Annotated in this window: 48 protein-coding genes and 1 tRNA gene (2 of these 49 cut by a window edge); 31 read left to right on the top strand and 18 right to left on the bottom strand. The window is 59.8% G+C overall.

The features are described from left to right. From DMZ65_RS12505 to DMZ65_RS12485, 5 genes are all read right to left on the bottom strand, one after another. Positions 1 to 2,225, bottom strand: partial view of an SIR2 family protein gene (locus DMZ65_RS12505; protein WP_116599215.1) — the 5' portion only. Its footprint begins 178 nt before the window's first position; only the first 2,225 of its 2,403 coding nucleotides appear in the window; the start codon lies at positions 2,223 to 2,225; its stop codon lies off the left edge, out of view. 286 nt (positions 2,226 to 2,511) lie between these two features. After that, positions 2,512 to 2,877 (bottom strand): hypothetical protein, encoded by a 366-nt coding sequence (locus tag DMZ65_RS12500; RefSeq protein WP_116599214.1) that lies wholly within the window; start codon positions 2,875 to 2,877, stop codon positions 2,512 to 2,514. Between the two features lie 379 nt (positions 2,878 to 3,256). Continuing rightward, entirely contained in the window at positions 3,257 to 4,597 is a 1,341-nt protein-coding gene (locus tag DMZ65_RS12495; RefSeq protein ID WP_116599213.1) for a hypothetical protein, read from the bottom strand. A gap of 418 nt (positions 4,598 to 5,015) precedes the next feature. Next, positions 5,016 to 6,380, bottom strand: a complete 1,365-nt coding sequence (locus tag DMZ65_RS12490; protein WP_116599212.1) for a DUF6538 domain-containing protein — start codon at positions 6,378 to 6,380, stop codon at positions 5,016 to 5,018. 81 nt (positions 6,381 to 6,461) lie between these two features. Beyond that, positions 6,462 to 6,547: transfer RNA gene (locus tag DMZ65_RS12485), tRNA-Leu, on the bottom strand. A 149-nt stretch (positions 6,548 to 6,696) separates the two neighbouring features. Between DMZ65_RS12485 and DMZ65_RS12480 the strand changes: the two genes are divergently transcribed. Further along, entirely contained in the window at positions 6,697 to 7,680 is a 984-nt protein-coding gene (locus DMZ65_RS12480) for a complex I NDUFA9 subunit family protein (RefSeq protein ID WP_116599211.1), read from the top strand. 185 nt (positions 7,681 to 7,865) lie between these two features. Here the strand turns inward: DMZ65_RS12480 and DMZ65_RS12475 are convergent, their stop codons facing one another. Further along, a complete protein-coding gene (locus tag DMZ65_RS12475; RefSeq protein ID WP_116599210.1) occupies positions 7,866 to 8,861 on the bottom strand; it encodes an aldo/keto reductase in 996 nt (331 codons plus the stop codon). A gap of 292 nt (positions 8,862 to 9,153) precedes the next feature. Here DMZ65_RS12475 and DMZ65_RS12465 point away from each other — a divergent pair, with 292 nt between their 5' ends. After that, positions 9,154 to 10,539 carry a hypothetical protein gene (locus DMZ65_RS12465; RefSeq protein WP_116599208.1) on the top strand — a complete coding sequence of 462 codons (1,386 nt, stop codon included), beginning with the start codon at positions 9,154 to 9,156 and terminating at the stop codon, positions 10,537 to 10,539. A gap of 33 nt (positions 10,540 to 10,572) precedes the next feature. Here the strand turns inward: DMZ65_RS12465 and DMZ65_RS12460 are convergent, their stop codons facing one another. Then, positions 10,573 to 11,304: a GntR family transcriptional regulator gene (locus DMZ65_RS12460; RefSeq protein ID WP_116599207.1), complete on the bottom strand. Its 732-nt coding sequence runs from the start codon at positions 11,302 to 11,304 to the stop codon at positions 10,573 to 10,575. A gap of 157 nt (positions 11,305 to 11,461) precedes the next feature. Here DMZ65_RS12460 and DMZ65_RS12455 point away from each other — a divergent pair, with 157 nt between their 5' ends. From DMZ65_RS12455 to DMZ65_RS12420, 8 genes are all read left to right on the top strand, one after another. Further along, entirely contained in the window at positions 11,462 to 12,502 is a 1,041-nt protein-coding gene (locus DMZ65_RS12455; RefSeq protein WP_116599206.1) for a TRAP transporter substrate-binding protein, read from the top strand. Between the two features lie 147 nt (positions 12,503 to 12,649). Then, the gene (locus tag DMZ65_RS12450; RefSeq protein ID WP_116599205.1) at positions 12,650 to 14,728 is read left to right on the top strand and encodes a TRAP transporter large permease subunit; all 2,079 of its coding nucleotides are present in this window, start codon (positions 12,650 to 12,652) and stop codon (positions 14,726 to 14,728) included. A gap of 26 nt (positions 14,729 to 14,754) precedes the next feature. After that, positions 14,755 to 14,877, top strand: coding sequence for a dihydroxy-acid dehydratase (locus DMZ65_RS12445; RefSeq protein ID WP_116599204.1), 123 nt, complete (start codon positions 14,755 to 14,757; stop codon positions 14,875 to 14,877). Positions 14,878 to 14,886: 9 nt separating this feature from the next. Continuing rightward, entirely contained in the window at positions 14,887 to 16,623 is a 1,737-nt protein-coding gene (araD, locus tag DMZ65_RS12440) for an L-arabinonate dehydratase (protein ID WP_116599203.1), read from the top strand. A gap of 184 nt (positions 16,624 to 16,807) precedes the next feature. After that, a complete protein-coding gene (locus tag DMZ65_RS12435; RefSeq protein ID WP_116599202.1) occupies positions 16,808 to 17,518 on the top strand; it encodes a ribonuclease activity regulator RraA in 711 nt (236 codons plus the stop codon). Positions 17,519 to 17,680: 162 nt separating this feature from the next. Beyond that, on the top strand, positions 17,681 to 19,207 hold the full coding sequence (locus DMZ65_RS12430) for an aldehyde dehydrogenase (NADP(+)) (RefSeq protein ID WP_116599201.1): 1,527 nt from the start codon (positions 17,681 to 17,683) through the stop codon (positions 19,205 to 19,207). A gap of 67 nt (positions 19,208 to 19,274) precedes the next feature. Next, a complete protein-coding gene (locus DMZ65_RS12425) occupies positions 19,275 to 20,051 on the top strand; it encodes an HpcH/HpaI aldolase family protein (protein WP_116599200.1) in 777 nt (258 codons plus the stop codon). 242 nt (positions 20,052 to 20,293) lie between these two features. Beyond that, positions 20,294 to 26,113 (top strand): beta strand repeat-containing protein, encoded by a 5,820-nt coding sequence (locus DMZ65_RS12420; RefSeq protein ID WP_116599199.1) that lies wholly within the window; start codon positions 20,294 to 20,296, stop codon positions 26,111 to 26,113. A gap of 50 nt (positions 26,114 to 26,163) precedes the next feature. Here DMZ65_RS12420 and DMZ65_RS12415 read toward each other — a convergent pair whose 3' ends face one another. Next, on the bottom strand, positions 26,164 to 26,640 hold the full coding sequence (locus tag DMZ65_RS12415; protein WP_116599240.1) for a MarR family winged helix-turn-helix transcriptional regulator: 477 nt from the start codon (positions 26,638 to 26,640) through the stop codon (positions 26,164 to 26,166). Between the two features lie 238 nt (positions 26,641 to 26,878). Here DMZ65_RS12415 and ectA point away from each other — a divergent pair, with 238 nt between their 5' ends. Genes ectA through DMZ65_RS12395 form a run of 4 tightly spaced genes read left to right on the top strand, consistent with a single transcriptional unit; the run spans position 26,879 to position 30,635 of the window. Then, positions 26,879 to 27,385 (top strand): diaminobutyrate acetyltransferase, encoded by a 507-nt coding sequence (gene ectA, locus DMZ65_RS12410; protein ID WP_116599198.1) that lies wholly within the window; start codon positions 26,879 to 26,881, stop codon positions 27,383 to 27,385. Between the two features lie 53 nt (positions 27,386 to 27,438). Then, positions 27,439 to 28,731, top strand: a complete 1,293-nt coding sequence (ectB, locus tag DMZ65_RS12405) for a diaminobutyrate--2-oxoglutarate transaminase (protein ID WP_116599197.1) — start codon at positions 27,439 to 27,441, stop codon at positions 28,729 to 28,731. Positions 28,732 to 28,746: 15 nt separating this feature from the next. Continuing rightward, positions 28,747 to 29,139 carry an ectoine synthase gene (locus DMZ65_RS12400; RefSeq protein ID WP_084353955.1) on the top strand — a complete coding sequence of 131 codons (393 nt, stop codon included), beginning with the start codon at positions 28,747 to 28,749 and terminating at the stop codon, positions 29,137 to 29,139. Positions 29,140 to 29,180: 41 nt separating this feature from the next. After that, entirely contained in the window at positions 29,181 to 30,635 is a 1,455-nt protein-coding gene (locus DMZ65_RS12395) for an aspartate kinase (protein WP_116599239.1), read from the top strand. A 97-nt stretch (positions 30,636 to 30,732) separates the two neighbouring features. On the opposite strand, the gene metG is transcribed toward DMZ65_RS12395, so the two are convergent. Then, positions 30,733 to 32,445 carry a methionine--tRNA ligase gene (metG, locus tag DMZ65_RS12390; protein WP_116599196.1) on the bottom strand — a complete coding sequence of 571 codons (1,713 nt, stop codon included), beginning with the start codon at positions 32,443 to 32,445 and terminating at the stop codon, positions 30,733 to 30,735. 362 nt (positions 32,446 to 32,807) lie between these two features. On the opposite strand from metG, the gene modB reads away from it, so the two are divergent. The 4 genes from modB (at position 32,808) to DMZ65_RS12370 (ending at position 36,771) form a co-directional block, all read left to right on the top strand. Then, positions 32,808 to 33,503, top strand: a complete 696-nt coding sequence (gene modB, locus DMZ65_RS12385; RefSeq protein ID WP_116599195.1) for a molybdate ABC transporter permease subunit — start codon at positions 32,808 to 32,810, stop codon at positions 33,501 to 33,503. Next, on the top strand, positions 33,500 to 34,585 hold the full coding sequence (gene modC / locus DMZ65_RS12380) for a molybdenum ABC transporter ATP-binding protein (protein ID WP_116599194.1): 1,086 nt from the start codon (positions 33,500 to 33,502) through the stop codon (positions 34,583 to 34,585). Before modB ends, modC begins: the two co-directional genes overlap by 4 nt. Before the next feature lie 116 nt (positions 34,586 to 34,701). Further along, complete coding sequence (locus tag DMZ65_RS12375; RefSeq protein WP_116599238.1) at positions 34,702 to 35,745, top strand: aldo/keto reductase; 1,044 nt, start codon at positions 34,702 to 34,704, stop codon at positions 35,743 to 35,745. A gap of 123 nt (positions 35,746 to 35,868) precedes the next feature. Then, complete coding sequence (locus tag DMZ65_RS12370; protein ID WP_116599193.1) at positions 35,869 to 36,771, top strand: EamA family transporter; 903 nt, start codon at positions 35,869 to 35,871, stop codon at positions 36,769 to 36,771. On the opposite strand, the gene DMZ65_RS12365 is transcribed toward DMZ65_RS12370, so the two are convergent. Then, positions 36,755 to 37,453 carry an NUDIX hydrolase gene (locus tag DMZ65_RS12365; RefSeq protein WP_116599237.1) on the bottom strand — a complete coding sequence of 233 codons (699 nt, stop codon included), beginning with the start codon at positions 37,451 to 37,453 and terminating at the stop codon, positions 36,755 to 36,757. The two genes, DMZ65_RS12370 and DMZ65_RS12365, sit on opposite strands and share 17 nt — an antisense overlap. A 36-nt stretch (positions 37,454 to 37,489) precedes the next feature. Then, the gene (locus tag DMZ65_RS12360; protein WP_116599192.1) at positions 37,490 to 37,879 is read right to left on the bottom strand and encodes a DUF983 domain-containing protein; all 390 of its coding nucleotides are present in this window, start codon (positions 37,877 to 37,879) and stop codon (positions 37,490 to 37,492) included. Between the two features lie 212 nt (positions 37,880 to 38,091). On the opposite strand from DMZ65_RS12360, the gene DMZ65_RS12355 reads away from it, so the two are divergent. The 4 genes from DMZ65_RS12355 to DMZ65_RS12340 all read left to right on the top strand — a co-directional run bounded on the left by DMZ65_RS12355 (position 38,092) and on the right by DMZ65_RS12340 (position 40,180). Next, positions 38,092 to 38,619: an EF-hand domain-containing protein gene (locus DMZ65_RS12355; protein ID WP_232824986.1), complete on the top strand. Its 528-nt coding sequence runs from the start codon at positions 38,092 to 38,094 to the stop codon at positions 38,617 to 38,619. A 75-nt stretch (positions 38,620 to 38,694) separates the two neighbouring features. Next, positions 38,695 to 39,279 carry an RNA polymerase sigma factor gene (locus DMZ65_RS12350; protein ID WP_116599191.1) on the top strand — a complete coding sequence of 195 codons (585 nt, stop codon included), beginning with the start codon at positions 38,695 to 38,697 and terminating at the stop codon, positions 39,277 to 39,279. Continuing rightward, positions 39,272 to 39,661, top strand: a complete 390-nt coding sequence (locus tag DMZ65_RS12345; protein WP_116599190.1) for a hypothetical protein — start codon at positions 39,272 to 39,274, stop codon at positions 39,659 to 39,661. The genes DMZ65_RS12350 and DMZ65_RS12345 overlap by 8 nt, the downstream gene beginning before the upstream one ends. Before the next feature lie 3 nt (positions 39,662 to 39,664). Next, positions 39,665 to 40,180 carry a periplasmic heavy metal sensor gene (locus DMZ65_RS12340; RefSeq protein ID WP_116599189.1) on the top strand — a complete coding sequence of 172 codons (516 nt, stop codon included), beginning with the start codon at positions 39,665 to 39,667 and terminating at the stop codon, positions 40,178 to 40,180. Positions 40,181 to 40,298: 118 nt separating this feature from the next. Here the strand turns inward: DMZ65_RS12340 and DMZ65_RS12335 are convergent, their stop codons facing one another. Next, positions 40,299 to 41,711, bottom strand: a complete 1,413-nt coding sequence (locus tag DMZ65_RS12335; RefSeq protein ID WP_116599188.1) for a diguanylate cyclase — start codon at positions 41,709 to 41,711, stop codon at positions 40,299 to 40,301. Positions 41,712 to 41,771: 60 nt separating this feature from the next. Between DMZ65_RS12335 and DMZ65_RS12330 the strand changes: the two genes are divergently transcribed. Both DMZ65_RS12330 and DMZ65_RS12325 read left to right on the top strand, forming a co-directional pair. Further along, positions 41,772 to 42,056 (top strand): DUF3572 domain-containing protein, encoded by a 285-nt coding sequence (locus tag DMZ65_RS12330; RefSeq protein WP_116599235.1) that lies wholly within the window; start codon positions 41,772 to 41,774, stop codon positions 42,054 to 42,056. Beyond that, entirely contained in the window at positions 42,053 to 42,766 is a 714-nt protein-coding gene (locus DMZ65_RS12325; protein WP_116599187.1) for an HAD family hydrolase, read from the top strand. Before DMZ65_RS12330 ends, DMZ65_RS12325 begins: the two co-directional genes overlap by 4 nt. Before the next feature lie 170 nt (positions 42,767 to 42,936). Here DMZ65_RS12325 and DMZ65_RS12320 read toward each other — a convergent pair whose 3' ends face one another. Beyond that, the gene (locus DMZ65_RS12320; RefSeq protein WP_198662687.1) at positions 42,937 to 43,860 is read right to left on the bottom strand and encodes a LysR substrate-binding domain-containing protein; all 924 of its coding nucleotides are present in this window, start codon (positions 43,858 to 43,860) and stop codon (positions 42,937 to 42,939) included. 163 nt (positions 43,861 to 44,023) lie between these two features. Between DMZ65_RS12320 and chvE the strand changes: the two genes are divergently transcribed. The 5 genes from chvE (at position 44,024) to DMZ65_RS12295 (ending at position 50,652) form a co-directional block, all read left to right on the top strand. Next, positions 44,024 to 45,088 carry a multiple monosaccharide ABC transporter substrate-binding protein gene (gene chvE, locus DMZ65_RS12315; protein ID WP_116599185.1) on the top strand — a complete coding sequence of 355 codons (1,065 nt, stop codon included), beginning with the start codon at positions 44,024 to 44,026 and terminating at the stop codon, positions 45,086 to 45,088. 84 nt (positions 45,089 to 45,172) lie between these two features. Continuing rightward, positions 45,173 to 46,693, top strand: coding sequence for a multiple monosaccharide ABC transporter ATP-binding protein (gene mmsA, locus DMZ65_RS12310; RefSeq protein ID WP_116599184.1), 1,521 nt, complete (start codon positions 45,173 to 45,175; stop codon positions 46,691 to 46,693). A gap of 13 nt (positions 46,694 to 46,706) precedes the next feature. After that, positions 46,707 to 47,909 (top strand): multiple monosaccharide ABC transporter permease, encoded by a 1,203-nt coding sequence (gene mmsB, locus DMZ65_RS12305; protein ID WP_116599183.1) that lies wholly within the window; start codon positions 46,707 to 46,709, stop codon positions 47,907 to 47,909. 71 nt (positions 47,910 to 47,980) lie between these two features. Continuing rightward, a complete protein-coding gene (araD, locus tag DMZ65_RS12300; protein WP_116599182.1) occupies positions 47,981 to 49,723 on the top strand; it encodes an L-arabinonate dehydratase in 1,743 nt (580 codons plus the stop codon). Next, positions 49,723 to 50,652, top strand: coding sequence for a Gfo/Idh/MocA family protein (locus tag DMZ65_RS12295; protein WP_116599181.1), 930 nt, complete (start codon positions 49,723 to 49,725; stop codon positions 50,650 to 50,652). Before araD (DMZ65_RS12300) ends, DMZ65_RS12295 begins: the two co-directional genes overlap by 1 nt. A gap of 57 nt (positions 50,653 to 50,709) precedes the next feature. Here the strand turns inward: DMZ65_RS12295 and DMZ65_RS12290 are convergent, their stop codons facing one another. Genes DMZ65_RS12290 through DMZ65_RS12270 form a run of 5 tightly spaced genes read right to left on the bottom strand, consistent with a single transcriptional unit; the run spans position 50,710 to position 55,989 of the window. Continuing rightward, the gene (locus DMZ65_RS12290; protein ID WP_116599180.1) at positions 50,710 to 51,660 is read right to left on the bottom strand and encodes an SMP-30/gluconolactonase/LRE family protein; all 951 of its coding nucleotides are present in this window, start codon (positions 51,658 to 51,660) and stop codon (positions 50,710 to 50,712) included. Then, positions 51,657 to 52,598 (bottom strand): ABC transporter permease, encoded by a 942-nt coding sequence (locus DMZ65_RS12285; protein ID WP_116599234.1) that lies wholly within the window; start codon positions 52,596 to 52,598, stop codon positions 51,657 to 51,659. Before DMZ65_RS12285 ends, DMZ65_RS12290 begins: the two co-directional genes overlap by 4 nt. A 5-nt stretch (positions 52,599 to 52,603) precedes the next feature. Beyond that, positions 52,604 to 53,539, bottom strand: coding sequence for an ABC transporter permease (locus DMZ65_RS12280; RefSeq protein ID WP_116599179.1), 936 nt, complete (start codon positions 53,537 to 53,539; stop codon positions 52,604 to 52,606). Then, the gene (locus DMZ65_RS12275; RefSeq protein ID WP_116599178.1) at positions 53,536 to 54,978 is read right to left on the bottom strand and encodes a sugar ABC transporter ATP-binding protein; all 1,443 of its coding nucleotides are present in this window, start codon (positions 54,976 to 54,978) and stop codon (positions 53,536 to 53,538) included. Before DMZ65_RS12275 ends, DMZ65_RS12280 begins: the two co-directional genes overlap by 4 nt. A gap of 6 nt (positions 54,979 to 54,984) precedes the next feature. Continuing rightward, positions 54,985 to 55,989 carry an ABC transporter substrate-binding protein gene (locus DMZ65_RS12270; protein WP_198662685.1) on the bottom strand — a complete coding sequence of 335 codons (1,005 nt, stop codon included), beginning with the start codon at positions 55,987 to 55,989 and terminating at the stop codon, positions 54,985 to 54,987. Between the two features lie 241 nt (positions 55,990 to 56,230). Between DMZ65_RS12270 and DMZ65_RS12265 the strand changes: the two genes are divergently transcribed. Both DMZ65_RS12265 and DMZ65_RS12260 read left to right on the top strand, forming a co-directional pair. After that, positions 56,231 to 57,460 carry a GAF domain-containing sensor histidine kinase gene (locus DMZ65_RS12265; protein ID WP_116599176.1) on the top strand — a complete coding sequence of 410 codons (1,230 nt, stop codon included), beginning with the start codon at positions 56,231 to 56,233 and terminating at the stop codon, positions 57,458 to 57,460. Continuing rightward, positions 57,457 to 57,671 carry the 5' end (the start) of a response regulator transcription factor gene (locus tag DMZ65_RS12260; RefSeq protein WP_116599175.1) on the top strand. Its footprint extends 505 nt past the window's final position, so only the first 215 of its 720 coding nucleotides appear in the window; the start codon lies at positions 57,457 to 57,459; its stop codon lies off the right edge, out of view. Before DMZ65_RS12265 ends, DMZ65_RS12260 begins: the two co-directional genes overlap by 4 nt.

Below are 57,671 nucleotides of genomic sequence, written 5' to 3'. Positions count from 1 at the left end.
AAGACTTTGATGTCTTCTAGCACTCGAATTGCATGAACTCTGTGATCAGGTGCCGACAGCATGTTATGTACCTTGTCGATAAGATCGAACAGAATTTCAGTGTCGCCTGGAAAATCATCTTCATCCGCAGGTGCTTGAAGGATTAGCTTCAGATAATTCGTATCTAGTTGATAGGTTCGGAAACCTTCGGTCGCTTCTGCTCGTAGATATGCGGATTCTAGGTGTTTTCGCGCCATGCTATAATTGCCTAAGTCCTGCATGAAAATGCTATATTGCAACCAGAACAGCGGCTCATCGTTGATTATGATGTTGTCTCTAAGTGTTTCATAAAGGTCAGTTATGGATTTCTGTCCTTCTGGGCCAAAACCAAGCAGAGACGATACTCTACCGTATTGGAGAAGTGCTCCAAGAGCCTTGCGGGCTTCCCGGCTTCGCTGGGAACTAAGGTTCGCACCATTTTTTTTGCGTTTTGCCGCCTCTATCGCCAAGCGACAAATGACGCTTACAGTGCCGTGCGAACCCACATGTTCCTTTAAGAAATACTCGCTAAAGACTGCGGAGTGTAATGCAAGCGAATCTGGAGACAAAGAGCCAAACTCAAGAGCTGCGATTTCATTTTTCAGAAGGATATCAAAGGGATCGCCCCCTGTAATCGCACGGATGAAATCAATCCCGACGTGAATTGAGAATGCTCTCATCACACACGCAGTCGCAATCACTTTCATTGCTTCTTTGTCGTCTAGTAAGGGTTTGATCGCCTTGCTCAAACGCTCCTTGACGTATGGGCTTTTCAACAAGTCAACGAGATGATCGCGCAACTCAGTCCGGCCTGTACCCGAGAGGTCAAGTCCCTCTGATGGAATGCCCGAACGCGAAAGAAGTTCTCCGAAATCTTGTCGGTCCTTTCTTTCAAATGGATTCAGATCCAATCTACCAATTGGGCTCGGCAAGAAACTGTGCACCTCGCTTCGCCGGACTTGATCTGTGCCGGTGTTAATTTCGACAATGAAGGTCGCGTTCGCCCGCAACTCGGCAACTTCGTCGGACATCGCTACCACATCGTCATAGGTTCTGAAAAAAACAACAAGATCATTCACTTGAGAAAGAAATTCAATCTCTGACGGGGGGATGTCACTATGACTTGTGTAGCGTACACAACTCTTGCCAGCAGCCGACAGTTCGAGGCTGAGCATATCGGCAAAGATGCTCTTTCCGTTGGCGGTTCGAGAATGAAGCAACAGCGTCTTCGAATCTGAAAGTGCCTCAATAGCTTCTGTAATCTTCGCCTTTCGTGGCAGAGCGAATTCGGCCTTTGGATAGGTCGAGGCCAAAGATTGAAAATTGTAGTTGCCCCGTGTCAGAAAGGTCTCAATCTCAACTGGAGTTGGCCGCGCGACAGCCTTATTGTCCTTATAAGGGTCGATCAGTCGAAAGGCTTGCAATTGGTTGAAATTGCTGATCGGTTCATGAGTTTTAGCGTTGGCACAAGCTTGGGCGAAACCAGAAGTCTCAATTGTATCAACTGCGCCGTATCCTTCTAGTCTATCGCGAATGTAGTCTCTGACGGGATCACGCAATATGAATCTAGTTTTCTGGGAAACTCGCGGGTCTTTCGTCAAGTATTTGGAAACAGCAAAGTCGTTCAAGTTGTACCCCACAAATATTATCCATTGAGCGCCTTGAATGTCTCTTTCAAACTGATCCCACCATGGGCTCGCCAACGCTGCCTGCTCTGAATATGAGCGATGATCAAGAACAAGTTGTGAAAGAACGTTTTTCTTGTCACAAGAATGAATGTAACCATGCAAATGCACTACGGAGTTTGAAGGAAACTTGCGAGGCCTCTCGTCATCAATTGAAAAACTTGAGCGGCGATTTCCGGTGCCCCTGTCCTTCTCGAAGAACTCGACAGCATCATCGTAATTTGTGGTATAAATTCTTCTCCACGGCTTGTCCAAAATTGTCTTCTGCTCATCATTCAATCCCGTGATAACAAAAAGCTCGTGCAGCAGGCCATACAAGTCTACCCCTCTTCTAGCGGCATAAGAGGCTGCGTCCTTCAGATCAATATCCGCGTTCTCTTCATCAATTTCGGACAGAATTGTCTTCTGAAGACCGTTTCCTACTGGCGGATTCCCAGACCGTTTATTTGTAGCTGCTGCTGAAAAGCCGGAACCTAAAAACAGTAAGCATCGTTCAGTATCAAAGTTCTCTGGAAAGGGCATTCTTGCTCCGCTTCAAATCTATCAGCACTGCCTGACGAAGATTGATGGAAGTTCAGCCATTTATCAACATTAGAAAAGTGCAGCGTATGCACCCTTGAGCGACTTGCACGGCCCGGTTCGAGCACATAACTGTCGTTGGCGCAAAGCGCAGAGAACGACCGCTTCCCGCCCTTTTTTGTAGGAGGGAGAGCCTAAATCCTAAGGAGTTTTCAAGGGCTGAGTGCTTGCGAGTGCTTGATTGGGGCGGGCTTGCGAGCAATGTCATCCAGCCCCCGGTACATCGCTTCTACAGCGCCATCAAAGCCTGCCTGACCTGTTCATAATCGTCCGCCAAATGCTTCGCCTGCTTCACATTCTGCTTTTCCCTCAGCACCTCCACCACTCCACGGCATTCCCAATGGAAGGACACAGTATCCCACTTGTTCCGGTTGCTGTTCCTGACAGCGATCACCCATTGGTCAGGCCAGAGTTGAACCCTGATCCTTCCATGTTGGGCTAGGATGCCTTGGGCGTCTTCTAGGCCATGCCATTCGGTCGTCCATTTTCTTGTGGGCTGAGTGGGGACCTTGGTCTTTCGGGGGTGTCGGGTCGTAAAGTGCTGGGATGGCTCTGTGCCCTCGGTATATTGGCTCTGAGGGGTGATCTGGTTCATATCTGTCTCCTGTTGAATGTGAAAAAGACCGGAGAGAAGATTCCCCGGCCTTGGTTTGCGTTTGGATTTTTGGGTGTGGGTGATGCGCTGTTTGGTCAGCGGGCTTAGGGGAGTAACTGGAACCTCAGCCAAGGGTCTGTTCTTAGCGTACAAGGTAATGCTCTAGGGGGGTGTTAAGGATTAGGTACACCCACTTACGGTAGGACCTTACCGCAGTATCCTTATCTCCCCACTGTCAGGTATTCCCCCAGATACGACCTAAGCCCCCTAGGTCCCTAGCTGGGGTAGACCTTGCTCAGAGATCTCTATGCATATGGACCTAAGCCCCAACACAGCTTTGCTTTTCTCTTGTGTCATGAAAAATAGTTGACTGCTCAGGCTACTTCCCTTCGATCTTGGGGGTGATGCCGCAGTGGTCGTAGAACGCACTCTGCAAGACGTGCCGTGCCAGTCCTTTCTTGTCCTCGGGAACGATCAGACTGTCATGAACTGGCAACGAGGGCGTGGCTAACTCGTTTTTCAAGACACGCATTGCTTTGAGCAGGATTTCCGCTTCGACAAATTGTAGCTTTGACCAGTCCAAAGAAGCCTCTTCCAAGCGTGAAAAGCAGGGGTGACGCTTCAGCACGATCTTGCAAGCCTGTTTGCCGGTCAGCTTGGGAAAGGGCTTGCCAGTTTCATCGGTGTACTCAGCTTTCAAATCCTTCGGCCACCTGTCCAAACTCCCACCATTTCCGATCATGGCAACAATCGTTCTCTTCGCCAGCAACCTGTCCAGCCCCGGCATCTCGTAGGGGTCCCTTTCAACGTCAAGGTATTCCTCCAGCAAGCCATAGACCAGTGTTGGATGGCTGGCCCGTATGTCCAACTCAGTCGTGGCTTTGCCGTTGATCGTGATCTTCCTCCGATTGTCTGAACTGAGGCCCTGATAGTTGCCATATCCAACGGCATAGAACCGTCCGCCCTTGTTCCATCGGAAATCGGTATCATCCCCGTTGTTGAAGCTGCGGAATAGGGTGGGGTGAGGGGTTCCTTCGAAAGTTTGCTCTGCCAGATATTCATTTAGCTGTTTGATTTCCCTTGATAGCTTCTGAACCTTGGCCGTATTCGCAAAGGCCATGATCTTTCCTTTGTCGTGATCCCGCCATCCTTCCTTTCTGGCCCTCAACCTGATCGGCTTGAACCGCTCCAGATCGGTTTCGAAATGCTGGTCCAGTGTCTCTGGAAAAATGCCGTGCTTGGCAGCCAGATTTAGGAGCCTCACTGTCGGTTGGTATCTGTTCGCCCAGCGCTTCCCTTCGATTTCTACCTCTTCCCACGTCTCCTTTTGTTGAAAGCCGTTACGCACCTCATGCAGGCCGATCTCTTCCCAAGCCTTGGTGATGCTCCGAAGCCCCCGGTCAGTCATGCAGGAGCCTTTCAGGTTCTTGTGTCCACTGAGACAATAAAGATAGCCCAGCGCGTCCTTGTCTTGGCTGTTTCGGATCAGGGAAGTGGCCCAAGTGGCAAGGCAACGCTTGAAGGTTTCCACTGCCGACTTGTTCCGTGCCCTCTGCCTGACCTTGGTCGCCATTTCGTAGCCGTCTGTCAGGTCAAAAAGGTCCTGCACGAACTGCTCTGCGTCCTTTGAGTTCACGACCCAGAACAGATGTGCTCGCCCAGCGCTTCTGAGGGCTTGCCCCAAGTCGGGAGTTTCAACGTGTGTTTGATCGAAAGGCATGTGTTGCTTTCTCCTTGTACGAAAACAGAAAAAGGCAGCCTCGGTGTGGAGACTGCCCTTCATGGGTTGATTGGATTTTTGGAGCGTCTGGTTTGGAAGCCCTTGGACCCGAAAGTCAGGATTCCCAGTTGGTCTGGTTCGATTATTGGCGTTTGGCAGGGTCACGTCGTCAAGATGAAAGACCCCACCTCAGCCCTCAGTAGATTGGCTCTCAGAGGGTATTGAGGGGCAGTTTTTGTCTTTAAAAGCCACCAAGACAGAAATCAGGCCATGGCTACGGATTAACATTCCGCTTCTTGAATCTGTTACTCCCATATGGAGCCAAAGCGTTCCCTTGCTCCTATACGGTACAGAGTTGGGCAGGGTAACGCTGATTTCCGGATCTAATTATCAAGAGCGATAGACAAAGTGCGCTGGGCTAGGCTTCTTCAAATGGCGATGCGACCTTGCTCAGCCATTTCAGCTTTACGTCCAAGGAATACCCCTTTCCATAACCTTCACCGACGCCATCAGTCTTCCAGCCACAGATAGCGTTTGCGACTTCAGAAGGGCATTCGACGTTTCGAAGACGGTCTCTCATGGCGTGGCGAAAGCAGTGGCCTGTCTTACCGGGAACTACGCTCTTCAATGAGCTGTTGATGGCATTGGAGGCGTGGGTACTCTTGAACCCGTCGGCACCCTCGTACCTTGGAAACGCATAGTGCCCCTTGGACTTGCCTTTGATACGCCGTGCAGCCCAAAGCGCAGTCCCAACTAAAGGAACGTCTCGCTCCGACTGTCTTGTCTTCATGCTTCTGGTGTCGTGAGGAGCCAAACGGATATGTGGAATCTTTGTATCCAGTACGATGTCGTCGCAGCGAAGGCCGATAATCTCTGCCAGCCTTGCCCCTGTATCGTGCATCAAAGCAGCGGCCCAACGAATGTCGTCGTCGTTCCGGCGATAGAGGTCCTTAAGTTGTTCTAACTCCCCAGCCGTATAGGGATCACGCTCTTTGGTGTCCTCTCCGAAGTCGGGGATATGCAGGCGGTGAAAAACATTTTGCTTGTCAATCTCGTACTCACGAAGAGCCGTCGCCATCACGGGCGCTAAGTAGTTTAACTTCCGTTTTACCGTGCCGGTCTTGTTGCCCTTTGCTGCTAAGCGTTTGACAAGATCGTTCGCGTGCTGGCGCGTGTACTTGTCCACAGGAATGTCGCCAGCAACAGCATAGAGTTCCTTCATTACATTGCGACGGTTTGCCTTGGTCTTGTCGGACGACTTCTTGCCCTGAAGGCTCTCATAGAGTTCGACTGCATCCGAAAGTAGCGGAACGAGTTTCTTGCCATAAAACAGATCAACGGCGATTTTCTCGTGTTCCAGTAGATTGTCTTCATCAACTTCGCCAAGTTCATTCTGGGCGCTATGCCGCAATCCATCCAGAAATCGGTCAGGTCCAATGGCGTGTTGGTGTTCGCGTTTGAACTCGACATGCTGTCCCGGTTTCAACTTATGGCGATCAAGCAAACCAAGTGCAGCATCGCGGGTTTCCTGTGTTGTTAGGTCTTCCCCGTTCCTGATCGCCTGCCAAACAGCATCCTGTTGTCCTGCACGTTGATGCGCCCTTTCAGCAGCAACCTTGGGGTCTTTTGTCTTCAACGAAACGAAATCATTCTCCGGCTTACCGGGGTACTTGTGGCGCACGTCATGGGGGATTCTACGACGAAAATAGTAGACGTTTTTTCGACGCTCAATGAACTTCGCTTGCAAGAGGAAGGCTCCGTTTTCGAACAGGGTGATTGTCATGTGTGTCACTCCATGTGTCACATCACACGGGAGCAGACAGTCATCAACCTACTGAAAATATTGAATTTTCGTGGTGATGATTGGTGCCCAGGAGAGGACTCGAACCTCCACGGCCTTGCGGCCACTGGCACCTGAAGCCAGCGCGTCTACCATTCCGCCACCTGGGCAGGTGTCGTGGAGCAGGCGTTTAAGCCTGACAGCGACCCGTGTCAACGAGATTTCTGAAGATATTTGCGCGCGGTGCCTTGGCACCTTGTCTGCGACCTTGTGCATCGCTATTCAGGCAACAGAATTGCTGTGCAAGGAGCCTACCGATATGACCAAGCTCGTGACCATCTATGGCGGATCCGGCTTTGTTGGCCGCTACATTGCCTTGCGCATGGCCAAGCTGGGCTGGCGCGTCCGGGTCGCGGTGCGGCGGCCAAATGACGCGATCTTCGTCAAGCCGTTCGGTGTGGTTGGGCAGGTTGAGCCAGTTCTGTGCAACATCCGCGACGATGCGAGCGTGGCAGCGGTCATGCAGGGGGCTGATGCGGTGGTCAATTGCGTCGGGGTTCTGGCTGAGCACGGCAAGAACAGCTTTGATGCGGTGCAGCATGAGGGTGCCGCGCGTGTTGCCAGGTTGGCTGCGCAGAACAGCGTGAAGTCACTGGTGCAGATCTCCGCAATTGGTGCGGATCCGGAAGCCAGCAGCGCGTATGGGCGTACCAAAGCCTTGGGCGAAGCGGCCGTGCTGGAGCATTTTCCAAATGCCGTGATCCTGCGCCCGTCAATCATTTTCGGACGCGAGGACGAGTTCTTCAACCGTTTCGCGGCCATGTCGCGCTTTGGTCCGGTATTGCCGGTGATCGGAGGCGACACGAAATTTCAGCCGGTCTATGTCGATGACGTCGCACGGGCCGCGGTGATGGGTGTGCTGGGCGAGGCGGCACCGGGCATCTACGAACTGGGCGGTCCCGATGTGATGAGCTTTCGGGCGCTGATGCAGGAGATGCTGAATGTGATCCGCAAGCGTCGCCTGGTCCTGAATATCCCGTTTTTCTTCGCTAGAATCATCGCATGGGCTTTTGATCTTCTGGAGAGGGTGACATTGGGCTTGATCCCCAACCCGGTTGCCACACGCGATCAGGTCAGAAATCTTGCGCATGACAATGTTGTGGCCGAGGGTGCCAAAGGGTTTGCCGATCTTGGGATAGAACCCGTCGATATGGAGGCTGTGTTGCCCGACTACTTGTGGCGGTTCCGTCCATCCGGTCAGTATGACGCGATCAAGGAATCGGCGCGCAATCTGAAGGTTTGATCCACCGCGCCGGGCGACGGTTGTTCAGCATGAGGTCCGACATTGGTGTAGCAGGTCGGCTTTATGTGCGACCATTGCCTCGGTCGCGGTGACGGGCTTCTGGAATGTCGCGCCGGTGGCCGCTTGAGGCGAGACATTCGGATATGGCATGAGCGGTTGCCATCAATGCGGGAAAGCCGCTTATCCTAGCAATAGCGTTCCGGCCCGATCCATTGTGCCTCTGTGTAGCGATCGCCATGCGCCCAGCCGACCGGCAATGCCGCTTCGATACGCGCAAGTTCGGTGTCGGACAGTTCCATGCACGCTCCTGCGGCCAGTTCGCGCAAATGCGCCGGGTTGCGGGTGCCGGGGATCGGGATGACAGTCGGCGACTTTGCGATCAGCCAGGCGATGGCCAATGCGGCCGCACTGGTGCCACTTTCGGCGGCCAGGCTGCGCAAGGGCGCGCTTGCCGCGATGTTTGCGGAGAAATGCGGCTCGGTGAAGCGTGGGTTGCCGGCCAGAAACGCCGAGGCCGCGATGCGATCCGCGGTGGGAGGGCGATCGGTCAGCAAGGCCCGGCCCACGGGAGAGAACGCCACCAACGCCGTGCCCTGACGTTCGCATTCCTGCACCAGGCCAAGTTCCGGCGCGCGTGTCGACAGCGAATATTCCGACTGCACCGCCGCAATTGGATGCACTGCCGCAGCGCGGCGCAGCGTGGCGGGGGCGACTTCGGACAGGCCGATGGCGCGGGTTTTGCCCTTGCGGACCAGCGCTGCCATCGTGTTGGTCACTTCCTCGATCGGACGGGCGGCTTCGCGGCGATGGACGTAGAAAAGGTCCACGCAGTCCACACCCAGACGTGTCAGGCTTTTGTCCAGTTCGGCTTCGAGATGTTCGGCGGAATTGTCAAAGTAGCGCGCGCCAGAGCCCGGATCACGCGTGATTCCGGCTTTTGTCGCGATCAGAAAGGGGTTGCGGCCGCGACTGGCGATATAGGTGCCGATTATGGATTCTGATTTTCCCATCCCATAGATATTGGACGTATCAAGATGGGTGACGCCAAGCTCGACCGCGGTATCCAGCAACGCGTGTGCCTCGGCTTCGGTGGTTTCGCCGTAAAAGCCCGCGAAGGACATCGCGCCGATGCCGATGGCCGAAACCTGGGGTCCATGGCGTCCCAATCGTCGTGTCTGCATAATGATCCCTCATGTTTCACGGGCGCGGATGTTTCTGTCGCAGCGGCAAGCCAAATCGGCACAGAGCTATGGACAGTCTGGCCTGCTGATATATTACTATGTCAACAATAGCATGGCAGCAACCGAGCCATGCAAGCACGGTGTGGCTCGGGCCATGTCGCCGTTTGGCCAAAACGGTCAGGGACAGGGCGCGCCGGGTCTGGGTGTTGCCATGAACAGAAAGCACGATCATGTGTCCAGCATATTTTTCCTGCACGCAGGTCAGTGATGCCCGGCTGTTTAGGGGGGACGTATGAACCAGTCGCGCAGTCTGCTTTCTGCGGCCATCGTCGCCATCATGGCGTTCGAGATCTGCGCGCGGGTCACAGGGCTGGATCCGCTGCGCTGGACGGCCTGGGCCGCTATGGGGGGCGTGATTGTCTTGTCGTTCCGGCATCTGAGCGGGCGGGAATATTATCTGCTGGGCGCGAGTGTTCTGGCGACGGCCGTGGCGTTTTGGATCCCGTTCAGCAAGCCGGGCCTGATAGATGGTGCCCTGGATCAGGCGAGCTTTCTGATGGCTTTTATCCTCTTGCTGGGCTTGCTGCACGAAGCGGCCGCAACATCGCCTTCGGTCAGCGAGTTGGGGGGCTATCTGACCCGTCAGCCGCCGCGACGACGCTATTATGCGCTGAACGGTGGCACGGCAATCATGTCGATTCTGTTCAACGTGGGTGTCGTCAGCTTTCTGGTGCCGTTGATCCAGCGTGGCATTCATCATGCGTCGCCGGGCGATCCGCTGAACCCGATCCGCGAGCGGCGTCAGCTAAGCGCCTTGCTGCGCGGTTTCGCCTGGAGCGTGATCTGGTCGCCCACCGCGATCGCGCCGCTGGTGTTGATGGAATTGATGCACGGCGTTGATCGCGGACGCTGGATTTTGTTGGGGCTTGGGACATTCTTTTGCGTGATGGCCTTGGGCGGGATCGAGGATCAACTGCGCTTCAGGCGAAGGCATGCAGCCCGACCGATGGTGCCGCCCCCGTTCCCACGGCATGCCGCAGTGATGTTTCTGGCTGCCTGTTGCTGGTTGTTGGGCATGTCCGGAACGATAGCGTGGCTGACCGGCGATACCATCGTTTTTGGTCTGGTCGTATCCTGTCCGGTGATGCTGGTGGGCTGGTTATGGGCGCAAAACCGGGGCGACGAAGGTTGGCCGTTCGTGCGGTCACGACTGGGCGGGATCTACCGCGACAGCTTGCCCAAGGCCGCGCCGGTTGCCGTGACGCTGGCCTGCTCGGGTTATATTGGCCGAATGTTGGCCGGGCTGATACCAGCACAGGAATTGGGGCAGGCGCTGGGGATCGACGCGGTGCCGGATTACGTCCTGTTGGGGTTGCTGCCGTCGGTCATTGCTTTGCTCAGCCTGTCCGCCCTCAGCCCGATCATGATGGCGATCTTTTTCGGCAGCCTGTTCGGCGCATTGCCGGTTATGCCCGCCGATCCCACCTTGATTGCATTGTCGATCTCCTGCGGATGGGCGCTGGCGATGACGTTCTCGCCGTTTTCAACGATTGTGCTTCTGACCGGGCGGGTTAGCGGGCTTGCGCCGGTGACACTGACATGGCGCTGGAACCTGACTTTCAGCCTGCTGGCTGCGGTGTTTCTGATTGGGGTGTTCCGCGTCCTGACGTTGCTCTGACTTGAGGTGTCGCCACTTTCGATCTTGCAAATCCTACAACTGTTCAGAAGTGAAATAGTCAGGGAATTCTTCTTGCAGCACGGAAATCCGCAGGATCGTCCCGGTCAGGTGTTTGCGCATCTGCTGGGCCGCGCCGTCTGCGTTGCCCGCATCAATGGCGTCCAGCACCGCCTTGTGGCCATCCAATACACCGATCATTTTGCCAGCCATGGGCAGTTCGAGACGCTGGCATCGTGCCAGATGGCCCAGCCTGCCTTCAAGATTATGGTGCAAGGCAATCATGCCGACGCCTTCGAACAACGCCCGGTGAAACGCCTTGTCGAGATCGCTGAACATATCAGCCTGTTCCGGCCTGTCGCGTAGCGCCTTCTGCATGTCCAGAAGAACTCGGGCGCGGTGCAAGGTCGTTGCATCCGGGTCAGTTGCGAGGCGTCGGACGACCTCGATTTCGAGGGCGACGCGAAGGAACTGGGTTTCGTGCAACTGCTTGACGTCGATGCGGGCGACAACCGTGCCAGACTGCGGAAAGATTCGCACAAGCCCGTCCTGTTCAAGCTTTTGCATGGCCTCACGAAGCGGAGTCTGGCTGACGTTGTAATGTTTCGCCAATGCGTTGCGCGATAGGGTGCTGTCGGGTTTCAGCTCTAGGTTCACGATGCGCTGACGCAGGTTCGCATAGACCCGCTGGGCCGCAGACGCGCCGGGCGGCGCGCCGTCCGCAGCGGCAAAGAGGCCTTGTTCAGTTGTGCTGTGTGTCAGTTTCATGCGCGTCTCTCTACATCTCTGTGTCGCGCTTGTCTCGTGACCTAGGGTGAATGAGTCGTTGCCTAGCCTATCTCACTGATATATTAGTTGCCTAGTCGTTTCTGAAGAAAAGCCTGGAACGGATTGCAGGTGCGACAAGATTTTAGGGAGGAAACCAATGAAATCGTCTATGATTGTTTCGGTCGCCAAGGCCGTCACTCTGGTTGCGGGCTTCACGCTTGCGGCCAATGCGGCAACGGCCGCGGATCGTACCTTGAAGATCCAGACAAGTTCCAACGCCAGTCACGCATCGCTCGCCTATCTGAACGAGGAATGGGTCCCGAAGCTGGAGGCGATGACCGGCGGGTCCTTGTCGGTCGAATTGCTGCCTGTTGATGCCGTCGTGCCGCGCCGCGAAACGGCAGAGGCAATTGGCGTTGGTATTCTCGACGGTGATCTGACCTCGATCAACTATTTCGCCGGGATCGATCCTGCCTTTGCACTGATGGGCGATCTGATCGCGGGCTACGACTCTGCCGACCAGATCCAGGCGTTCTGCGCGCAGGGCGGTGGCAAGGAAATGCTGCAAAAGCTGTATGATGCCCACTTCCCCGGCGTGCATGTCGTGGGGTGCGGTGCCTATGCGAGAGAGGCCTTTGTCTCGAAAGTGCCGGTCAATGGCGTGGCCGACCTGAAGGGTTTGAAAATCCGCTCGCCCGAAGGCCTTGCCGCAGACGTGTTCAAACGCGCAGGCGCTGCGCCTGTGTCGATGTCGGGGTCGGAAACCTACGGCGCGCTTGAAAAAGGCGTGATCGATGCTGCGGATAATTCTGCCTATGCCAACAACGATTCCAACGGGATGCACAAGATCGCAAAGTTCCCGATCTTTCCGGGCATCCACTCCACCCCGATCCTGCAATTCACCGTGTCCGAGATGGTCTGGGAAGAGCTGACGGATGCAGAGAAAGCGGCGCTGGAGACGTGGTATCTGGCGGCATATAACGGGTTGCGGCAGTATTTCGATCGTCTCGACCGTCAGTTGGTCGCACGCGATAAAGCGGCGGGTGAATTGACCGTCATTGACTGGCCCCAGGCCGAGCGCGACAAGTTTCGCGTGATCGCTCAGGAAGCGTGGAGCGACTTTGCCGCGCAGACCGATCTGGCGCAGGAAGTCTATGATGCGCACGTCAAATTTATGAAAGATGCCGGGCTGCTGTAACCCGACATTTCTACAAGGTCCGTCCCGGACTTGATCCGGGACCTCCTGTCAGCCAAGGCCGCCGACGCAGAGGTCCCGGATCAAGTCCGGGACGGGTGACACGACGGATCGACTCGCCGGAAAAGGTGGGCAACGGGGGCATCCGGCATGAGCCGTGAATATGACGAACATCTGGAGACGGCACCGCTGGAGGTGGCTGGAGATGACCCGCTGCACGGCGAGGAAGACCTGAGCCGCGATAGTTATAATGTGGTTGACCATTTCAGTCACACATTGGGCATCGGCATTTCGGTTTTCTATCTGGTGGCTGCGGCCGCCACCTTGTACGAGGTGTTCTCCCGCTATGCACTGAACGCGCCGACCTATTGGGCGTTCGAGACGGTGATGATGCTGTGCGCCAGCGCATGGATGCTGTCGTCGGGTTATATCACGCTGAAGCAACGCCATATCGGCATCACGGTTTTTCATGTCATGGCAAGTGACCGGCAACGCTGGTGGCTGGATCTGTTCGCGATGCTGGTTGGCATCGTGGCGCTTTACATGCTGCTCACGGATGCCTCGATCCGGGCCTATGTCAGCATCGAGCGCGTCGAAAAGTCCGGATCGGCCTTCAACTCTCCGCTGCCGATGGTGCTGAAGACGGTGATGGTTGTCGGTGCCTTCCTGTATCTCACCCAATTGACGGTGAATCTTCACCGGCATGTGAGATCCGGCGGGGCGCGACTGGCGGTCAAGCTTCTGGCGGCGTTCATGCTGATCTATTTTGTTTCGGCCTTGCTGGGGCAGGCATTTGACATTTCCTGGGCCGCAGCGATTTCCGACGGATTCTCTGGCATCGGCAAGGCGTTGGACCCGTCCAAGGCGCTGAACATGCGGGCGATGGATCTGGGCACTGTCTCGATCATCATGGTGGTGCTGTTGGTCGCACTGATGATGACCGGCATGCCGCTGGGCATCGTCACGCTGATCGTCTCTGTCATCATGGCGATCACCTTTTTCGGGCCACGCGGGTTGTTTCTGGTCAGTTCCAATGCGGCAGGGCTGTTAGAGCATTACACGCTGGTCGCGGTGCCGTTTTTCGTGCTGATGGCCTCGATCCTGGAACGCGCAGGGATTGCTGAAGACCTGTTCGACGCGATGTCGATCTTTGCGGGCAATCTGCGGGGCGGTGTCGCGGTGCAAACCACCGTTGTGGCCGTCATTCTTGCCGCTATGTCCGGTGTGATGGGCGGCGAAATCGTGATGCTGGGCCTGGTGGCTCTGCCGCAGATGTTCCGGCTGGGCTATGACCGCAAGCTGACCATTGGCCTGATTTGCGCCGCAGGTGCACTGGCGACGCTGATACCGCCCTCGATCATCATGATCGTCTACGGGTTGTCGGCAGAGGTCGGCATCGGCGATCTGTTCATGGCGGGCGCGGTGCCGGGCATCATGCTGGCGGTGTTCTATGCCGGTTATGTGCTGATCCGGGTCAACCTCAATCACTCGCTGGCACCGACCGCCGCCGAGGTGGCCGCCAAGTCCGGCGGCGAGGAGAAACGCCTGTCCAAGGACCGGTTGACCGCGGTGATCCTGTGCATCCTGCTGATCGGCGCGGTTATGGGCTCGATTTATGGTGGGGTCGCATCGGTGACAGAGGCGGCGGCCGTGGGCTGCATCGGCTCGCTTGTCGTGGCGGCGGTGCGCAACCGCTTTAACTGGGAGGTGCTGTCGGCGGCCATGCTGGGCACGATGACCACGGTGGGCACGATCATCTGGCTGGTGCTGGGCGCGGTCAGCTTTGTTGGCATCTTCAACCTTGTCGGCGGGGCAGAGTTCATGCGCTCGATGTTCCTTGGCCTCGGCCTGTCGGCGATGGGCACGATCATCGTGATGATGCTGATCCTGATGGTGTTGGGCACATTCATGGAATGGATCGCTATCGTCTTCATCACCGTCCCGGTCTTTGCGCCGGTGGTGATGACGCTGGCACCCGAACTTGGCCTGACAGAGGATCAGGCGAAGATCTGGTTCGGCATCCTGTTCGTGATGAACATCCAGATCTATTTCCTGTCGCCGCCTTTTGGTCCGGCCTGTTTCTGGTTGAAATCGGTGGCCCCCAAGGATGTCACCCTGCAAGAGATCTTCCTCGCCGTTCTGCCCTTCATCGCCCTTCAGATCGTCGGTCTGGTGCTGGTGATGAGCTTTCCGCAAATTGCGCTCTGGCTGCCAGAAGTGCTGAACTGAGATGTGACTCAAAAAAGAGGTGACACATGATTGGACGCGACACACGCGAAGACATCGACGGCTACGGCAAGTGGCCGTGGATCGCCGGCGTGGTGCTGGCTGCTGTTCTGATCTGGGTGCTGTTCACCTTTGCGACACCGATTTCCTGAGGGGAAGACATGACCACGACCAAAAAGCCCGAAGACCTTCGCTCTGCGCGCTGGTTTGCGCCGGACGACCTGCGTTCCATGGGGCATCGCAGCCGCGCGATGCAGATGGGGTGGAACGCCGACGACTGGGAAGGCAAGCCGATCATCGCCGTGATCAATACATGGTCGGACCTCTCGCCCTGCCATCACCATCTGCGCGACCGCGCAGAGTGGGTGAAACGCGGCGTTCTGCAAGCAGGCGGCACGCCGGTCGAAATGCCGGTGCATTCCTTCAGCGAACAGTTCCTGAAGCCAACATCCATGTTATATCGCAACATGGGCGCGCTGGAGGTCGAGGAAACCCTGCGCAGTCATCCCATCGACGGCGTGGTGTTGATGGGCGGCTGTGACAAATCCACGCCCGCGCTGGTGATGGGGGCGGTCAGCATGGGGCTGCCGTTCATCTTCATGCCTGCGGGTGCGATGTTGCGGGGCAATTACGCCGGTGAAAAGCTGGGTTCCGGCACGGATGTCTGGAAATACTGGGACGAACGCAGGGCGGGTACGATCAACAAAGAGCAATGGGACGGGGTGCAGGGCGGTATTGCCCGCAGTTATGGCACTTGCATGACCATGGGCACCGCCAGCACGATGATGTCGATTGCCGAAGGCTTTGGCCTGACGTTGCCCGGTGCTTCCTCGATCCCTGCGCCGGATGCGGGGCATAAACGCATGGCCGCCGCCTGCGGGCGCCGCGCGGTGGACATGGTTTGGGAGGATCTGACACCAGACAAGATCATCACATGGGAAAGCACGCGCAACGCGGTGACCGTGGCGATGGCGACGGGCTGTTCCACCAATGCGATCATCCACCTGATCGCGATGGCGCGCCGCGCCGGTGTGCCCCTGACGCTGGAGCATCTGGACGAGATCGGCCACACCACGCCGGTGCTGGCCAATATCCGCCCGACCGGCCCGGAATACCTGATGGAGGATTTCTTTTATGCAGGCGGCCTTCCTGCGCTGATGAAAGAATTGGGCGACAAGCTGGATCTGGGCGTGACCACAGTCACGGGCAAGACGCTGGGAGAAACCATCGCGGACGCCCAGAACTACAATAACGATGTGATCCGACCGCTCTCGAACCCGGTTTACCACGAGGGCAGCCTTGCCGTGCTGAAGGGCAATCTTGCCCCCGACGGTGCCGTGATAAAGCCGGCGGCAATGGACCCCAAATTCCAGACGCATAAGGGACCGGCGATCGTCGCCGACAGCTATGCCGAGCTCAAGAAGATCATCAATGACGAAGATTACCCGATGACGCCCGATCATGTCATGGTGCTGCGCAATGCCGGGCCGCAAGGCGGGCCGGGGATGCCGGAATGGGGCATGATCCCGATGCCCAAGGCGCTGCTGAAAGACGGCCACCGCGACATGGTCCGCCTGTCTGATGCGCGTATGTCCGGCACGTCCTATGGCGCCTGCGTGTTGCATGTCGCGCCCGAGTCCTTTGTCGGCGGGCCGCTTGCCCTGATCGAAACCGGCGACATTATCGAGATGGACATTCCCAACCGCACCCTGAACGTCGCGCTCAGCGAAGCAGAACTTGCCGAACGACGTGCGACGTGGCAGGCCCCCGCGCCGCGCTACGAACGTGGTTATGGCAAGATGTTTTCTTCCCATGTCGAACAGGCCGACAAGGGCTGCGATTTCGATTTCCTCCGGACCGACTTTGGCGGTCCGGTGCCGGAGCCAGAGATCAACTGATGGTGGCGGCCCGGATCACGGCGTCTCGCCGGAATTACGGGATAGCGAAAGAGACCACGGGCGGGCGGATGCGCGTCCCTGATTGGCTTAGGCGGGGTTTTGCGTCGTTGACGCAGGCCCCCGGCTGGGCAGTAAACCGCCGGACCACCGGTTCGGCTGTGGAGTAATAACGGATGGTAGGACGATGAACACCGACACAATCGAACGGCTGCGCCAAGTTTCCGTCGCGACTTTGGCGACGGCACTGTACAAACGCGGGCTTCGCAATCAGGTCATTCAGGATGTGCGCCCCGTGGCGCGCAAGGGCCGCAACATGGTCGGCCCGGCGTTCACTCTACGTTACATGCCCGCCCGTGAGGATCGCAATACTCTGGCAGAGTTCCGCAACCCGGAACATCCCCAGCGGGTGGCGATCGAACAATGCCCCAAGGGGCATGTCCTGGTGATGGACAGCCGCAAGGATGCACGCGCGGCTAGTGCGGGTGACATTCTCATCACCCGGCTGATGGTGCGCGGCGGCGAGGGCGTTGTAACGGATGGCGGGTTTCGCGATTCCATGTCGATTGGCGCGCTTGATATGCCAGCCTATCACAGCCGCGCGTCCAGCCCCACCAACCTGACCCTCAACGAGGCGATTGACATCAACGTGCCCATCGGTTGTGGCGATGCGGCAGTCTTTCCCGGCGACATCGTGGTGGGCGATGATGACAGCGTCATCATAATTCCGGCTGGTATTGCCGATGAGGTCGCCGTCGAGGCGACAGAGATGACCGCATACGAGGATTTCGTGGTCGAGCGGGTTCGTGACGGTCAGACGATAATCGGGCTCTATCCTGCAACTGACGAGGCCAATCTGGAAGTGTTCGCCGAATGGCGCAAGGCCAACGGTCGTTAAATGCTGCTGACCTGAACGCGCCGGGAAACCGGGTTGACTCCGGCAGGTCGGTGGCACAGGTCTTGGTCAGGAAACCGTCACTGCCGCACTCTATCCAAGTATAATAGCCTTACTCGACCAGTGCGGGGCGGGCATTCGACATGATATGAAAAGGAAGCGACCATGCTGGACAAATCGACATTCACGCCTCACGGCAAACATCTGATCGCAGGTGAGTGGGTTGCGGGCGATGCCACATTCTCTTCGGAACCGGCGCATGGCCCGGCGCATGACTACAGCGTCGGCACGCCTGCTTTGGTTGATGCCGCGTGCATCGCCGCGGAAGAGGCCTTCTGGAGCTATGGTTATTCGACCCGCGAAGAACGCGCGAAGTTCCTGAACGCCATCGCCGACGAGATTGACGCGCGCGGCGATGCCATCACCGAGATCGGCACGCAGGAAACCGGGCTGCCAGAGGCGCGCCTTCAGGGGGAACGTGGCCGCACCGCCGGCCAGTTGCGCCTGTTCGCGGACCATATCGTAAAGGGCGACTATCTCGACCGACGCCATGACAAGGCGCTGCCGGATCGCGAACCTCTGCCGCGCCCCGACCTGCAACTGGTGCAGCGCCCCATCGGTCCCATCGCGGTGTTCGGCGCGTCGAACTTCCCGTTGGCTTTCTCGACGGCTGGTGGCGACACGGCCTCGGCGCTGGCGGCAGGTTGCCCGGTGGTGGTCAAGGGCCACTCCGCGCATCCCGGCACCGGCGAGATCGTGGCCGAAGCCATTCACGCCGCCATCCAAAGCTGCGGCATGCATCCTGGTGTCTTCAGCCTCATTCAGGGCGGCAAGCGCGATGTCGGCACAGCCCTTGTGCAGCATCCGCTGATCAAGGCGGTGGGCTTCACCGGGTCGCTGGGCGGTGGACGTGCGCTGTTTGACCTGTGCGCGCAGCGCGACGAGCCGATCCCGTTCTTCGGCGAACTGGGCAGCGTCAACCCGATGTTCCTGTTGCCAGAGGCGCTGAAGGCCCGCGGTGGGGCACTGGCAGAAGGCTGGGCCGGGTCGCTGACCATGGGCGCGGGCCAGTTCTGCACCAATCCCGGCATTGCCGTGGTGATTGACGGGCCGGACGCCGATGCCTTCATCGAGGCCGCAACCAAGGCGCTGGAGCCGATGGGCGCGCAGACCATGCTGACCGACGGGATCGCGTCTGCCTACCGTCAGGGGCGCGACCGGGTTGCAGGTGTCACGGGTGTACAGGAGCTGCTGACCTCGACCTGTGATAACCGCAATGCGACGCCCTATCTGTTTGCCACGACCGGCAAGGAATGGTTGGGCAATCACGCGCTTGGCGAAGAGGTCTTCGGCCCGCTGGGTCTGGTCGTGCGCGTCGCCGATGTCGATGAGATGGTCACGATCGCCAAGTCCCTGAAAGGACAGCTGACCTGCACGCTGCATCTGGAAGATGGAGATACCGAGCACGGCAAGAAGCTGATGCCCGTGCTGGAGCGCAAGGCAGGCCGGTTGCTGGCCAACGGCTTCCCCACAGGTGTCGAAGTGTCCGACACGATGGTGCATGGCGGGCCTTATCCCGCGTCGACGAACTTTGGTGCGACCAGCGTTGGTACAATGGCGATCCGCCGGTTCCTGCGTCCGGTCTGCTATCAGAACATGCCTGCCGCGTTGCTGCCCGGCGATCTGGCCTGATCCTTAACGACGATGCGGCCCGGATATGTTCGGGCCGCATTCCAACGCACTCCCCGGAGACAGTGCCATGACCGACCTGCCGCGCAATCCTTTCAAACAGGCGTTGAAAGAGGGCAGGGTGCAGCTTGGTCTCTGGTCGATGTTGCCGGATCCGTTCATTGCCGAGATGCTGGCCGAAACCGGCTATGACTGGATCCTGCTGGACACGGAACATTCACCCTCGGATCTGCGGATCGTGGCGAGCCAATTGCAAGCGACCCGTGGCACATCTTCGCATATGGTGGTGCGGCCGCCGGTGAATGATCCGGTGATTATCAAGCGTTTTCTGGATATTGGCGCGCAGTCGCTGCTGTTGCCGATGGTCAATACCGCCGAAGAAGCGCGCGCCGCTGTCGCCGCGACGCGTTATCCGCCCGAAGGCATTCGCGGCGTCGCGGGCACAACGCGGGCGTCGCGCTATGGCAAGGTCGAAGGTTACGCGGCCCGTGCCGCCGAAGAGATCTGCGTTCTGGTGCAGGCAGAAACCCGTCGGGCGCTGGAGCAATTGGAAGAAATCGCTGCGGTTGAAGGCGTCGATGGCATTTTCATTGGTCCCGCCGATCTCGCCGCGAGCATGGGGTTTCCCGGCCAGCCAACCCACCCCGAAGTGATGGATGTGATCGAGGATGCCACGGCGCGTATCGTGGCTGCGGGTCTGCCCGCGGGTATCCTGACGTTCAATGCCGACCTGATCCGACGCGTGACCGCGCGTGGCGCGCAGTTTGTCGCCGTGGGGGTCGATATGTCCCTGTTGCAGGCGTCAGCCGAACAGTTGGCTCATAGCTTTTCTGATTTGAAGAAGTAAACGAATTCCGTTTTCCGCGAAGCTGCGCGGCTGCATGTATTCAGTAAGCTTCTGATATTGTTTGGCATTTCAGGCAGGTCTGCGATGCAGGCCCAGAAAAGTCGGCTTTGTACGCTCGCCTTAATAGAGTATTATTGGTTTGAGTTAATTCATTACGGTTGTATGGGTTATTGACACGTTCATTCCGCATCTGGACGATGATGGTTCGGATGCATTGCCCGGAAAAATAAGGAATACCTGACATGACCACGCTCTCTGCGGGTGACATTGCTTTCATCGGATACACTGGCGAAAGCGTCTTAAGCTCGCTGGATGACAGCTTTGCCTTCGTGCTGTTGCGGGATGTCGATGCATCGACCGTGATCAACATCACCGACAGTGAGTATCAGTCCGGTGCCCTGCGCGGTGACGAAGGCAATATCCGCTGGGTCTCGGGATCGGCACTGACGGCAGGCACGGTCGTGTCAATCGCCGCAAACGCGAATGCCAACACGATCACGGCCAGCGTCGGCAATGCCTCGTTCGATACCAATGGCGGCTTCTTTCTCAATAACTTCTCTTATTCCACGTCAGGCGACCAACTTATCGCGTTCCAGGGCAATGCAGGCGCGGGCGAGACGCCGATCGCGGCGCTGAATACCCGGCCCGATGGCTGGGATCCGGCAGCAAGCGGATCGGATGCGCAACTTCCTCCGGGTCTGACCGATGGCGTGAATGCGTTGCATTTTATTGATACCGGCGTGGTCGATGAATTCGACAACGGCTATTATAACGGTCCAACCAGTGGCACCGCCGACTTCTTGCTGGGCGCGATCAACACGGCGAGCAACTGGGTCGGGCAGAACACGGCTTACCCGACATCCCCGTTTGTTGCGGCGTTCTCGATCTCGGCTGATCTGCCGCCGCAGGAAATCGCTGTTCTGGGCGGCGCGAACGAGATTGTCGACGGCGATTCCACACCCACCATCGTTGATGGCACGGTCTTTGGCGCGGTAGAGGTGACAGGCGGGACCACAAGCCGCAACTACTCTGTCGCGAACCAGGGCGGTGATCCGCTGAACGTGTCTTCGGTTCAGATTACCGGGGCGCATGCCGGTGACTTCTCGGTCACGACCTCGCCTGTGGGGGCTATCGCGGGGTCTTCCAGCGCGCTGTTGACAGTTCAGTTCAACCCATCGGCCGGCGGCGCACGCACCGCCACGATCACCGTCAACAGTGATGACGCGGACGAACCGAGCTACAGTTTCGATGTCTACGCATCCGGTGCCAATCCCGGCTCTGCCACCACGCTTGCGGCCGGCGACATTGCCTTTGTCGGATATAACGCGGATCAGCCTGACGCCTTCGCATTCGTTCTGATGACCGATGTGACGGCCGGCACCACCATCAAGTTTACCGATGGCGGCTGGACCGGGACGACCTTCCGTTCAACGGAAGGGGCGATGCAATGGACGGCACCGTCGGATCTGAGCGCCGGCACCGTGATTACCTATGATGATGCTTCCGAAAATGGCGGGGTGGATTTCTCCGAGACGGATACCGGGTATTTTACGGGTAGCTTCGACATTGGCACCTCTGGCGACCAGATCATTGCCTATCAGGGAACGGCGAATGTGGCTGGCAATGCGAGCACGAACATCGCCGCGATCCACTTTGATTCGGACACGTTCGACAGTGTCTATGTAGACGGGTCCGGTGCCTCGCTGCTGCCGACGGGGCTGGTTGACGGGGATACCGCGATCTCTTTCGGTAATGGTGCGTCAGAGTTCGACAGCGGCGTGTGGACACCCTCTGTTCAGGCGACCGAGGATCTGCTGCGCCAGTCGATCAACAACGAAAGCAACTGGACCGGATCGGATACGCCACAAACGTTGCCAGCGGGGCCTTATGTGCCGACCGGCGGGCCGGTCGCACCAGAGATTGACGTGCTGGGCAATGCCGTTCCCATCGCTTTGGGCGACAGCACGCCGTCATGGGACGATGCCACGATCTTTTCTCCCGTCGGTGTCGGTGATGGCGGGGTTACGGCGACCTACACGATCCGCAACACCGGTAGCGGGACGCTGAACATCGCCTCCGTTGATGTGAGCGGTGCCGATGCCGCACAATTTTCCATCACAAGTGCCCCGGCCTCCAGTGTGGCTGCCGGGGCCTCGACCACGGTGACGGTCACGTTTGATCCGTCAGCCGCCGGACGGCAGGATGCGACCATCACGGTCAACTCTGACGACGCTGACGAAAGCGCCTACAGCTTCGATATCAGTGGAACCGGGATCGCCGCAGGTGGTGGAACGGCATTGTCGGCTGGCGGCGCGGCAATCATCGGCTACAATTCAATCGGTGCCGATAGTTTTGCCTTTGTTTTGCTCAGAGATGTGGTTGCGGGGACCGAATTGCGGTTTACCGATGGCGGCTGGACCGGGACGACCTTCCGTTCCAGCGAAGGTGCGGGCCGCTGGATCGCGCCTACGGATCTGCCTGCGGGCACTGTTATCACCTATGATGATCTGCTGACCAATGGTGGAGATGATTTCTTTCCCGTGCTCGACGGCTATTTTACGGGCAGTTTCGGCCCGTCGAGCGCCGGCGACCAGATCATGCTGTATCAAGGTGTCGCAGATATCAGCGGGGCAGCTGTTAGCAATGTCTTCGCGCTGCATTTCGATGCCACCAATTTTGATACAATCTACGCTGATACAACTGGAAATTCCCTTGTGCCGATCGGGCTGATCGATGGGGTCAACGCCATCTCTCTGGGCGAAAATCCGGTTGTCTCGGTTCCCGAATATGAAAACGGCGTTTATTCCGGCCCCACCAACCTGTCATTTCCTGCATTGCTGACTGCAATCAGTGACGAGTCCAACTGGACGCTCTCGCACACTGTTGCGCAGACTTTTCCATCGGGCCCGTTGGGCGATACTGCACCGACGGTGGATGTAAACACCGGCCTGGCTGTCTCGGAAGAGGCGAGCGTAACACTGACGACCGCGATGTTGCTGGCCACCGATGCCGAAGGCGACACGCTGACCTATACCGTCACCAGCCTGCCCGCGGCCGGTACGCTGACGCTGTCGGGAACGCCGCTGGCGGCGAATGATACGTTCACCCAACAGGATATCATCGACGGCAACGTGGCTTGGGCCGATGGCGGCGCCGGGATTCTGTCGAGTTATGACATTGTGCTGTCCCTGTCGGATGGAAGCAACGTGCAGGCGGTGACGGTAAATGTTGCGGTGACGCTGACCGATGATGCGCCGGAGCTGGCCGGCCTGACCCCGGATCTGAGCGTTGCCGAAGATACCGTCGTAGGTCTGGACCTTAGTCAGCTTGACTATTCCGACGAAGAAGATGCGATCAACACTCTGACGATTGATGCTGCGACCGGTACGTTCCAAAGCGTCGCGAACGGGGCCGGGCTGGGCGTTGTCGCGACTCTGGTGGATACCAATACCGTTACGCTGAGTGGCACGCAGGCAGCTATCAACGACTATCTGAATGTCGCGGGCAACATCACATATCTGGGGCAGGCGGACCTGTCGGGCGACGATGCCGACGCGCTGAGTTTTACCGGTTTCGACGGCGTCAACACGACAGCACTGGGAAGCGTCGCGGTTGACATCGTGAACGATCCCGAGCTTACGCTTACGATTGATCAATCCTCGATTTCCGAGAATGGCGGCACGGCCACCGGAACGGTGACACGCGATGGCGCGACCACCGATGCGTTGATTGTTACAATCGGGACAGATGATCCTAGCGAAACCTCTGTTCCGGCGACAGTGACGATCCTTGCGGGAAACAGTTCTGCGACATTCTCTGTGCAGGGCGTTGACGATGCTGTGTTGGACGGCACGCAGACCGCAACGCTCAGCGTGTCCGCCGCTGGCTATACGGGCGACAGCGAAACGCTGGATGTGACCGATGACGACGTTCTGACGGCTGTTGATGACCTGTTCACCTTTGCCGATACGGTGACAGGGGCCGTCGCGGGGCTTGATGTCTTTGCCGCCAATCCCACGCTGATCGACGTGTTCGCGCCGCTTGGCGGCGTGGTGACGCAGGTCAATGGCAGCGCCCTTGGCGTCGGTGCCGATGTCGTGCTGGGATCGGGGAACACCGTCAATCTGGGGTCCGATGGAAAGCTGACCTACACGATCAATGCGGATAACCAATGGCTGCCGTTGGGCGATGTTCTGACCGAGACTTTCACCTACCAGCTTGGCGGGCTCAGCACGGCGACCGTGACATTGCGCATTGACGGCGTGGACAATGACGACCTGTTCACGCCCACCCCAGGGACCGATACGTTTGACGGCGGGGTCGGAACAAACAGCATTACTTACGCGGCCGCTACGAGCGGAGTTGTCGTGGACCTTGCCGACTCTGCCGACAATGGCGGTGCGGCCTTGGGTGACGTGCTGGCAAATTTCCAGATCCTGACCGGCAGTGCCTTCGATGACGTGCTAAGCGGTTCAGGCGGGGCGGAAGTGATCAACGCGCTGGCCGGAAACGATGTGCTGCAAGGGCGTGGCGCGGGGGATACGCTGAACGGCGGCGACGGGCTTGACTGGCTGTCCTATGCGGATTCCACCGTCGGCGTGACAGTCGACCTGGGGGCCGGAACGTCCAGCGGTGGCGATGCCGCCGGCGACAGTTTCACGGGTATCGAGCGTGTTCTGGGCAGCGCCCAAAATGACACGCTCATAGGCTCTGTGGATGGCGATACCTTGCGTGGCGGAGATGGCGACGACAGCATTGTTGGCGGTGATGGGCGCGACTGGGCCGATTATCGCGGTGCGGGCGGTGCGGTGCAGATCGACCTCAACGCCGGAACGGCTGTCGGCGCGGCGGGCAACGATACGCTGTCAGCGATCGAAAATCTGATCGGCACGGGGTTTTCTGACGATTTGACCGGCAACAGCGAGGTCAACGTCTTGCGCGGTGGTTTGGGGGCCGACAGGCTTTCCGGTATGGCCGGTGCTGACTGGGCAGACTATCGCGATTCAGCTGTTCCCGTCTCGGTTAACCTGGCCACGGGCGTGGCGTCCGGGGGGGCCGCTGAAGGCGACGTGCTGAACAGTATTGAAAATCTCATGGGCTCCGGTGGTGATGATACGCTGACGGGTAGCAGCGCGGTGGTCAACGTCCTGCGTGGCGGCGCAGGGGCCGATGTATTAACCGGCACGGGCGAAGACTGGTTGGATTATCGCGGGTCCGAGGCCGTGACCGTCAACCTGCTGAACGGCACTTTCCTGGGTGGCGACGCTGTCGGCGATACGGTCTCGGGCCTTCCGAACCTGTTGGGAACCGCCGAAGCGGACAGCCTGACAGGCGATGCGAATGACAACATCATTCGTGGCGGCGAAGGCAATGATACGATGGACGGCGGCGCGGGCTTCGATTGGCTTGACTACCGCGACGCATCCGCAGCCGTCACGATCGACACTGGCACGTCGGTCGCAGCGGGGTGGGCGACGGGCGACAGCTTTACCGGTTTCGAGGGCGTCATGGGGTCAGACTTTGCCGATAATTTGACCGGGTCCAACTCCGTCGCCGTCGATGAGGTCTTTCGTGGCGGTATGGGTGCCGACACGATGGACGGCGGGCTTGGGATCGACTGGCTGGATTATCGTGGCGGCGAAGGGCCGGTAAGCGTTTCGCTGGATGCCGGGGTCGGCACGGATGGCGATGCCGCCGGAGACGTGGTGTCAGGTTTTGAAAACCTCATCGGCACCGGCTTCGGTGATACACTCGAAGGCGATGGGAACGCGAACCTTATCAGGGGGGGCGACGGGGCGGACGAGATCAACGGCCTTGGGGGTGATGATACGCTGATGGGCCAAGATGGCGACGACACGTTTATCTTCGGGGCAGGCAGTGACGATATTTATGGTGGGGCCGGCACGGACACATTAGATGTGTCGGGCCGTACTTCGGCGGACTTCGCGATTGTCACCAACAGCGCTACTCACGTCACGGTGACCGACCTCACGTTCGGAGATGTGGACGAGCTTTACTACGTTGAAAGCATCGTATTCGCCGATACCACCCTGCTGATCTGACGAGAGGACATTGCGCTTGGAGCATATACCAACGCGCCAGGCGCAATGTGTCAGTGTGTGTTACGGAAATCGCCGCTATCCAACACCGGTGCCACATCCAGTTCTGCCGCATCCAGCATCGCCGCAATACGTTCCAAAGACGAGATCAACTGCGCCTGCTCCCATTCCTGCAATGCCTCGAACTGCCGCACATAGCGTTGTTGCAGGGCGTCCGGCGCAGTATCCACGGTTTCTACTCCGCGCGGTGTCAGCGTGATATTGATCTGTCGGCGATCCGCTTCGGATTTGGTGCGACACACCATGCCCTGCTTTTCCAGCTTGTCGATCAATGATGTGATGGTCGCTTGCGACACGCCCATCTGCTTGGAAATGTCCTTTGGCGTCATCATGGCATTTTCGGACACGATCTGAAGCACGCGGAACTGCACGGCGGTCAACCCTGCGGCCGAGGCCAGTTTCCGCCCATAAATCTCTGTCGCGCGCAAAATCTTGCGCAGCGCGATCAGGCTGATGTCAGTCCGGTTCATTTTCGCCAACTCTCTGCTAACCTGCTCTATCGTGGCAGAAGCAGTGGAATGTTTCAATTCAGCGAAGTGATTTGACAGTCGTTTGTGTTCGGTTTGTTGCATCATGGCCTAAAGCTAAGGAGTTTTGCGATGATTTCAAATAGTTTAAGCATTAAACGCAAAATATACTTTGCTTCTTGAAATTTCAGGCTTCACACTATATTTAGCTAATCGAAGGAAATAATGAGAGCGTGAACTTATGACCAAGCAGCTAGAATTCCGTAAGCCGACAGCCAAGGACGGGTCCAACATCTGTGACCTCATTGAGGCGTGCAAGCCGCTCGACGAGAATTCGATGTACTGCAATCTGATCCAGTGCGACCATTTCGCCGACACTTGCATTGTCGCGGAACAAGATGGTCAAATCGTGGGTTGGATCTCGGGGCATATTCCACCTTCGCAAGAGGACACGCTCTTTGTCTGGCAGGTTGCCGTTCATCCGGACGCGCGCGGGATCGGTCTTGCTGGCCGTATGCTGGCAGATCTGATCGAACGTGACGAATTGGATGATGTAAAGCAAATCCAGACGACGATCACCGGGGACAATGATGCGTCCTGGGGCCTGTTCAAGGGCTTTGCCAAGCGCATCGGTGCGGACGTTTCGGACGAACCGCATTTCACACGCAAGGATCACTTTGACGGACGGCACGCGACCGAGCACATGGTCACCATCGCCTTCCGCGAGGCTCTGCGCAAAGCAGCCTGATCCACCTCTCATCCCCAAATTTTTCGCTCGATTGCACAATCGAAGGATACCCCATGTCTACTGAAAACATCGCTGACACCACGATTTATACACGCCGCGAATCTGAAGCGCGCAGCTACTGCCGCAGCTTCGATACGGTGTTCACCTCTGCCTCTGGTTCGGAAATGACCGATTCCAAGGGCGAAACCTATATCGATTTTCTTGCCGGCTGTTCGTCGTTGAACTACGGGCATAACGACCCGGATATGAAGGCTGCGCTGATCGACCATATCAGCCGCGACGGGATGAGCCACGCGCTCGACCTGCATACCGATGCCAAATCGCAGTTTCTGGAGGCGTTCGAGCGCCTTATTCTGAAACCGCGCGATATGGACTACAAGGTTATGATGACCGGCCCGACCGGCACCAACGCCGTTGAGGCCGCGATGAAGCTGGCCCGGAAGGTCACTGGCCGCCGGAACATCATCGCGTTCACCAATGGGTTCCACGGGATGACCATGGGCGCGCTCAGCCTGACTGGTAACTCGTCCAAGCGTGGTGGCGCGGGCGGTGGTCTTTTGGCTGACGTGACGCATATGCCTTATGATGGCGCTTTCGGTGAGGGCGTGGATACACTGGCGCAGATCGAGATGATGCTGTCCAACGGGTCCAGCGGCATCGACGCACCCGCCGCGTTTATTGTGGAGCCTGTCCAGGGCGAGGGTGGTCTGAACGCCGCATCGACCGAGTGGATGCAGGGCATCGCGCGTCTCGCCAAGGAACATGGCGCATTGCTGATTGTCGACGACATTCAGGCGGGTTGTGGCCGTACCGGCACGTTCTTCAGCTTCGAGAAAATGGGGATCGAGCCGGATCTTATCCCGATGGCCAAATCGTTTTCCGGTATGGGCCTGCCATTCGCGGCACTGCTGATCAAACCAGAGCATGACATCTGGAAGCCGGCCGAACATAACGGCACGTTCCGTGGCAACACCCATGCCTTCGTGACGGCACGCGTCGCGTTGGAGAAATTCTGGGCCGATGACGCTTTCCAGCAGATGCTGGGCGAGAAGGCGATGATGCTGACCAGCGGATTGCAGGCCATTGCCGAGGAAGTTCCGGGCGCGACACTCAAAGGACGGGGCCTGATGCAGGGCATCGACGTCGGCTCTGGCGAACTGGCCTCTGAAATCTGTGCCCGTGCCTTCGAAATGGGCCTCATCATCGAAACATCGGGTGCCGAGGACGAAGTCGTCAAGGTTCTCGCGCCGCTGACCACGCCGAACCAACTGTTCCGCAAGGGTCTGGATATTCTGCTCGACGCCACCCGCGCCACCGTGGCGGGCCACCGTCTGGCAGCACAGTAAGAAGGAAAGCCGACAATGATTGTTCGTGACTTCAACAAGATCGTAAAAGACGAAAAGACCCGTGTGGTTTCTGACGCTGACTGGACATCCGTGCGGATGCTGCTGGCAGATGATGGCATGGGGTTTTCGTTCCATATCACGTTTCTCGACGCAGGCTCGGAGCACACGTTCGAGTACAAGAACCATTTCGAGAGCGTGTATTGCATGAAGGGCGAAGGCTCGATCACCGATCTCGCGACCGGCGAGACGCATGAAATCCGCCCCGGCGTGATGTATGCTCTCGACAAGCACGACCGCCACGTTCTGCGCGCCGAGAAAGAGCTGGTCATGGCCTGCTGTTTCAACCCGCCTGTGACCGGCAAGGAAGTGCACCGTGAAGATGGGTCTTACGAACTCGTCGACTCTTGAACGCCAGAAAAGGCCCCATCGGGGCCGGGATGGATCAACTGATGACCAAAACATCGCATACTGTCGAGAAAATCGGCGGCACATCGATGAGTCGCGTGAAAGAACTGCGCGACACACTGATCGCCGGACCGCATCGTCAGAACAACCTGTATAACCGAATCTTCGTGGTCTCCGCCTTTGGCGGGATCACCGACCTGCTGTTGGAACATAAGAAGTCTGGCAAGCCGGGTGTCTACGCATTGTTTTCCAATGCTGATGACGATCACGGCTGGCTGGATGCGTTGACAGAGGTTGGTCGCGAAATGTCCAAGGCGCATATGGATGTGCTGGAGCATGCGGCGGATCGGCAATCAGCCGATGAATTTGTGCGCGACCGTATCGAAGGCGCACGCAGTTGCCTGTTCGATCTTCAGCGGCTGTGCTCTTACGGGCATTTCCGCCTGTCGCACCATATGTTGGTGATCCGCGAGCTTCTGTCCGGGCTGGGTGAAGCGCATTCGGCGTTTGTGACCTCGCTGCTGTTGCAGCGGCATGGCGTGAACGCGCGGTTTGTCGATCTGTCAGGCTGGCGCGACAGTGCCGAAGTTGATCTGGAAACCCGGATCAAGCAGGGTCTGGCGGATGTTGACCTGACGACTGAATTGCCGATCGTGACCGGCTACGCCCAGTGTTCCGAGGGGTTGATGAAGGAATTTGACCGCGGCTATTCCGAGGTTACATTCTCCAACCTTGCGGCGCTGACCGACGCGAAAGAGGCGATTATCCATAAGGAGTTCCACCTCTGTTCCGCCGATCCGCGTCTTGTGGGCGAGGAAAACGCCCGCAAGATCGGTCGCACGAATTATGATGTGGCGGACCAGTTGTCGAATATGGGGATGGAGGCGATCCATCCGAAAGCTGCCAAGATCCTGCGCCGGGCCGAAGTGCCGCTGCGGGTCACCAACGCCTTTGAACCCGAAGATCCCGGCACGCTGATTGACGAAGCGCCTGCCGATGTGCCGTCGGTCGAGATCGTGACAGGTCTGGACGTGGTTGCGCTGGAACTGTTCGAGCCGGACATGGTCGGGGTCAAAGGCTATGACACTGCGGTGCTGGAAGCGCTGCGCCGTCACAATGTCCGAATTGTCTCGAAGACGTCGAATGCCAACACGATCACGCATTATGTCGAGGCATCGCTGAAAACCGTGCGCCGCGTGTCCGCCGATCTGGAAAAACTGTACCCGTCAGCCGAGATGCAGGTGCGTGCGCTTGCCATTGCTTCGGTCATCGGGCGCGATCTGTCCGGATTGAAGGTTCTGCTGCGCGGCCTGACAGCGATGGACCGCGAAGATATCGAGGTTCTGGGTGCCCATCAGGGGCCACGCCGTGTGGACGTTCAGTTCGTCATCGGCCGCGATCATCTGGGGGCGGCGATCAAGACCCTGAATGCCGAATATATCGGCACGACCGAGGTGCAGGGCACCGAGAGTGACATAGTCAGCAAGCGCGCCGCCTGACACGCGCCTTGCAAGCGAACAAATAAAAGACCGCGCCGGATAATCCCGGCGCGGTCTTTTTCGTTACGTTACAGCGCAGACCGGCGTAGTGGCTTGCCTAGCTGCGGAGGCCCGAGAACCGTTCTTGCCAGCCTTCGCGCTCTTCATCCGAGATCTTGCGAAAGGTCACATCCGGGACGGTGAAGGCATGGCCGGGCGTCAGCAGTTGCAGGGCGGCGGGCACATCGTCGGGCCAGCTGCCATCCTCGGTCTGCATCGCTTCCATCATCTGCGCTGACGCGTCGGGGATGAAGGGCGCGGACAACACCGCATAAAGCCGGATCAGGTTCAGCGCGAGACGGATCTGCATCGCAGCGGCCTCGGGGTCTGTCTTGAAGGTCGTCCAAGGCGCGGCGTCTTGCAGATATTCATTGCCTGCCACCCAGATTGCCCGCAATTCACCTGCGGACTTGCGGACATCCATTGCCTCCATATGGGCCTCATAGGCGCGGATACGGGTGCTCAGGGTCTCGATCAGTGCCTCTTCGCGCGGGCCGTAAGCGCCGCCTTCGGGCACGGCTTCAGAGAATTTAGAGCGGCAGAACTTGGTCACACGGCTGACGAAATTGCCCAGCACATCCGCCAGATCCTTGTTCACCGATGTCTGGAAATTCTCCCATGTGAATTCGCTGTCGCTGCTTTCGGGCGCGTGGCTGAGCAGCCACCAGCGCCAATAATCCGCTGGCAGGATTTCCAGCGCCTGATCCATGAACACACCCCGGCCCTGCGAGGTGCTGAACTGACCACCGTCATAATTCAGGTAGTTGAAGCTCTTGATGTAATCCACCAGCTTCCACGGCTCGCCCGACCCCAGAATGGTCGCAGGGAAGCTGAGCGTATGGAAGGGCACGTTGTCCTTGCCCATGAACTGGGTATAGCGCACGTCGTCGGCACCCTTGTCGGTCCGCCACCAGCGTTCCCAATCGGTGCCCTTGCCAGCATCCACCCATTCCTGAGCGGCGGCGATATATTCGATCGGCGCATCGAACCAGACATAGAAGACCTTGCCTTCCATGCCCGGCCAATCCTCGGTGCCTTTCTTGACCGGCACGCCCCAGGCCAGATCGCGGGTGATGCCCCGGTCCTGAAGCCCGTCGCCATCGGTCAGCCATTTCTTCGCGATCGAGGTGGTCAGGATCGGCCAGCCCTCGCGCGTGTCGATCCATTCCTCCAGTTGGTCCTTCATCTGCGACTGACACAGATACAGATGCTTGGTCTCGCGGACTTCCAGATCGGTCGATCCGGAAATCGCGCTGCGCGGATCAATCAGATCCGTGGGGTCAAGCTGCTTGGTGCAGTTCTCGCACTGATCGCCGCGCGCCTTGTCATAGCCGCAGTTCGGGCAGGTGCCCTCGATATAGCGGTCGGGCAGGAAGCGTCCGTCGGTGTTGGAATAGACCTGTTTTTCGCTGACTTCGCGGATCAGTCCGGCCTCGGCCAGACGTCCGGCGAAATGCTGCGTCAATACCTTGTTCTGCTCGCTGGAGGACCGCCCGAAATGGTCAAAGGACAGGCGGAACCCTTCGGCGATCTTTGACTGCACCGCGTGCATCTCGGCGCAATATTCGGCCACCGGCTTGCCAGCCTTTGCGGCGGCCAGTTCGGCAGGGGTTCCGTGTTCGTCCGTGGCGCATAGAAACAGCACCTCATTGCCACGCCCGCGTTGAAACCGGGCGTAGAGGTCCGCGGGCAACTGGCTGCCCACAAGATTGCCGAGGTGCTTGATCCCGTTGATATAGGGGATCGCCGAAGTGATAAGATGGCGTGCCATGAAAGTCCTTGTCTTCAGTCCGCCTTCCTCTAACGTCTAACGCGGCCAAGGACCAGAGGGCAGAGCGGGTGCGGTCGTCCGATGCAGGTCACGCGTATCCGTGCCAGAGCGAAGCAAGGATGGGGCAGCGATCCACGGCGTCAGGGGGGCTACTTGTGCAATCGCGCGGCCCAGGACTTGCCCGACCCTGACAATGTGATCCGGGGCGTGTGTTTTCAGGGCAATCGCGACCAAAGCGGCCTTGCCAAGCTGAAGCTGTCTGGCACATCTTGCGGCGGACCGTCTTTTTGCAAGGAATCCTGCCATTGATGGAAAACATGCGGCCTCTTTGCCTTACGCGTTCGGCGCGCTAGACCTGCGGCATGGCATTTCTTGGACCAGATGAATGGCAGGCGGTGGCACTGTCGCTGAAAGTGGCCTGTCTGGCCGTCGCGGCCAGCCTGCCATTCGGGCTGGGCATGGCGTTGCTTTTGGCGCGTGGGCGGTTTCCGGGGCGGCATCTGCTGAACGGGATCGTGCATCTGCCGCTGATATTGCCGCCGGTGGTGACGGGCTATGTGCTGCTTCTGGGCTTTGGCAGGCGTGGACCGATCGGTGGATTTCTGGAAAGCGTCTTTGGCATTGTAGTGGCGTTCCGCTGGACGGGTGCTGCACTCGCTGCGGCGATCATGGCGTTTCCGCTGATGGTGCGGGCCATGCGACTGGCGATTGAAAGCGTCGATCCAGGGCTGGAGGAAGCGGCCGCGACCCTGGGTGCGTCGCGCCTGCGCGTATTTTTGACCGTGACGCTGCCTTTGATCCTGCCCGGCGTGATCGCGGGCGCGATCCTCGCTTTTGCCAAGGCAATGGGAGAGTTCGGCGCCACGATCACCTTCGTGTCCAACATTCCCGGCGAGACGCGCACGGTGCCCTCGGCCATCTACGCCTTCCTGCAAGTGCCGGGCGGCGAGGCCTCTGCTTTGCGGCTGGTCGTCGTGTCGGTTGTCGTGGCGATGGCCGCGCTGGTGGTGTCAGAAGTAATGGCGCGCAGGGTCACGGCACGGGTCGCGGGAAGATGAGCCTGTCCGTCGCGATACGCCACAGCTTTGCAGATTTTGCACTGGATGTCGGCTTTGACGCGCCGGCCGGTGTCACGGTGCTGTTCGGTCATTCGGGATCGGGCAAATCGACCGTGGTGAAGGCCGTCGCGGGGCTGCTCCGGCCAGATGCCGGACGGATCAGCGTCAATGGTCGTGTGTTGCTGGACACCGCGTCGCGCGTCTCTGTCCCGGTGCATCGGCGCGGGCTGGGGTATGTTTTTCAGGACGGTCGGCTGTTTCCGCACCTGACCGTGCAGGGCAACCTGACCTATGCGCGTCGTGCCACGGGCGACAGGTTTGACAGCGTTGTCGATATTCTGGGGCTGGGCCGTCTGCTGGATCGGCGTCCCGGCGCATTGTCTGGCGGCGAGGCACAGCGGGTGGCCATTGGCCGCGCGCTTCTGTCCGACCCCGCGATGCTGTTGATGGATGAACCGCTGGCCGCACTGGACGCCCCGCGCAAAGCCGAGATCCTGCCCTTTCTGGACAGGCTTTGTTCCGAGTCCGGCGTGCCGATCCTATATGTCACCCACGCCGTGGCAGAGGTCGCGCGCCTGGCAAGTCACATCGTCCTGCTGGAAAATGGCCGGGTGCTGCGGTCCGGTCCGGCGGCGCAACTATTGGCCGATCCCGCGCTGGTGCCGCATATGGGCGTGCGCGATGCGGGCGCGCTGCTGAATGCGCGTGTGGTCGCACATCATCCCGACGGGCTGACCGAGCTGGCCGGCCCCGGAGGACCGCTGTTCCTGCCCGGTGTCAGTCGCGCGCCGGGCGACCGCATACGCGTGCGCATACTTGCGCAGGACGTCATCCTGACCCGCACCCGGCCGAAAGGTCTGTCGGCGCTGAATATCCTGGAAGGCACGATCCGCACCATGCATCATGGGGACGGACCCGGCGTGGTGGTTCAGCTTGCCGTGGGTGACGAACATCTGCTGGCGCGGATCACCCGCCGCAGTGCCGAGACGTTGGAACTGGCCACAGGACAGACGTGCTTTGCCGTGTTGAAATCCGTCGCCGTGTCGCAGGTCGATATAGCCGAGCCCGCACCAACCCCGTAACACCACCGCTGTCGCCAGAGCCACTCCGGCCAATGGTATCGGGCGGCGCATTCGCAATTCAAACCCGGCGCGGCTCACCCTATGGTCTGCCGGGGTCGCAACAGGAGAATGACAGAATGAAGATGAAGCCGCTCGGCCGCACCGGTCTTGACGTGTCAGAGTTTTGCCTTGGAACCATGACCTTTGGCGTTCAGACGCCGCAGGACGAGGCGCATGCGCAGATTGACCGGGCGCTGGCCGCGGGGATCAACTTCATCGACACGGCCGAGATGTACCCGGTGAACCCGGTCAAGGCGGAAACCATCGGCCTGACCGAAGAGATCATCGGCACCTGGTTTGCCACCACGGGGCGTCGCAAAGACGTGATCCTGGCCACCAAACATTCCGGCGAGGGGCAAAAGATGGTCCGGGATGGCGCGCCGATTTCCGCAAAGACGATCCGCGAGACACTTGAGGGGTCGCTGAAACGGCTGAAGACCGATTATGTCGACCTTTATCAATTCCACTGGCCCAACCGTGGCAGCTATATGTTCCGGCAGAACTGGCACTACGATCCGTCGGGGCAAAACAAGACCGATACCGTCGCGGACATGGAAGAATGTATCGACGCGCTGCAAAAAGAGGTCGCGCGCGGCACGATCCGGCATTTCGGCATGTCCAATGAAAGCGTCTGGGGCACGATGATGTGGAACGCCATCGCCGACCGGATGGGCGGCCCGCGCATTCAGACGGTTCAGAACGAATATTCACTGCTTTGTCGGTTGGCGGACACTGATCTGGCAGAGATGTGCGTCAATGAAGATGTGGGGCTTTTGCCTTTTTCGCCCTTGGGATGCGGTTATCTGACCGGCAAGTATCAGGGCGGCAAGATCCCGGAAAAGTCGCGTATGTCGCTGAACCCGGACATGGGTGGACGCCGGAATGATCGTGTCTTGACCGCAGTCGAGGCCTATCTGGAGGTCGCGCGCAACTTCGGTATGGACCCGGTGCATATGTCGCTGGCCTGGTCGGCGCGGCGTCCGTTTGTGGTTTCCTCAATATTTGGAGCAACGACACTCGCACAGTTGGATCACCTGTTGGGGGCGGCTGATGTGACGCTTTCATCCGAGCTGCTCGACGCGTTGGATGCTGCGCATCGGGCGCATCCTATGCCCTACTGAGATTTGCCCCGGAATTGTGCAAGTCACGCCGAGGCGGCGCGAGATCTGCGACCGGTCTCGTGTTCTGAACGCGATGTCTGGATTGCTCTGGCCAAGCCCCTGAAATCAAGGCAATAGAACCGGATGGAACCTTGGATAATCCTGGCGGTCGCGGCGGCGGCCTTTCAGACATTGCGCTTCATGCTGCAAAAGCATCTCAGCACCGGCACGCTGTCTTCGGGCGGGGCGACGCTGGCGCGGTTTGCCTATTCGTTGCCATTCATTTCCGCGTTGACCCTGGGCTATATCGCCTGGACCGGTGCGGACCTGCCGCAGTTGACGGGCAGGTTCTGGGCCTATGCGTTGACCGGCGGTCTGACGCAGATCCTGGCGACATGGTGCGTGGTGGCGCTGTTTGCGCAGCGCAACTTTGCCGTCGGGATCACCTTCAAGAAAACCGAAGTGATCCAGACCGTTCTGGTCGGGCTGCTGGTCCTGGGCGACCGGGTCAGCCTGCCAGCCTTCGGTGCCATCGTGCTGGGGCTGGTCGGCGTTCTGGTGCTGTCCGACAGCGCGGCAATGGCCGGGGGCTGGACGCGGCGGTTGTGGAACCGGGCGGCGGGGCTTGGGCTGGCATCCGGGGCGTTCTTTGCGATCTCTGCCGTGGGCTATCGCGGTGCGACGCTGGAGGTTGCCAGCGACGATCCGCTGTTGCGCGCCGGGGTGGCGTTAGCGGTTGTGACCGTGGCGCAGACCTTGGCGCTGGGTCTGTGGTTGAACTGGCGCGAACCGGGACAATTGGCGGCGTTGTGGCAGGCCCGGCGCACCGCCGTCTGGATGGGGATCACCGGCATGGCGGGCAGCCTGTGCTGGTTCACGGCCTTCACCCAGCAGAACGCAGCCTATGTTTTTGCGGTTGGCCAGATTGAGGTGATCTTCTCGCTCGCGGCCTCTGTCCTGGTGTTTCGCGAAACGCTCAGCCGTCGCGAGGGGATTGGCATCGCTCTGCTGACCGCCAGCATTCTGGGCCTTATTCTGCTGAACTAGGGGGGCGGCCGCGCAGACGCAGAAACAGGCTTTCTTCGTCATCGTTGCGGAAGAACGGCACGGAACTTGGCGGATTGCTGTCGTGAAGGCGTGCGGCAACCTCTGCCAGCACCACTTCGGTGATGAAGGGCAGGTCGAAATTCCGCACGTCGCTGAGCGAGATCCACTGAAGATGGCTTAGCTCGTCGCAGGCCCCGTCAAAAGAGTCCGGATCAGAGGCAAGCGCATCGGCCCGCAACAGGAAGAAACGCGCATCGAAACGGCGCGGGCGGCCTTGCGGCGTTATCGCACGAAACACGAATTGCAGCGCGCGCGCGTCGGGCACATGGCCGGTGGCGGCAAAGCCCTGCCAATCGGCGGGCGGAGGGACGGGCCAGTCACCGGGCAGGCCCAGAATCTGACCTGTTTCTTCCCATAATTCGCGGATCGCAGCCGCGGCCAGGCCAGCGGCGGTGCCCGGCGCGGCATCTTCGTCCAGCCGGTCGCGACAAACGGCGCTGAGCGTTGCCGCGAGCGGCACTTGCGCGTCACCAGCATCAACCGCACCGCCCGGAAACACGAACTTGTTGGGCATGAAGGCCGCCTTGGCATCGCGCTGTCCCATCAGCACACGCGGCCCGTCTGTGCCGTCGCGCACGACAATCACCGTGGCCGCGTCGCGCAGGGCCGTCTTGTCCGCCATCTCGTTCACGTTGCAGCCTTCCCATGCCAAGCAGGTTCAGACGCGGGAGAATCCGTGCATGTACCGCGCCCATTGAAAGCCCACGATCATGCCCTTGAGCCTGGGCAAAAGATAGAGCGATAGACCAACGCAGCCAACCGCCAATATCGTAAACAGTATCAGGGGTTCGGGCCGGAGCCTGACAAAGGCGATATGCATGACCGGAGCCATCAGATGGGCAACGATCAGGATCGTCAGATAGGCCGGGCCATCATCGGCACGGTGATGAAACAGCTCTTCGCGGCAGACGGGGCAGGTGTCACGCACCTTCAAGTAGCCGCTGAGCAGGGGGCCATTGCCGCATTTCGGGCAGCGCCTGCGCCAACCCTTCATAAGGGCGGGCATGGTGGGGCGCTCTGCCGCCACATTTACATCATCGAATGCCATTGCAAATCCTTGTGACTCAAGCGCCAAAAATGGTCAAAGCCCGCCACAAATAAAAGTGGACATCCTGTCCTTGCGTCCGGATGTCGCAAATCACGTCCGTGATGAGAAAAAATGTGGACTGCCGACGGAATGCCGCCGCCACGGCGTATCAGTTTCCAGTAAGCCGATCGGAAGGCCGGTTTCGAAGCAGTAAGGCAAAAAAGGAAATGACGATGAAACGCACCACAATCTTCACGACACTCGCCGCCGTTGCAATTGCCGTCGGCACTGCTGCTGTTGCCCATGGCGACGGACATCGCGGTGGCAAGGGCCCGATGATGGACCGGCCCGATTTTTCCGAACTGGACACCAATTCGGACGGCGTGCTTAGCCCGGAAGAGCTGGCCGCGCCGCGTGCCGCCCGTTTTGCCCAAGCGGACGGCAATGGTGACGGGATGCTGAGTGCTGAAGAAATGGCTGCCCATGCCGAAACGATGCGCCAGCAGCGCGCTATTCGGGGTGCGGAGCGGATGATCGAACGAATGGATACCAATGACGACGGGCAGCTCAGCGTCGAAGAAATGACCGCGCGTGCGGATGGCAAAAGCATGTTCGACCGTCTGGACAAGGACGCGGACGGCGCGATCTCGGAAGAGGAATTCGCTGACGCCCGCAAAGGTGGCAAGCGGATGCGCGGCCATGACGGCGGACACCGTGGCGATCATGGTGGCAAGAAGCGCCACGGCCACGGCGACGATTGATCCCACTGGGTCGGGCCGCAAATGGCCCGGCCCGCATTGCGCCAACGCCCCACACAGGCTAGCCCTTGACGGACAATGGACATGCCCTTTGACGCCATGAGTGAGGTTCCCGACGATGCGCTGCTGGTGCTTTACGCCAACGGCGATGCCGCCGCGGCGCGCGCGCTGACCACGCGTCTGACGCCGAAGGTTCTGGGCCACGCGTACCGCCTGCTGGGCGACCGGGCCGAGGCCGAAGACGTCGCACAAGAGGCGATGTTGCGTCTTTGGCGGATCGCAGCAGAGTGGCGGCAGGGTGAGGCGAAGGTCACGACCTGGCTTTACCGTGTCGTGGCGAACCTGTGTACGGACCGGCTGCGCAAGCGGCGCTCTGTTGATCTCGACTCTGTGCCGGAACCGGAAGATCCGGCAATGGGGGCCGAACAGGGATTGCAGCATGTGGCGCGGGCCGAGGCATTGCAGGCCGCGCTGGACAGTCTGCCAGAACGACAACGGCAGGCGGTGGTGTTGCGACATATCGAAGGACTGGGCAATCCCGAGATTGCCGAGATCATGGACATCAGCCCGCGCGCGGTCGAAAGCCTGACCGCGCGGGGCAAGCGGGCACTGGCCGAGGCCTTGGCCGGGCGACGGGAAGAACTGGGGTATCAAGATGACTGACAAACAGCAGGATAGCGACGGGCTGGACGCGTTCTTCGACGCGGCCCGCAATACCGCGCCCGCCCCCGATGCAGCCTTCATGGCGCGCATTCTGGACGATGCGCTGTCGGTCCAGGCCGAGGCCGTTGCACCCCCCTCGCCAGTCACGAAACGCGAAGGCCTTTTCAGCCAGATCCTGCGCGGCATCGGTGGGTGGCCCGCGTTGACCGGATTGGCCGCTGCGACAGTCGCCGGAGTGTGGATCGGGGTAAACCCGCCTGCGGCCGTGTCGGATCAACTGGCATCGCTGATCGGAACCAGCAGCGCCACCACCGATGCTACCGACAGCGATTGGTTGCTGGACCCGCTGACGGAATATGACATCGCGATGACGGGGGGCTGAGCCATGGCAGACACCAAAGATCATTCGGGCAAGACGGGAAAACGCGGGCTTTGGCTGCGTATTTTGCTGTTCGTGTCGTTGGCGCTCAACCTGCTGGTCATCGGCATTGTGTGCGGTGCGATTTTGCTGAAGCCGGAGCACGGTCGGCGCGGGGGCCCGCGCGACATGGTTGCCCCCTACACGCGGGCGCTGAGCGACGCGGATCGCAGTGCGCTTGGCAAGCGTTTGCGCGAAGGTCTGGCCTCTCGCAATACGGAACGGGGGCTGCTCGCCGAAGATTACCGCGCGGCGTTGGAAATACTGCGAACAGAACCGCTTGATCCGGTGGCCTTGGACGAAGTGCTGTCGCGTCAGTCCGAACGTGCGCACCAGCGCAAGCTGATGGGGCAGCGCGCCTTGTCCGAAAGGCTTGTCGCAATGTCCCCCGATGAGCGTGCCGATTTTGCCGACCGACTGGAGGATGCGCTTGATCGGCTGGCAAAAGGCGGCGATCGGTCTTGGCGCCATCACGATCGCTGACCCGCTTGCCGGTGCGATACGGCACCGGGGCTGCATGAAATCAGTTCGCTTCGATCCGCGCGAATGGCATTGGGCTGTGGATGAACGTCAGAGGGCCGGCCAATCGCGCATCCGGCGCTCAGGCGGCATCCCGGCTCAGCGTGACCTTGTTACGTCCGTCCGCTTTGGACGCATAAAGCGCACGATCTGCGAGTGTCAGCAGGTCGCTGTCATCGCAGCCGCGCCCGGCGGTGAAAAGTGGTCCCATCGCCATGCCGATGCTGGCTGTGGCACGGATCGGGACATCGTGACCGGGCGCAAGAAACGGGGTATGGCGGATCACCTGACACAGTCTTTGTGCCGTACGGCGGGCGCGATGGCTGCCGGTGTCCGGCAGCACGATCAGGAATTCCTCGCCGCCGATGCGCGCGACCAGATCCACGGCACGCAGGTTCTCTTTCAGCTGACGGGCCACGCCGGTCAGAACGGCATCGCCCGCCGCGTGGCCATGCAGATCGTTGATCTGTTTGAAGTGATCGAGATCAGCGATCAGAACGGCAAAACGGCGGCCCGAACGATGCGCCTCTTCCGAAATGCGCGCCAGATGCGGCAGGGCATAACGACGATTATACAGTCCGGTGAGCGGGTCCGTCACCGCCGCGTGCAAACCATCGCGCATGGTGGTGCGCAGCCGGTCGGCGGTACGTTTGCGGGAGATCTGGTTTTCCAGCCGCAGGGCCAGCTCGTCGGGGTCGAAGTCCCCGGCCAGTAGGTCATTGCCGCCCAGATCCAGCGCACTTGCGGCTGCCTGTCGCGTCTCGCGGTCGCATAGCACCAGCATCGCGCAGTGTCGCGTCGCGCTGCGGGAGCGTAATTCCGACAGCGTGCCCAGCCCGGTTTCGGGGATCAGACGAGGCAGGGTGACGATACAAACATCCGGGGCCTTGGTGCCGCCTGTATCTTGCGCCAGCATCTCTCGGGGAGTGCGGATCTCTATGCGGTGGGACACGCGTGTCTTCAATTGCTCCAGCCACAGCTCCACCTCGGAAGGCTGGTCGGTTACCACAGTCACCGACGCGGGCATTTCGAACCCGGCGCGCGGTTCGGCAAAACCGAGCGCGCGTTGTGTTCCGTCGCGCAGGCGTAACTCTCGCTCTGCATCGCGATCGCGCAGCAGGTTGCGGATCCGGGCCAACAACATCATTTCGCTGACCGGGTGGGACAGGACGTCATCCGCCCCGGCTTGCAATGCCTCAACGCGGGCGCGCATGTCATCGGGCGGCGTGAGAAAGATCAGCGGCACCGTTTCGGTTCTGGGGTCGGCGCGCAGCCGCCGCGCGAAGTCGCTGGCCTGCATGCTGCCAACCTGGCCCAGAAGGATGACATCGGGGACTTTTTTCGCACAGGCCGCAAGCGCATCGGTCCCTGACGTGACCTGTTTCACAGAGTAATATGCCGCCGCCAGCTTGACGCGCAGCACGATCCTGTTGGTAGCAACTTCATCCACGATCAGGACCGTCTGAGGCATTTCGAGTTCCATCCGTGCTTGCATCCAGGCTTGGGTAAGTTTTTATTCGAATTGGTTAAGAATACCTTTCCGAAGGATGAACAAATGGCACTCTCGAAAGACCGGGCAGAGATCGTCGGCGTGCAGGCGCTTGGCTGGCTGGCGGGCAATGAAGAGCTTCTTCCGATCTTTCTGGGATCGACAGGGGCAAGCACGGAAGACCTGCGCGCCAATGTGCAAGAGCCGGAATTCCTGGGATCGGTGCTGGATTTCGTGCTGATGGATGACGCCTGGGTTGTCGCGTTTTGTGACGCGGCAGGTATAGATTACAATGACATAGCCAATGCCCGTGCCGCACTTCCGGGCGGTGAGCAGGTCCATTGGACATGACATTGCGCGCTGATGCGATCCTGTTCGACAAGGATGGCACGCTGTTCGATTTCCGCGCTACCTGGGATGTGTGGGCAGGCGGGGTGCTGAAACGACTTGCCGAAGGCGACGCGGAACGGCTGAAATGGTTAAGCGCCGCTATCGGATATGACCTCGCGATCGGCGGATTTCTGCCGGAAAGTCCGGCGATTGCTGGCACCAACCGGCAGGTCGCTGCACTGCTATTGCCTGGCCTTGCGGGATGGACGCTCGACAGGTTGGAACGATTCCTTTCCGAGGCCGCTGAAACAGCGCCTTTGGTCGAGGCGGTGCCGCTGTCGCCGTTGCTGGCGCGATTAAGGCAGGCCGGTCTGTCGCTTGGCGTGATGACCAATGACAGCCAGCGAACGGCGCACGCGCATCTGGTCGCCGCCAATGTCGGAGATGCGTTTGACTTCGTCGCGGGTGCAGATAGCGGGTTCGGCGCAAAACCGTCGCCGGCCCCTTTGCTGTCTTTCGCATATGCGGTGGAAAAATCGCCGGAGCGGGTAGTGATGGTCGGTGACAGCACCCATGACCTTATGGCAGGGCGCGCCGCAGGCATGCAGACGGTCGCGGTGCTGACCGGCCCGGCCACGCGGGCAGAGCTTGCGCCGCTTGCGGATGTTGTGCTTCCGAACGTCGGAGCGTTGCCGGACTGGCTGGGGCTGATATGCAGCAAGGCATCTTGACCGTCTGAATACTTGAAGCGATGAATTTTTGTCGCAGATGGATGTGGCAGGCTCTGCGTTTGATGGCGTTGTTCGCATGGGCAAAGATCAAGCCCGCCGGGTGCCTGCCTGCCCATGAACAGGAACCTGTGTCCCGCTTGGTCCGGACAGGCCGGATGCCCGGAAATGCGTCATACTTTTGCCAACTCCGCTTCGAGCAATTGCACGAAACTGTCGCAAACCGGTGTCATGGGGCGATCCCGTTTGCGGATAAGCTGATATGGCGACAGGATCAGGCTTTCCTTCATGTCGAGCACGGCCCAGTTGCTGGTGTTGTTTGGAACCAGAAGCTCATAGACCTCCTGCGTGATCGCGGCGACGGCGTCCGTGTCCTTGAGATAAGCGAGCGCCACCATCAATGACGATGTATCAATCGTATCGCCTGGAATGGGCAGGCCCCGATTGGTGAACGCCTGATCGACGGCTTCGCGGACCGGCATTCCACTGGCCTGAATGACCCAGCGCAATCCGACGAGTTCATCAAGTGCCAACCCGGACAGCCCGACAAGAGGATGCCCGGCCCGCACCAGAAATCGTATTTGTTCGACACGGCCGGCGCGGATCAGGAACGGGCGTGCATCGGCATGGCGCGGCAGGCGGCAAAGGGCGATGTCCAGATCGCCGCGCAGCAGATGTTCGATCAGATCGACGCTTGGCGCGAGGTCGACGCTGACCGTGGCCAGCCGGGCCATGGATTTCAGCTTTTGCACCGCTGGCACGACAAAGCCCACCGCCGCACCGGTCACGGCCCCTATCCGAACCACGCCCGCCGTGCCCCGACGAAAGGCGTCAACCTCGATGGCAATCCTGTCGAGATCCCCCACCAATGTCGTGGCATGGCGCACGATGACCTCGCCGATCAGGGTTGGATGCATGCCTTTCGCGTGCCGTTCGAACAGCGGCTCGCCGATGATGCGCTCTATCTCGGCCAGCGTCCGCGACGCGGCAGGCTGGCTGACCGCAAGCTGAATGGCCGCGGTGGAAATCTGGCCGGTTTCAGCGATGGCATGAACCAGACGAAAATGCCGGAGCCGAAGTCGGGATGTCAAAGTCATCATATGCAAAGATATACCTGAATTGGTATGAAAGTCACCATATCTTTCATTTGAATGTTATGTCGAAACCTCGCTAGGATTTCGATGTCCGACCGCGCGTCGGGTCAAATCAATAAAGTCAGGTGCCTTGGCAGTGACATGCGTGGTGCCATGGGAGGACATCATGAAGAAAATTTCAGCAGGGCTTGCTGCCCTCGCGCTTGGCATTGGCCTTGCCGCCGCACCGGCCATCGCACAAGACAAGGGCACGATCGGCATTTCCATGCCCACGAAGTCATCTGCGCGCTGGATCTCGGACGGCAATTCGATGGTCGAGCAGTTCGAGGCCGCCGGATACACCGCCGATCTGCAATATGCGGAAGACGATATTCCGAACCAGCTGAACCAGATCGAGAACATGATCACCAAGGGTGTGGATGTTCTGGTGATCGCGGCGATCGACGGCACAACACTGTCGAATGCGCTGGAGAACGCGCATTTCGCGGGCATCAAGACAATCGCCTATGACCGGCTGATCCGCGACAGCGAATATGTGGACTATTACGCCACTTTCGACAACTTCAAGGTCGGCGTACAGCAGGCGACCAGCCTTGTGGACGGCATGAAAGAGCGTTTCCCGGACGTGAAACCCTGGAATGTCGAACTGTTCGGCGGGTCGCCCGATGATAACAACGCCTATTTCTTCTATAATGGCGGCATGTCGGTTCTTCAGCCACTGATCGACGATGGCACGATCAACATCGTGTCGGGCCAGATGGGCATGGACACCGTAGGTACGCTGCGCTGGGATGGGGCTGTTGCGCAGTCCCGCATGGATAACCTGCTGTCGGCGCATTACACCGATGCGGTCGTGCACGGCGTTCTCAGCCCCTATGATGGCTTGTCCATCGGCATCCTGTCGTCGCTGAAAGGTGTGGGCTACGGCTCTGGCGATCTGGCGATGCCCATCGTGTCCGGTCAGGACGCCGAATTGCAATCGATCAAGTCGATCATTGCGGGCGAACAGTACTCGACCGTGTTCAAGGACACCCGCGAACTGGCCCGCGTGACCGTCGGTATGGTCGATGCGTTGCTGCAAGGCGGCGAGCCCGAGATCAACGACACCACCACCTATGACAACGGCGTCAAGGTCGTGCCGTCCTACCTGCTGGAGCCGGTCTCGGTCGATGGGTCGAACTACGAAGCCATCGTGATCGATTCCGGGTATCACAGCAAAGACGATCTCTGATCCAGATGCTGCAAACCTGCCTGCACATCAGTGCGGGCGGGGCACCACGAAGAGTTCGGGCAATACCCTGGGAGGGGATATTTCGTGCAGACGCTGCTGGAAATGCGCAACATCACCAAGACCTTTCCGGGCGTCAAGGCGCTGGACGCCGTCAATCTGAAGGTCGCAGAGGGCGAGATTCACGCCTTGGTGGGCGAGAATGGCGCGGGCAAATCCACGCTGATGAAAGTGCTGTCGGGGGTCTATCCGAAAGGCACCTATGACGGTGAAATTCACTATGATGGCCAGCTGGCCGGGTTCTCCGGTATTTCGGACAGTGAAAAGCTGGGCATCATCATCATCCATCAGGAATTGGCGCTGGTGCCGTTGCTGTCGATTGCCGAAAACCTGTTTGTTGGCAACGAATGCGCAACGGCCGGTGTCGTAAACTGGCACGAGACCTTCCGACGGACCGAAGACCTGCTGAAAAAGGTCGGGTTGAAAGAAGCGCCGGCCGCTCAGGTCGACAGTCTTGGTGTCGGCAAGCAGCAATTGGTCGAGATCGCCAAGGCGCTGTCCAAGGATGTGCGCCTGCTGATCCTTGACGAGCCCACGGCGGCGCTGTCGGAATCTGACAGTCAGGCCTTGCTTGATTTGCTGCTGGAACTGAAGGCACAGGGCGTCACCTCGATCGTCATCAGTCACAAGCTGAACGAAGTGCGGCGCATCGCCGACACGATCACGGTGATCCGCGATGGCGCGACAGTCTCGACGTTGGATGCGCGCAAGGAGCCGATTACAGAAGACCGCATCGTGCGCGATATGGTCGGCCGCGATATGTCGCAGCGCTATCCCGAACGGCCCCGCCGCGCCGGAGATATGCTGCTGGAGGTGCGGAACTGGAACGCCTGGCACCCCGACCATGCCGCGCGGCAGGTGATCGAGAATATCGACTTTCACGTCCGCGCGGGCGAGGTCGTCGGCATTGCCGGGCTGATGGGGGCCGGGCGCACCGAATTGGCAATGAGCCTGTTTGGCAAAAGCTACGGTCGCAACATCTCTGGCCAAGTCGAGCTGCGCGGCAAGGCAATCGACACCTCGACCGTTGCATCGGCCATCCGCAGCGGGCTTGCCTATGTGACCGAGGACCGCAAGGAACTGGGCCTGATCCTGGAAGAGAGCATCCAGCGCAATGTGACGCTGGCCAATCTGGCCGATGTGTCCAAGTCCGGCGTGATCAACGAGGCCGAAGAGACCAAGGTTGCCGAACGCTACCGCGCCGCCATGAACATCCGCACGCCAAGCGTGTTTCAGAAGGTGATGAACCTGTCGGGGGGCAACCAGCAAAAGGTCGTGTTGTCGAAATGGTTGTTCGCCGGGCCGGAAGTGTTGATCCTTGATGAACCCACCCGCGGCATCGATGTCGGTGCCAAGTTCGAGATTTACGGCATCATCAACGAACTGTCTGCGCAGGGCAAAGGCGTGCTGATGATCAGTTCCGAAATGCCCGAACTTCTGGGCATGTGCGACCGCATCTATGTCATGAACCAGGGCAGTTTTGTCGGCGAACTAAGCACCGACGAAGCCAGCCAAGAGCGCATCATGTCGCTTATCGTTACCGAATAGGAAGGCCCGCGAAATGACTGACACCGCCTCGCAAGCCCGGAATGCCGACAAGGCCAAAAGCATCTCCGGCTATCTTGCCAGCCACCTGCGCGATTACGGCCTGCTCTTTGCGCTGATCGCGATCATGGTGTTCTTCCAGATCGTGACCGACGGCACGCTGTTGCGTCCTGTCAACATCACCAACCTCTTCCTTCAGAACAGCTATATCATCATCATGGCTCTGGGCATGCTGATCGTCATCGTGGGCGGAAATATCGATCTGAGCGTCGGGTCGGTGATGGGGTTCGTCGGCGCGCTGGCGGCGGTGATGATCGTCAACTGGAACGTGCCGGTGGCCCTGACCATTCCGGCCTGTCTGGTGGTGGGCATCCTGATCGGCGCGGCGCAGGGCTATTGGGTGGCCTATTGGAAGATCCCCAGCTTCATCGTTACGCTTGCGGGAATGCTGGTGTTTCGCGGCCTGTCGCTGTGGCTGCTGGAGGGACAGTCCGTCGGCCCGTTCCCGAAGTCGTTCCAACTGCTGTCGACGGGGTTCATCCCTGACGTGTTTGGCGTCGGACGTCCCAACGTCACTGCTTTGGCGGTTGGGATTGTCGCTGCCGGCGCGATTGTCTGGATGGGTCTGCGCAAGCGCGCGCGCAACAAGGCCTATGGGATTGAAGACGAGCCCACCGCTTTCTTTCTCATACGCAATGCTATTGTCGCAGGTGCGCTGTTGTTCGTGATGTACAAGCTGTCGACCTTTCGCGGGTTGCCCAACGTGCTGGTCACAATGGGAATCCTGACGATCATCTATGCCTTCCTGACCGAACAGACCACGATCGGCCGCCGGATCTATGCGCTTGGCGGCAACGAAAAAGCCGCCAAGCTGTCGGGTATTCCAACAGAGCGCCTGACATTCCTGACCTTTGTCAACATGGGGATGCTGGCCGCATTGGCAGGGTTGATCTTTGCCGCACGGCTGAACACGGCCACGCCAAAGGCGGGCTTCGCGGTGGAATTGGACGTGATCGCGGCGGTGTTCATTGGCGGTGCGTCAATGTCGGGCGGCGTGGGCAAGATCGTCGGGGCCGTCGTGGGCGCGTTTATCATGGGTGTGATGAATAACGGCATGTCGATCATGGGGATCGGCATTGATTACCAGCAGGTGATCAAGGGGCTGGTGCTGCTCGCCGCCGTTATTTTCGATGTCTACAACAAGCAGAAGCAGGGCTGAGACACTAGCAGATTTGCGCTGGCCTCGTGCCGACATGCGTTGGCACCGCACGACATTTGCAGGAGAGTAAGATGACCTTCAAGCCAGCCCAGTGGCCCCGCAAGATGCGCTCGCAAGAATGGTATGGCGGGACCAGCCGTGACAATATCTACCATCGCGGATGGTTGAAAAATCAGGGCTATCCCGACGATCTGTTCGACGGGCGGCCGGTGATCGGCATCCTCAATACCTGGTCCGAACTGACCCCCTGCAACGGTCATCTGCGCGAATTGGCCGAAAAGGTGAAGGCTGGCATCTGGGAGGCGGGGGGCTTTCCGCTGGAGGTTCCGGTCTTTTCGGCGTCCGAAAACACATTTCGCCCCACCGCGATGATGTACCGAAACCTTGCCGCGCTGGCGGTCGAGGAAACCATGCGCGCGCAGCCCATCGACGGGGCGGTGCTGCTGGTCGGCTGCGACAAGACAACGCCCTCGCTGATCATGGGGGCGGCCTCGACCGACCTGCCGTCGATTGTCGTCACTGGCGGGCCGATGCTGAACGGCTGGTTCCGGGGCGAGCGTGTCGGTAGCGGCACGGCGCTTTGGCAGATGTCCGAGGACATCAAGGCCGGCAAGATGAGCAAGGAGGACTTCCTTGAAGCCGAACAGGCGATGAGCCGATCCTCCGGCACCTGCAACACGATGGGCACCGCCAGCACCATGGCGTCGATGGCCGAAGCCCTGGGCATGGCCCTGTCCGGCAATGCCGCGATCCCCGGTGTCGATGCGCGCCGCCGGGTGATGGCGCAGCATTCCGGGCGCCGCATCGTGCAGATGGTCAAGGACGATCTCAAACCGTCGGATGTGATGACGCGCGACGCCTTTGAAAACGCGATCCGGGTCAATGGTGCGATTGGCGGGTCGACCAATGCGGTCATTCACCTGATGGCAATTGCCGGCCGCGTCGGGATTGACCTGACCCTGGACGACTGGGACCGTCTGGGCCGCGACATCCCCACCATCGTCAACCTGATGCCGTCAGGCAAATACCTGATGGAGGAGTTTTTCTATGCGGGCGGCCTGCCGGTCGTGATCAAACGTCTGGGCGAGGCGGGGATGCTGCACAAAGAGGCACTGACCGTGTCGGGGCTGGGCGTCTGGGACGAGGTCAAGGACGCCAGGAACTGGAACGAGGACGTGATCCTGCCCGCTGACAAGGCGCTTGCCCAACAAGGCGGCATCGCGGTGCTGCGCGGCAATCTGGCGCCGCAAGGCGCGGTGCTGAAGCCCTCGGCCGCCAGCCCATCGCTGATGAACCACCGGGGCCGTGCCGTCGTGTTTGAGGATATTGACGACTACAAGGCCAAGATCGTCCGCGACGATCTGGATATCGACGAGACCTGCGTGATGGTGCTGAAGAACTGCGGCCCGCGCGGCTATCCCGGCATGGCGGAGGTCGGCAATATGGGGCTTCCGCCCAAGGTTCTGAAGAAGGGGATCACCGATATGGTGCGCATCTCGGACGCGCGGATGTCGGGCACCGCCTATGGCACCGTGGTCCTGCACACCAGCCCCGAGGCAGCGCGCGGCGGCCCGCTTGCCATCGTGCGCGATGGCGACATGATAGAGATGGACGTGGCAAACCGGCGGTTGCATCTGGATATTCCAGAAGCCGAGTTGCAGACCCGGCTGGACGCGTGGCAGCCAGAGGATACAAGGCCCGCCAGCGGGTATGCGCAGATGTTCCACGACCATGTGCAAGGTGCCGAAACCGGGGCCGATTTTGATTTTCTGGTCGGAAATCGTGGGTCCGACGTGCCGAAGGATTCGCATTGATGCCCCATCAGATTGTCATTGTCGGCGTTGGAAAGATCGCCCGAGATCAGCACCTGCCCGCGATCACTGCCAACCCGGATTTTGACCTTGCCGCCACGGCCAGCCGCAACGCGCAAGTCGGTGGCGTGCCCGCGTATAATGATCTGGCCAGTCTGTTAGAGGCGCAGGAACACGTCACCTGTGTGTCGCTCTGCACCCCGCCGCAGGCCCGCTACGGCGATGCGCGTCTGGCACTGGAAGCAGGGCGTCATGTGATGCTGGAGAAACCGCCGGGTGCCACGCTCAGCGAAGTTCAGGATCTGGTTGATCTGGCAGCCTCCAAAGGGCTTACGCTTTATGCGACATGGCATTCCCGGCACGCGGCGGCGGTTGCCGAAGCGAAAGCCTGGCTTGCGGACAAAGCCATTCACAAGCTGGATATTCAATGGAAAGAGGACGTGCGGTATTGGCATCCGGGGCAGGGCTGGATCTGGCAGCCGGGCGGTCTGGGCGTGTTCGACCCGGGCATCAACGCGCTGTCGGTGCTGACCGAGATCTATCCGCGTGCGCTGCATCTGTCGCAGGCAGAGCTGCGGTTTCCGGAAAACCGCGACACACCTGTCGCCGCCGATCTGACGTTTCACGATGCGGGCGGCGCGCAGGTCACTGCCGCGTTCGATTGGCTGCATGTCGGGCCGCCCTGCTGGGACATTCATATCGAAACCGATGCAGGAACAGCCGTTCTGTCAGAGGGCGGGGCCGTCTTCGCCATTGACGGCAATCCGCCCGAGGCTGGAACCGAGATGGCGGGCGAATACCCGTCGCTTTATGCCCGATTTGCCGATCTCATCGCGGCGGGTCAAAGCGAGGCTGACCTTTCGCCGATGCGGCATGTGGCCGATGCCTTTACCCTTGGCCGACGGTCGGTTGTGGCACCATTCGAGTGGTAAGACGCTGTGTTGTGGCCTTCCTTTTGACCGCCATCTTGGCAAAGGGCTGGCCGTAAATCACACCAAGCCGGGACGCTCGCGCGGGGCGGGCCGCGCCCAGGGTTCCGCGCCCTGCGCGTTGACGAAGACGCGGTAGACCGATGTGGTGGCTGTGATGAACATCCGGTGCCCGTCATGGCCGCCAAAGCACAGGTTGGCGACGGTTTCGGGAACAAGGATCTTGCCCAGCAGCGTGCCGTCCGGCGCAAAACAATGCACGCCATCCTTGGCCGATGACCACAGGTTGCCACGCGTGTCGACACGAAACCCGTCCGGCAACCCGCAATCCAATGTGGCGAACACGCCGCGATCGACAAGCGTTGCGCCGTCCACATCGAATTGCCGGATCACGGCCGGAACGCTGTCATCATGGCTCGACCCGCTCTCGCTGATATAAAGCCGCGTCTCATCACAGGAAAACGCAAGGCCGTTGGGCTGGGTGAAGTCAGAGACCACCGCGCTTACCGCACCGCTGTCCGGGTCGCGGCGGAAAACGTGCCGGGCTGTCTGCTCGGGCGGTGCCTCATAGCCTTCGAAATTCGACAGGATCCCGTAGGTCGGGTCGGTAAACCACACGGCACCGTCGGATGAGACCACCACATCATTCGGCGAATTCAGCGGCTTACCCTCAAACCTGTCGGCGAGCACGGTCAGCGATCCGTCAATCTCCGTGCGCACCACATCGCGCGTGCCGTGACGGCAGCCGATCAGGCGACCCTGCCGGTCACGCGTGTTGCCGTTATTGAACTCGGAGTTATGGCGAAAGACGGTGGTGCCCTCTGTTTCGCTCCACCGCATCAGCCTTTGTGACGGAATGTCCGAGAACACAAGGCAGTTGTGATCGCCGAACCAGACCGGCCCCTCGGTCCAGGTGAACCCGGTTGCGATTTGCTCCAACTGCGACACGGGATGGACCAGATCGGCAAAACGGTCGTCATACGCTTCGAGATGCGGGGGCAGGGGTATCATGTGCGGATCCTCCGGGTGCTGGCGGCAACGACAATGCCGATGATGATAAGGCCGGTCAGCATCATACGCACACCGGCACCAAGCCCGTATGAGTTGAGCATCGAGACCACAAGGAACATGAAGAGCGACGCGCCCCAGACGCCGGGGACGTTGGAAAACCCGCCGGCAATCGAGGTGCCACCGATGACGACAACAGCGATGGAGGTCAGCAGGTATTCCTGCCCCATATTAAGCGCGGCACCGCCCGAAAAGCTGGCCAGAAGATAGCCCGCAATGGAGGCGAAGACCGCCACGGTGACATAGGTCGTGGCGCGCACCAGCTCGACTGGAATACCGGCAAGGCGTGCTGCGCGCAGGTTCTGGCCTGAGGCCAGAAGCCAACGACCAAAGGTCGCGCGCTCCAGCACCAGCCAGACGATGACCGACAGGGCAATGCCCACCAGGGCCACGTTGGGAACGCCGGCGGTGCGCCCGGTGGCGAAATCGGCCAGCCCCGCTGGCGGTTTGATGCGCAAGCCCCGGTTGGACCAGATCGCGATGGATTGAAACACCAGCGATGCCGACAAGGTCGCGATGATCGGTGGCAAACGCAGCAAGTAGATCAGCGCGAAATTCGCCAGCCCCGCCCCGACGCCAGCCGCGACCGCAATCAGCAAGCCAAGCGCGGCGGTGTTCGGGTCTGACCCCATCACCTTGAGCGACAGCGTGCCGGCCAGCGTCATCACTGCTGGAATGGACAGATCCACATTGCCGGGGCCAAGCGTGATCACAAGCATTTGCCCAAGGCCGACTATGGCCGCGAATGCGCCAAAGGACAGGGCGGCATAGGCCAGCTCGCCCGCGCCGCGCCCCTGTGTAAGTGCCATGACCATGACAAAGGCGGCTGCGGCGGCCACCCATGACCAGATCCACGGACGTGAAATAACAGTGCTCAACATCCGGGTCATCCTTCCTGTTCGTCACGGCGGGTAAAGATCAGTCGGGCGGTCAGAACGAGGATCAGAATGGCACCCTGTGCGCCGATCTGCCAATCCGGGCTGAGCCGAAGAAACGACAGGAACGACGCCGCCAGCGCCAGCGTCAGCGCGCCGATCACGGCACCCACCGGGCTGACCTTGCCGCCGATGAACTCGCCACCGCCCAGGATAACGCCTGCGATTGACAACAGCGTGTAACGCAGCGCGATATTGGCATCGGCCGAGGTTGTCAGCCCGACCAGTGCCATGCCCGCAAGCACACCGAACAACCCGGCCAACGCGTAGGCCAGCGCCTTGAGGCGCAGCACCGGCCAGCCAGCCCGCGCCACGGATGCCGCATTGCCGCCGACGCCGCGCAAGACGGTGCCGATCCCCGTCCGGATAATCAGGAAATGTGTGACAGCGGCAATCAGAACGGCCGCCACAACCGCCATCGGGACAAGCGGCGGTTTGACCGTCATCAGGCTGCGGATCCACGGCGGGGCAGTTCCGCCGGGCGAGGGCAGGATGCTGAGCGCAAGGCCGCCCCAGACAAAGGACATGCCCAGCGTCACCACGATGGCGGGCAGTTCGAACCTGTGGATCAGGACGCCAAGCCCGGCATAGGCGGCGATCAAACCTGCCAGTATCAACACGCCCAAGACCGGCGTGTCATGCAGAAAGGTTGCTGTCACACAGGCGACAAGGCTGACAAACGCGCCCAGAGACAGATCAATATCGTTGACCATGATGATCATCATCTGCGCGACGGTCGCCAGCGCGATCGGAACGGCGAGATTGAACAGCAGGTTGACGCCGAAATAGCTCATGGCCCGCGGTTGCATGTAGAAGGTCGCCGCAAGCAGAACCGCCAGTGACAGGATCGGCAGCAGGATGCGGTGGCGCGCGAAAAGACGGGTCATGCGTCCACCCCTTGCATTTCAAACGAAGCTTCCAGGATGCGGTCTTCGGTAATGTCCGCGCCGGTCAGCTCGGCCGAGATCGCCTCGTCGCGGAACACGAACACCCGGTCGCATTGGCAAACTTCATCCGTCTCTGTTGAATACCACAGGAAGGTGCGGCCCTTGGCAGCCTCGGATCGGATCATGGCGTAGACATCCTGCTTGGTTCCCACATCCACGCCGCGCATCGGATCGTCCATGACGACCACCGGCGCTTTTGAGGCCAGCGCGCGGGCGAACAGAACCTTTTGCTGATTGCCGCCCGACAGGGACAGGATATTGTTGGTCACGTCGGCGGTGCGGATGCCGATGCGCGCTTTCCATTCGGCGGCAATGCGGGTTTCGGCGGCGCGGTCGACAATGCCCCGACGCGCGATCTGCGGCAGGATCGACACGGTTGCGTTGCGCAGGATCGACCAGAGCGGCAGAATACCGTCGCGCCCGCGATCTCCTGCGACAAACACCATGTTCGAGCCTTTTCCGGCGCGCCAAGACGACGTGTGTTCAAAATAAAGCTGTGCGAGCGCCTCGGCCTGACCGTGACCTGCAAGGCCGGCCAGCCCCACGACCTCGCCCTCGCTGGCGGTCAGCCCGGTTTTGCTGTTCAGAATGTCCGCGCCGAATGCCGGGCGGGAGGTGGCTGCCTTTTCGGCCTCGGGCCCGGCGACATGGCCCATCGCCTCGACCAGCGAGGCGCGGGTGAACTCTGCAGTCGGGCGGGACGCGACAATCTTGCCGTCCTTCATCACCACGATGGTAGACGCGACATCGAAAATCTCGCCCATCATATGCGAGATGAACAGCACCGCGCCACCCCCAGCGCAGAACTGTCTGATATGGGCCAGCAACTGTTCCGCGATGGCCGCATCCAGAGAAGAGGTCGGTTCGTCCAGAATGACAAGCCGGGCCTGCGTGCCGCGCGGCGCGAAACCAATGGCGATTTCAACCATCTGGCGTTCGGCGATGGTCAGGCGGTCCACGGTGATATTCGGGTCGATGCCATGATCGGGGAAAACGGTATCTAGGCTTTTGAGGATCTCGGCGCGCGCCCTTGTACGCCAGCCAAACCCGGTCAGGTCGGCATGTGAAATGCGCAGGTTTTCGGCAACGGTCAGATTGGGGCAAAGCGACAATTCCTGAAACACGGACCGCACGCCAGCCTCCAAGGCGCGTGGCGCGCCTGTGGCCGGAAAGTTCACCTCGCCCGCCGAAGGCGTCAGCCCACCATTTACAAGATTGACCAGCGTGGATTTGCCCGCGCCGTTATGGCCGACCAGCCCGATGCATTCGCCCGGAAAGATAGACAGACTCACACCGTCAAGTGCCCTGACCGCGCCGAAGTGTTTTTCGGCATCGGTCAGGGCGACAAGGGGTGTGCCGGTAGCTTTGGCACTGCTCATCTGAGGTTACTTCGCTTCGGCGATAACGGCTTTGGCGTCGTCAAGGCTATAATCCGTCGTGGCGACCGACCCTTCGGGCGTGGCTGCAAGCGTTTCCTCAAGCGTGTCTTGCGTCACCTTGAGGAACGGCACGTTCAGATCCTTGGGCACGTCGGCCCCGTCCAGCACCTGTTGCGCGACCCAGAAGGCCAGCGAGGCAACACCCGGAGCAATCGAGACCGACAGGGTTTCATAGCCGGTCTCGGCGTGCTGCTCTGCCCACCAGGCCATTTCGTCCTGACGGTTGCCCAGAACGATCAGCGGCGTGTCGCGACCGGCGGCGGCAAAGGCCTGTGCCGTGCCGTAACCGTCGCCACCCTGCGTGGCGACACCGACGATTTCGGGCAGCGATGGCAGGATGCCGGCAACCGCCTTCTGCGCCACGTCCTGCGCCCAGTCACCATGCACCGAGCCGACAATCTCGAACTGTGGGTTTTCCTCGACACCTTTGTGGATGCCGGCAGAGATTTCGTCATCGACAAACACGCCCGCAAGGCCGCGCAATTCCAGCAGGTTGCCACCGTCTGGGATGCGGCTTGCAAGATATTCAACCTGCAAACGGCCCATTTCAGCGAAATCGACAGCGATCCGCCAGGCGCAAGGTTCTGTCACGATGCCGTCGAAAGACACGACCGTGAGGCCCGCATCGCAGGCTTCCTTGATCGCCCCGTTCAGGGCTGTGGGGGACGCGGCATTCACCACGATGGCGTCATAGCCCTGAAGGATCATGTTCTGGATCTGCGCGGCCTGTTCGGTGGCCTGATTTTCGGATGTGGTGAACGCGTCTGCCGCCGCGACCGTCCCGGACGACACGGCAGATTCCGAGACGTCTTCCCAGGATTGCAACATGGCCTGACGCCATGAATTGCCGGCATAGTTGTTGGACAGAGCGATGCGTTTATCGGAAGTATCGGCAAATACGGCGGGCGCAGCCATGGCGATGGCCGCCGCGCTCAGCAGCAGTGATTTCATTTTGGGTCTCCTCCCGGTCATGGCGCGATCATTGATGCCGCGCGTCTGGCAAGCGGGCAGCCTTCCTCTGGGCTGACCACCTCGCCACATGCTCGCGATGCGGCGACCGCATGTAAAGCGCACAAGCCGCAAACCTGTTGCGGGTTCCCGCAATTTAGCTGCGGGCATTCCGGTTCTCAGCTGCCGCGATCCACGCTAGGCTAGCCCATGGGAAGGCGCGCGCCCCGCGCCGGGAGGAAACATGAACGAGCTGACCACATCGGCGGACCCCAACGCGCATCACAGGGATATTTTCCTTCGTATCTCCAACCACCTGGCCCGTGTGACCGAGATTCAGTCAGCCTTGTCCGCGGTGGCGCAGGAAGTGGCCGCCGTGCTGCCCTTCACGCATTTCGATATCTGTATGATCGACGGGCAGGATTGGCTTGTCTCATACGAGGTCGGCATCCAGACTCGTTGGTCGCGGCGGCGTGCCCGGCTGATCAACTCGCCGGTGCGCGACGTCCTGACAGGCAAGCTGGACCATATGATCTGCGCAGACGCGATGCTTGATCCGCGCCAGATCTTTCCGAACAGCGCCAGCGAGCCGATTTTCAACCACAATCTGCGGTCGCGCGTGCATGTCGGCATGAAGGTGATGGGGCAATTGATCGGCACGCTGAACATCTCGCACAGTCAGGCGGATCGGTTTGACGAAGAAACCTTGCATTTCGCCCAGCATCTGGCCGACTTGCTGGCCCCCTATTTTCACGCCTTGCGCGCGATCGAGAAGGCGCAGCGCGATGCGCAGGCGCGATCCGAGATGCAATCGCGCGAAGAGGGCTTGCGGCAGGGCGCGTCCAGTCTGACGCAGGCGCTGGAACAGGAACGTCAGCGTATCGGCATGGACCTGCACGACCAGACGCTTGCCGATTTGACCCGGTTGCTGCGGGTCGTGACGAACGAGGCGCAGGACATCGACCGGACCTATCTGGGCGACACGCTGACAACCTGCATCCACGATCTGCGGCGCATCATCGACGAGGCGGTGCCATCGCAGCTTGAACTGTTTGGGTTCAGCCATGCGGTGTCCACCCATCTGCAAAAGGCGGCGTCGGCCGATAGGGGGGGCGCAGAAACGCTGACAACCACGGTCGAGAACTGCACCAGCGTTGATATTGATGCGATGTGTTCGACGGTGCGCACCGCGATCTACAGGATCACGCAAGAGGCGATCAACAATGCCGTCAGCCATTCCGACGCCAGCAATATTGTCGTCACGATTGGCGATGACGCAGCGGGGGCGCTGACGATCAGCGTCCGCGATAACGGCCGTGGCTTTGCAAGGCGTCCCGGCACCCGGCAGTCAGGCCTGATGCATATGGAAACACGCGCGCGCCTGATCCTCGCGGATTTGAAAATAACGGATCATGGCGGAACATCCGTGACGCTGACCGTACCGCAATCCGCGCAGATCGGGGTTCCGACATGAAGCTGTTGATTGTAGAGGACGACCAGTTTCACGCCAGTTTCATGGTTGAGACGGTCGGCGAAATCCTACCCGAAGTCAGCGAGATCACCCATGTCGCGAATGGTGGCGAAGGCGAGGAAGAGGCAAAGTCCGGCGAGTATCCGGCGGTCATTCTGGACTTGCAAATGCCGGGCCGTAACGGGGTAGAGGCTGCGCGCACGATTTGGGCCGC

The organism is Primorskyibacter marinus, from assembly GCF_003313245.1.
Lineage (GTDB): Bacteria > Pseudomonadota > Alphaproteobacteria > Rhodobacterales > Rhodobacteraceae > Primorskyibacter > Primorskyibacter marinus.
This window is presented reverse-complemented; position numbering and strand designations above follow the sequence as displayed.

Excerpts from the sequence above, each read along its gene's own strand:
- DMZ65_RS12420 (WP_116599199.1), top strand. The coding sequence starts at position 20,294 with ATGACCACGCTCTCTGCGGGTGACATTGCTTTCATCGGATACACTGGC.
- DMZ65_RS12495 (WP_116599213.1), bottom strand. The coding sequence starts at position 4,597 with ATGCCTTTCGATCAAACACACGTTGAAACTCCCGACTTGGGGCAAGCC.
- DMZ65_RS12395 (WP_116599239.1), top strand. The coding sequence starts at position 29,181 with ATGACCAAAACATCGCATACTGTCGAGAAAATCGGCGGCACATCGATG.
- DMZ65_RS12375 (WP_116599238.1), top strand. The coding sequence starts at position 34,702 with ATGAAGATGAAGCCGCTCGGCCGCACCGGTCTTGACGTGTCAGAGTTT.
- DMZ65_RS12355 (WP_232824986.1), top strand. The coding sequence starts at position 38,092 with ATGAAACGCACCACAATCTTCACGACACTCGCCGCCGTTGCAATTGCC.
- DMZ65_RS12455 (WP_116599206.1), top strand. The coding sequence starts at position 11,462 with ATGAAATCGTCTATGATTGTTTCGGTCGCCAAGGCCGTCACTCTGGTT.
- DMZ65_RS12280 (WP_116599179.1), bottom strand. The coding sequence starts at position 53,539 with ATGACCCGTCTTTTCGCGCGCCACCGCATCCTGCTGCCGATCCTGTCA.
- DMZ65_RS12415 (WP_116599240.1), bottom strand. The coding sequence starts at position 26,640 with ATGAACCGGACTGACATCAGCCTGATCGCGCTGCGCAAGATTTTGCGC.
- DMZ65_RS12335 (WP_116599188.1), bottom strand. The coding sequence starts at position 41,711 with ATGCAAGCACGGATGGAACTCGAAATGCCTCAGACGGTCCTGATCGTG.
- ectA (WP_116599198.1), top strand. The coding sequence starts at position 26,879 with ATGACCAAGCAGCTAGAATTCCGTAAGCCGACAGCCAAGGACGGGTCC.
- DMZ65_RS12295 (WP_116599181.1), top strand. The coding sequence starts at position 49,723 with ATGCCCCATCAGATTGTCATTGTCGGCGTTGGAAAGATCGCCCGAGAT.
- DMZ65_RS12325 (WP_116599187.1), top strand. The coding sequence starts at position 42,053 with ATGACATTGCGCGCTGATGCGATCCTGTTCGACAAGGATGGCACGCTG.
- DMZ65_RS12320 (WP_198662687.1), bottom strand. The coding sequence starts at position 43,860 with ATGACTTTGACATCCCGACTTCGGCTCCGGCATTTTCGTCTGGTTCAT.
- araD (WP_116599203.1), top strand. The coding sequence starts at position 14,887 with ATGACCACGACCAAAAAGCCCGAAGACCTTCGCTCTGCGCGCTGGTTT.
- DMZ65_RS12500 (WP_116599214.1), bottom strand. The coding sequence starts at position 2,877 with ATGAACCAGATCACCCCTCAGAGCCAATATACCGAGGGCACAGAGCCA.
- modC (WP_116599194.1), top strand. The coding sequence starts at position 33,500 with ATGAGCCTGTCCGTCGCGATACGCCACAGCTTTGCAGATTTTGCACTG.
- DMZ65_RS12365 (WP_116599237.1), bottom strand. The coding sequence starts at position 37,453 with ATGGCGGACAAGACGGCCCTGCGCGACGCGGCCACGGTGATTGTCGTG.
- DMZ65_RS12465 (WP_116599208.1), top strand. The coding sequence starts at position 9,154 with ATGAACCAGTCGCGCAGTCTGCTTTCTGCGGCCATCGTCGCCATCATG.
- metG (WP_116599196.1), bottom strand. The coding sequence starts at position 32,445 with ATGGCACGCCATCTTATCACTTCGGCGATCCCCTATATCAACGGGATC.
- DMZ65_RS12445 (WP_116599204.1), top strand. The coding sequence starts at position 14,755 with ATGATTGGACGCGACACACGCGAAGACATCGACGGCTACGGCAAGTGG.
- modB (WP_116599195.1), top strand. The coding sequence starts at position 32,808 with ATGGCATTTCTTGGACCAGATGAATGGCAGGCGGTGGCACTGTCGCTG.
- chvE (WP_116599185.1), top strand. The coding sequence starts at position 44,024 with ATGAAGAAAATTTCAGCAGGGCTTGCTGCCCTCGCGCTTGGCATTGGC.
- DMZ65_RS12360 (WP_116599192.1), bottom strand. The coding sequence starts at position 37,879 with ATGGCATTCGATGATGTAAATGTGGCGGCAGAGCGCCCCACCATGCCC.
- DMZ65_RS12490 (WP_116599212.1), bottom strand. The coding sequence starts at position 6,380 with ATGACAATCACCCTGTTCGAAAACGGAGCCTTCCTCTTGCAAGCGAAG.
- DMZ65_RS12350 (WP_116599191.1), top strand. The coding sequence starts at position 38,695 with ATGGACATGCCCTTTGACGCCATGAGTGAGGTTCCCGACGATGCGCTG.
- DMZ65_RS12425 (WP_116599200.1), top strand. The coding sequence starts at position 19,275 with ATGACCGACCTGCCGCGCAATCCTTTCAAACAGGCGTTGAAAGAGGGC.
- DMZ65_RS12345 (WP_116599190.1), top strand. The coding sequence starts at position 39,272 with ATGACTGACAAACAGCAGGATAGCGACGGGCTGGACGCGTTCTTCGAC.
- DMZ65_RS12265 (WP_116599176.1), top strand. The coding sequence starts at position 56,231 with ATGAACGAGCTGACCACATCGGCGGACCCCAACGCGCATCACAGGGAT.
- DMZ65_RS12435 (WP_116599202.1), top strand. The coding sequence starts at position 16,808 with ATGAACACCGACACAATCGAACGGCTGCGCCAAGTTTCCGTCGCGACT.
- DMZ65_RS12275 (WP_116599178.1), bottom strand. The coding sequence starts at position 54,978 with ATGAGCAGTGCCAAAGCTACCGGCACACCCCTTGTCGCCCTGACCGAT.
- DMZ65_RS12370 (WP_116599193.1), top strand. The coding sequence starts at position 35,869 with ATGGAACCTTGGATAATCCTGGCGGTCGCGGCGGCGGCCTTTCAGACA.
- DMZ65_RS12480 (WP_116599211.1), top strand. The coding sequence starts at position 6,697 with ATGACCAAGCTCGTGACCATCTATGGCGGATCCGGCTTTGTTGGCCGC.
- DMZ65_RS12290 (WP_116599180.1), bottom strand. The coding sequence starts at position 51,660 with ATGATACCCCTGCCCCCGCATCTCGAAGCGTATGACGACCGTTTTGCC.
- DMZ65_RS12285 (WP_116599234.1), bottom strand. The coding sequence starts at position 52,598 with ATGTTGAGCACTGTTATTTCACGTCCGTGGATCTGGTCATGGGTGGCC.
- DMZ65_RS12340 (WP_116599189.1), top strand. The coding sequence starts at position 39,665 with ATGGCAGACACCAAAGATCATTCGGGCAAGACGGGAAAACGCGGGCTT.
- DMZ65_RS12460 (WP_116599207.1), bottom strand. The coding sequence starts at position 11,304 with ATGAAACTGACACACAGCACAACTGAACAAGGCCTCTTTGCCGCTGCG.
- DMZ65_RS12400 (WP_084353955.1), top strand. The coding sequence starts at position 28,747 with ATGATTGTTCGTGACTTCAACAAGATCGTAAAAGACGAAAAGACCCGT.
- DMZ65_RS12270 (WP_198662685.1), bottom strand. The coding sequence starts at position 55,989 with ATGAAATCACTGCTGCTGAGCGCGGCGGCCATCGCCATGGCTGCGCCC.
- mmsB (WP_116599183.1), top strand. The coding sequence starts at position 46,707 with ATGACTGACACCGCCTCGCAAGCCCGGAATGCCGACAAGGCCAAAAGC.
- araD (WP_116599182.1), top strand. The coding sequence starts at position 47,981 with ATGACCTTCAAGCCAGCCCAGTGGCCCCGCAAGATGCGCTCGCAAGAA.
- DMZ65_RS12475 (WP_116599210.1), bottom strand. The coding sequence starts at position 8,861 with ATGCAGACACGACGATTGGGACGCCATGGACCCCAGGTTTCGGCCATC.
- DMZ65_RS12450 (WP_116599205.1), top strand. The coding sequence starts at position 12,650 with ATGAGCCGTGAATATGACGAACATCTGGAGACGGCACCGCTGGAGGTG.
- DMZ65_RS12430 (WP_116599201.1), top strand. The coding sequence starts at position 17,681 with ATGCTGGACAAATCGACATTCACGCCTCACGGCAAACATCTGATCGCA.
- ectB (WP_116599197.1), top strand. The coding sequence starts at position 27,439 with ATGTCTACTGAAAACATCGCTGACACCACGATTTATACACGCCGCGAA.
- DMZ65_RS12330 (WP_116599235.1), top strand. The coding sequence starts at position 41,772 with ATGGCACTCTCGAAAGACCGGGCAGAGATCGTCGGCGTGCAGGCGCTT.